Below are 57,671 nucleotides of genomic sequence, written 5' to 3' on the forward strand. Positions count from 1 at the left end.
AATTAAATTTAAATCTTTTGGACTCATCGCAAAGTGAGCATCTCCTTCTTGGAATAGAGGAAGCTCTTTTGCATCTTTATGTTGTGATACTGTTTGAACTAAATCATAATCCCAGCGGCAAGATTGGCAACAACCACCACGATTAGAATCACGCGCTGTCATATGGTTACTTAATGTACATCTTCCTGAATATGCGATACACATTGCACCATGGACGAACGCTTCAATTTCAATATCCACTTTTTCTTTAATTTCTTTCATTTCTTCATAGCTTGCTTCACGAGCTAATACAAGACGATGTAAACCTTCTTCTTTCCAATACTGTGCTGCTTTCCAGTTGGATAGTGATTGCTGTGTGCTTAAATGCACCTCAACAGAAGGCGCTACGCGTTTACAAGTCTCAATGATAAGCGGATCAGCAACGATAATTCCCGTTACGCCAGCTTTTTCAATCCCTTTTAAATATTCCTCTAGCCCGTCCATATTTTCATTATGTGCAAAGATATTTGTTGTTACGTATATTTTTGCTCCATACTTCTTTGCAAACTCAACGCCTTCTGCCATTTCTTCTAGCGTAAAGTTACCTGCATTCGAACGAAGACCAAATTCTTGTCCACCTAAATATACAGCATCTGCCCCGTAATGGATAGCTACTTTTAATTTTTCTAAGTTACCCGCAGGGATTAACAGTTCAGGTTTCTTCACAATAACACGTTTGCCATCGATCACTCGTGAAATTTCTTGTACAGTCATTTCCTACACCCTCCTCGTTTAGTAAACCGTTTCTTTAAAGAAGAATCCTGTATCTAACGGACGATTTACTGGTTGCATTTCTTCTATTTCTTTATATAGATCATCTTTCACGTCATAATATGCATCACGATCTTCTACGCATAAATCAATCGCTTGACGATATTTCTTCGTTACTTCAATAATGTATTCAGAGCTTTTTAGTACACCGTCGATTTTTAAGCTATCAACTTCAGCATCGATTAGTTCCTCTAATTCATCGATGAAACAAATGTCGTTCGGACTCATAATGTGAGTACCATTTTCATCTTCATAAATTGGATATTTATTGTTACGCTCTGGGTCATATAAGAACATATTCTCTTCATATTTTTTCTTTTCAATGTCAAGATTACGTCCTTGATACTCAAAGTAGTTTCCTACTAATGAACGCTTCGATTGGAACATACAAGTCATACCGTGAATTTGTACTTCCAGTTCCACTTCAGCATTTTCTTTTAAATCAACAATTTCATCTAAGCTAAGCTCACGAGCTAATACAGCACGCTTTGATCCTCTTTGTCCCCAGTAATTACAAGTGAACCAGTTTGTTGCTGTCGTTTCTGTATTCCAGTGCAACTGCATATTTGGTGCTACTTCACGAACAGCCATTAATACCGCTGGATCTCCGAAAACAATTGCATCTACATTTACTTCGTTTAAAAATGAAACGTAATCTGTTAATTCTTCTACTTTATCGTTGTGGAACATAGCGTTCATGGCTACGTATACTTTCACACCATTTTCATGTGCAATCTTCACAGCTTGTTTTACATCTTCACGTGAAAACTCCCCTGCTAAACGTAAACCAAACTTTTGCTCACCGATCATTACCGCATCTGCTCCTGCTTTCGCAAGTTGTTCGATATCCGCCACCGCTCTTGGCGTTACTAACAATTCAGGTTTCTTCATACCTTGGTCACCCTCTCTTTTTACTAACAGCTACTCCATCACCAATTGGGAAAATCGTTGTATCATATCCTTCATGGTTCATAAGCCACTCATTGTACGTCTTAATACGACGGATTAAACCACGTGTACGTCTGTTTTCAATTTTCTCTTTTGTCGTTACAAGACCGTGGTACATAACATTATCTGAAATAATTACGCCACCAGGATTTAATAACGGTTCATATAAGTCAAAAAAGCGACGATACTGTCCTTTTGCTGCATCAATAAAAATAACGTCAAATGTCCCGTGTTCTTTTACTTGTTCACCTGTCTCTAACGCATCACCGTAAATAACTGAAATACGATCTGTTACTGGGGAACGTTCTATATATTCAAGTGCTTTTTCATATCGCTCACGATTGCGCTCAACTGTCACAATACGTGAATTTGGAATAGCTTGCATCATACGAATACTAGAATAACCGATTGCTGTTCCAAGTTCTAAAATGCTTTTCGGTCCAATTAAACGTAAAAATTGCAGCATAAATTCCATTCCAAGTCGATCCATAATCGGCACATGATTTTCTGTTGCATATTCTTCCATTTCAAGAATTAATTTATCTTTCGGATCAATAAATGATAATAGGTACTCGTTAACTGCATCCTCCATAAATGGTCCTCCTTATTTACATGGAGAAGTGCCTCTATGACGTCTTTTCACACATAGAATGCAATAAAAATACAAGCCAGCTTTATCCTTAGCTTGTACGTCCCGTTTTGATATTAAAAACGATTCTTCTGCCAGTTTTTAACCCGATATATTTTACCACAAAAAAGAGGGATGTGCGACTTTTTTCGCTATCCCTCCCCATTTCACTATTTTTTCGTAATGTATTTTTGCTTTAATGCATTATGCTCTTCTAATGTTTTCGCATAGTACACTTCACCACTTGGTGCAGCTAAGAAATAATAATAATCTGTTTGCGCAGGTTCTAACGCAGCTTCTACTGAATGTTTACCAGAGTTTGCGATCGGCCCTACCGGTAATCCTTTTACAACATACGTATTGTACGGTGAGTTGACCTTTAAATCTTCGTATAATACACGTTGTTTATGCTTTCCAAGTGCATATAATACCGTTGGATCCGTTTGAAGCGGCATACCTTTTGCTAAACGATTATAAAAGACACTAGAGATCTTTTGACGATCTGTAAAACCAGTTGCCTCTTCTTCAATAAGTGAAGATAATGTTAAAAGCTGATGAACATCCCAATTCTTCGCTTTCATTTTCGCCTCATTTTGAACAATGATTGCATTTGTTTTCTCAAGCATTGGAATTACAATTTCTTCTAGCGTCGTATCTTTCTTATAAAACGAATACGTTGCAGGATATAAATAACCTTCTAATGGGTATTTAATATTGCTATCAAAGATTTTATCCGTTAATAACTTCGGATACTTTTGCTGCATTTTTTGAATAAATGCTTTATCGTTTAATTGACGCGTAACATCATCTTTATTCCACTTTAGTTCTGTCGCAATCGTTTCTGCAATTTCAGTTACTTGCGCCCCTTCTTTAATCGTCACTTTATAAAGAGCCGGACGATGCACATTGCCAGATGACATTTGTTCGATCACATCTTCAGCATTCATTGAGGGATTTAATAAATATGTACCTGCTTGTAAACTTTTCGATTTAGCCTTTGTATAAAAACTAAAAACTGTACCGTTTTTTACAGCGCCTTTTTCTTCTAAAATTTCTCCAATTTTACTTGTAGATGATCCTTTCGGAATTTCTACTTCAATCTCTTTTTTATTCCCGCTATCAACTGGTCCTAACGCGGATGAAATATACGCATAGACTGAACCACAAACTAAAAGCAGTGCAATAATCGAAAATAAAAAGATACGTCTACGCTTCTTTTTCACTTGATTCTCTATCAAAACATTTCCTCCTTACTTAATTGTAGACCGTATGTACACCTTTCTATACAGCACGATGTAAAAACGCTAAAAATTCACTTATCTTTTTTAATTGACACTTTATTTTTCTACAATCCGTCTCATTATACTACAAAGACTTACACAGTTTCGACAAAAAATCTTTCATTTTACATATAAATACAAAAAAAGATGGACTGTATGTCGTCCATCTTTTCAGTACTTATTATTCAGCTTCTTGCTCATCAGCTAGAGTGTTGAACATTTCTTGTACCATTTCCCACTCTTCTTCAGATTCGATTGGAAGTAAAGTTCCGCCCTCTTCTTCATTTTGCTCATAAGCCATTGCATCATAAATTTGGTCTCCATCTTCGTCTACTTCACCGATTGGAGAGAAGACTACGTATGATTTTTTCCCAAATTTTTCAGCGTCAAAAGTGAAAATAATTTCACATAAATGTTCGTTACCTTTTTCGTCTACAATTGTAATTTGATTTTCTTCCATTTTGGTCACCTCTTATTTACTATCTAAAAATCCTTGTAAGATTACGACTGCAGCCATCTTATCAATTACTTGCTTTCGCTTCTTACGGCTTACATCGGCTGAAATGAGCAGACGTTCCGCTGCCATTGTTGACAAACGCTCGTCCCACATTACAACGTCTAATTGTAACAGCTCTCGTAGGTTTTCTGCAAATTGTTGGCACGCTTCACCACGCGGGCCAATTGTACCATTCATATTTTTAGGTAAACCTACTACTATCTTGTCCACATTGTACTGCTTTACTAACTCAGAAATACGATCAAAACCAAAGTGACCTCGTTCTTCGTTAATCTTAATTGTTTCTAATCCTTGTGCTGTCCAGCCCATTTCGTCGCTAATTGCAACTCCGACTGTTTTTGTACCTACATCTAAACCTAATATCCGCATAAACTACTCCTCACGATGATGTTTCAAGTAAGACTTCACAAGCTCTTCAATTAACTCATCACGTTCAAGCTTGCGAATGATGCTACGTGCATCTTTATGGCGAGGTATGTATGCTGGGTCTCCACTTAATAAATAACCGACGATTTGGTTAATCGGATTATAGCCTTTTTCTTGAAGTGCATCATACACAGTTAAAAGTACATCATTTACATGGACACTCTGTTTTTCATCTTGAATGCTAAACTTCATTGTTTTATCAAAACCGTCCATTTCAAGCACCTCACTTATATAGTAAGTATAGGGAGAAGAACTTCTCCTCTCCCTACCATTGTACACTACTATCTCTTTATTTTGAAACAGATTTAACGTACTCTTGTACAAATGCTAAAGCTTCTTCGACTTGAGCTGGGTTTTTACCGCCTGCTTGTGCCATATCAGGACGGCCGCCACCGCCACCGCCGCAACGAGAAGCTACTTCTTTCACAAGTTTACCAGCATGGTAACCTTGGCTAATTAAGTCTTTCGTTACACCTGCTAGGATGTTTACTTTATCGTCATTAACAGACGCTAATACAACAACTGCTGACTCTAATTTATTTTTCAGATCATCCATCATCGTACGTAAGTTATTCATATCTGCAACATTTACTTTCGCTGCTAATACATTCACACCATCAACTGTCATTACAGAATCAGTTAAGTTTCCAGCTTCGATATTGCTTAATTTCGCAGCAAGAGATTCATTTTCTTTTTGCAGTTGTTTCACTTCAGCAAATAGACCATCAACTCTTGTTAAAATATCTTTCGGATTTGTTTTCATTTTTCCTGCTGCTTCTTTTAATAAACCTACTTGATCATTCATTAATTCGTATGCAGACTTACCAGTTACTGCTTCAATACGACGAGTTCCTGCACCGATACCAGACTCAGCAACGATTTTGAAAATACCGATAGAAGCTGTGTTATCAACGTGACAACCGCCGCAAAGCTCTAAGCTGTAATCGCCAACTTGTACAACGCGTACAACATCACCGTATTTTTCACCGAATAATGCCATTGCACCCATTTCTTTCGCTTCTTCGATTGCTTTTTGAGAAATCTCAACATCAATACTTTCCCAAATTTTCTCGTTTACCATACGCTCAATTTTTTCTAATTCGTCAGCTTGTACTTGACCGAAGTGAGAGAAGTCAAAGCGTAGACGTTCAGAAGTTACAAGAGAACCTGCTTGGTTAACGTGTGTTCCAAGTACGTCTTTTAATGCTTGGTGTAGTAAATGAGTTGCTGTATGATTTTTTACAACGCTACTACGATTTTTCGTATCGATAATAGCTTTTACAGCCGCATCTTTCGTTAATGTACCTTCTTCAACAACAACTTTATGCAAGTTTTGGCCGTTTGGTGCTTTTTGTACGTCTTTTACAAGAACTTTCACACCATCCGCAAGAAGGTAACCACGGTCTGCAATTTGTCCACCGCTCTCAGCATAGAATGGTGTTACATCAAGCATTAATTGTCCTTCTTCACCAGCTTGTAAGCTGTCTGTGTATTCACCGTTTTTCACAAGTGCAACAACGTTACTTTCTGTTGCAACTGTACCGTAACCAACGAATTCGCTCGCTACTTTAATTTCTCCAAGGACACCACCTTGAACTTGCATAGAATCAACGTCTTGACGAGCAGCACGTGCACGCTCACGTTGTTTTTCCATTTCATTTTCAAAACCTTCATGATCAACTGTCATGCCAGCTTCTTCTGCATATTCTTCTGTTAATTCAATTGGGAAACCGTATGTGTCATATAGACGGAACGCATCTACTCCAGAAATAACAGTTGTTTTTTCTTCTTTTGCTTTTGCAATTACTTCAGCTAAAATCGCTTCACCATCATGAAGTGTTTCATGGAAACGCTCTTCTTCGTTCTTCACAACTTTCGCAATGAAATCTTTCTTTTCAAGTACTTCTGGATAGAAGTCTTTCATTACTTCTCCAACAACCGGTACTAATTCAAACATAAATGGACGATTGATGTTTAATTTCTTCGAATAACGAACAGCGCGGCGTAATAAACGACGTAATACATAACCACGGCCTTCGTTAGATGGAAGAGCACCGTCACCAACAGCGAATGTTACTGTACGGATATGGTCAGCAATTACTTTGAATGCCATATCTTTTTCTAAATCGCCATTACGATATTTTTCACCAGAAATTGTTTCTGTTGCACCAATCATCGGCATGAATAGGTCTGTATCGAAGTTTGTAGGCACATCTTGAACGATAGATGTCATACGCTCTAGACCCATCCCTGTATCAATGTTTTTCTTAGGAAGTGGTGTATATGAACCGTCTGGATTATGGTTAAATTGAGAGAATACAAGGTTCCATACTTCTAAGTAACGCTCGTTTTCTCCGCCTGGATATAATTCTGGGTCGCTAAAGTCATTACCGTAGGCTTCTCCGCGGTCATAGAAAATCTCTGTATTCGGTCCACTTGGTCCTTCACCGATATCCCAGAAGTTTTCTTCTAAGCGAATAATACGCTCTTTTGGAACGCCCATTTTCTCATTCCAAATTGTGAATGCTTCTTCATCTTCTGGATGGATTGTAACTGATAGTAATTCTTTATCGAATCCGATCCATTTGTCGCTCGTTAAGAATTCCCAAGCCCATGTAATTGCTTCTTCTTTGAAGTAATCACCAATTGAGAAATTTCCTAACATTTCAAAGAATGTATGGTGACGAGCTGTTTTCCCTACGTTTTCAATATCGTTTGTACGAATTGATTTTTGAGCATTTGTAATACGTGGATTTTGTGGGATTACACGTCCATCAAAATATTTTTTTAATGTAGCTACACCACTATTAATCCATAGAAGAGATGGATCTTCATGCGGAACTAGTGATGCACTAGGTTCTACTGCATGTCCTTTTTCTTGGAAAAAGTCTAAAAACATTTGACGAATTTGTGCGCCTGTTAGTTGTTTCATTGTATTTTCCTCCTTAAATATAAAAAACTCCCGTCCCTATAAAAGGGACGAGAGTTAACTCGCGATACCACCCTAATTATGAATTGATTACAATAACAATCAATTCATCACCTCATGGTGCCGTAACGTGGCAAGACGGCAGTGATTAGCTGCTCTCAGGATTAGCTTTCTGTTACCCTTCATTTAAAGCTTCTTTCAGCCATATGGAAGCTTCTCTCTATAAATGGACTGTAACGTACTTGTTCCGTCATTGATTTAATGTATTATATGACTAAATATAATAGAATTCTCTTAAGTTTGTCAATGTAGATAATCATTTATATTGGATTAATTACTTATTAATCATAAGTATTCTACTATTCATTCTTAACAGCCTTTTCATATAGTATGCATTTATTAATAAATCGGAATCTCCTTATAAGAATAATTTATAAAAATTTCTAAATATTACTTTTTTGTTATAATTAAATTATTGTTAATAAAATAAAGGAGCGATCACAATGACAACCTTACTTAGCAAAGCTAAAAACATATTAGCGACTGACGAAACGATATTATTTTACGCAGCATGTTCATTAGACATATTTATTTATCGTTCCGTCGCAAGGCCAGGATTGCTAATTTTAACGAACAAAAGGCTATTCTTTTATGGGCCAGATGTAAGTAAGAATCCAATATTTGAAGAGTACTCTTTCGCAAAAATTTCTAATCTAAAAGAACAAAAGCGTCTTTTCAACAATCAAATTGTATTTATGTATGATAACGAATGGAAAAAAATAAAACATATTCAAACAAATGATGTGAGCTCCCTCGTTCAAAAGATACACGAGCAGCTTTCTAAATAAATATATGATTAGCCCTCTATTTCTTACATAGAGGGCTTCTATACTTACACATCTTCTTTTTTCAAGAGCGGTCTCACATGAACAATGACAGTGCGAATAACTGCTAAAATCGGAACCGATATTAGCAACCCTACAATCCCAGCTACCTCTCCCCCAACTAGTAAGGCAAGCATAATAATAACGGGATGCATACGAAGTGACTTACCAACGATGTAAGGCGATAAAATGTTACTCTCCACAAATTGCAAAATCGCAATTGTGATCCCCGCCTTAATAAGTAAACTCGTTGATACTGTTGCTGCAATCATTAACGTCGGGATTGCTCCTAAAATAGGACCGAAGTACGGGATTATATCCGTTACCCCAATAATAATGCCAAGCAATAATGGATATTTCATACCGATAAACCAAAAAGAAAGAGCTGATACTCCCCCTAATACTAAACAAACAAATAACTGTCCTCGAATATAACTTCCAAGTGATTTATCAATTTCTTTCGCAAGCATTTGCCCCGTACCTCGCCATTTACTTGGGACTAGTTTCCAAAAGATATGATAAAACTCACCATAATCTTTTAATATGTAAAATACAATGAACGGTATTAAGAAAATAATGAGCAATGAATCGAGTACACCACGAGCTGTACTCATCACTTTATTTAAAAGCGCTTGAATCTTCGTTTCCACACCCACAAAAAGTTGTTTCACCTTTTCATGAATGAACGAAGGGAAATTCGCCGTTTGTTCTGTAACGCCATCCATCCACGAATCGTACATTTTTGTAAACTGCGGAAATTGTTCATTAATCTCTTGTAACTGTTTAATAACGACTGGTGTTCCTTTATAAATCCCATAACCAATTCCGCCAAAGAAAAGGATATAAATGAGCAAAATGGCAAGTGTACGGGGCATCCCTTCCTTATGAATTTTTTCAATTAAAGGGTGCAATAAATACGCAATAAAACACGCGATAAGAAACGGCGTGATTGCTACTTTAAATACAAAAATAATCGGTGCCCATAGCGGCTTAATTTTTAAAAAGACGAGCAGACAAAGAAAAACAAGTAACAATAATCCTAAACGATATATCCAAATGATTTTAAGATTCTTCACATGAAAAACCTCCTCCACCTTTATTTTGAAAATAAATGGGGTAGGTTATGTGCGAAACTTTTAAAATCTTTTCATACGGACCATACTGTTTTTTAAAGACGTACATATAAATAACATAACAAGGACAACCACCCCTGAGAATACAGCACGAATTAATATAATCAGGAGGGCTAATTATGGTTTTGTTTATGCTTGGATTATCAGCACTTTTTATGATTCTTGAATGGATTTGTATCGGGTTCGGTATTTGGAAGGGGTTCTTTATTCATTCCTCACGTAAAGAAAAAGCGAAGCAATTATGGCAGTATGGAATACTTGGCGTTGGCTGCTACGGTCTATCTTATCTTTTCTCAGAGATCGGACTTTTTTATTTGCATATGGGTGCATAAAAAAACTCCCTTGTCTACAAGGGAGTTTTTCACTTTATCGAAATGATTATAAGTAAGACTTAATCATCTTACGTGCTTTTTTCATATTGCGTTTTGAAAATACATCTTGCTTACGAGCATATTGATATGCTGCAGCTCCAACACCTAATGCGATTAATGAATTGCGTAGATTCAAAGTAAATCCCCCTTTTCGTTATCCGATCGTTCTTTCATTCTCATCAAATAAATCATCAAGAGAGCTTAGTGAACCATCTTCCTCAACTTGATGCGTATGGATTTTCCCCTTTGAAACCGATAATTCGATATAACAATTCCAGCAATAAAATTGGTTGACACCTATTTTTCCAATGTCTTTCCCTTTGCAATTTGGACAAATAAACATATGGCTTTCATCTCCTTACAGTCTCCCAGATTCTATTCGCCATTATGTCCAAACTGCATTCATTTATACATTTTACTGGAGCCTTTCAACGCTATGCGTTTGAAAGTTTCACTATATAATTTCACCTTGTTACATGAAATCATACGGTGAAATGTTTTCCACGTCCATTTCCTCGCCATTAACTGTGACCATCTGTACTTCTCCTTGTGATTCTTGCAAGCGACTAGCTAAGGTTGTTTGACGCATTGCATCATCAAGGCGATTTACACCAGATTGGAAAGCTGCTTCCTCTCCGCAAATAATAAGGAACTTCTTACTTCTTGTAATGCCCGTGTAAATTAAATTACGACGTAACATACGGTTGTAACTTTTCACGATTGGCATAATAACAATCGGAAATTCACTACCTTGTGATTTATGAATGGAACAACAATATGCATGCGTAATTTGATTTAAATCGGGCTTCGTATACGTTACCTCAATTCCATCAAATGAAACGATAATCATATCTTGTTGCTCAACGTTTTCTTTCGCATAAAACACCGAAACAATTTCCCCAATATCACCATTAAACACTTGGCTCTCCGGCTGATTCACGAGTTGCAGTACTTTATCGCCTCTTCGGTACACAACATCACCGTAAGCAATTTCTTTACTCTTTTCCCTCTTCGGATTAAATACTTGTTGCAGCGCTTCGTTTAATACATTAATACCAGCAGGCCCGCGGTACATCGGTGCTAATACTTGTACATCTCTTGCGCTAAAGCCTTTTGTTTTAGCATTTTCACAAACTTTTTTCACAACCTCAACAATTTGAGCTCCTGTACAGCCGATAAATGAACGATCTTTTTGATTTTGTGCTAAATCTGGTGGTAGAGTTCCATTTTTTATCGCATGGGCAAGTTGAATCACTGATGAGCCTTCCGCTTGACGATAAATTTCAGTAAGCTTCACTGTCGGAACTGCGCCTGCATTTAATAAATCTTTTAATACTTGTCCAGGTCCTACAGATGGCAACTGATCTTCATCACCTACAACGATAACTTGAATGTTCGTCGGCAACGACTTGAATAGCTGATTTGCAAGCCAAATATCAACCATTGAAAATTCATCGATAATAAGGAGCTTACCTTGGACAGGATCCGTTTCATTACGCTGGAAAGATCCTTCTGGCGTCCAACCAAGTAAACGGTGAATTGTGCAAGCTGGAAGTCCTGTCGATTCACTCATCCGCTTCGCTGCTCTTCCTGTTGGAGCTGTTAATAGTATTGGAAATGGATTATCATCACTGTATTCATTCGGATTTAACGATAACCCGTGTAGTGATGCATACATTTCAACAATCCCTTTAATAACTGTTGTTTTCCCTGTTCCTGGTCCACCTGTCAATAACATCATCGGTTTATGAAGTGCCGTTTGAATTGCTTCTTGCTGAAACGGTGCATATTGTACGTTCAGTTGTTCTTCAATTTCACCTAACGTTTTTAACACTTCTGCTTCTGGAAATGAAGGTGTTTCTTCTTGATTCATAAGCCTGCGAATAGACTTTACAACACCTTTCTCAGAGTAGAATAACGTTGCTAAATACACTCGTTCTTCTTCTATGATGACTTTCCCTTCACTTTGCATCGTTTCAATACAACCTATAATATCTTCCTCAGTCACTCTTCCTTCTTGATTGTTTAAAAGTGACATCGTTTCTCTTACAAGTTGATCTTTCCTCATATAAACGTGACCAAGTTGTAATGAGACATTCTCTAATGTGTAAAAACATCCTGCGCGTACACGGTCGTCATGATTACCCGATATCCCTAACGCACGCCCTATATCATCCGCTCTTCCAAAACCAATCCCGTCCACTTCTTCGATAAGTTGATACGGATTATTACGAATCACTTCTAATGTCATCTCTTTATATTGCTGGTAAATCTTAATAGAAAGTTTCGTTCCAAAACCGTAGCCATTTAAAAAGCTCATTACTTTCTCTAGCCCTTGATGTTCAACAATTGTCTCATATATTTCCTGAGCCTTTTGTTTATTAACGACACCATTTAATGCCTCAGGGTCATCCATAATTTTAGAAATAGCATGTTCTCCGAGATGGTCCACAATTTTTTCAGCTGTACGCTTTCCTATCCCTTTAAATAAATCACTCGCTAAATATTGCACCATACCTGCTTTTGTTTGCGGCAATTCTTTTTTAAATGTTTCAACCATATATTGTTTTCCATACTTTGGATGGTCCTTAAAATGACCTGTCAATGTAAACACTTCATCTTCATGCATGCGGGGAAAATGACCGTTTATCATTACTTTCTTTTCGTCATACGTTTCATTCGTTTCAATGACTTTCATACTGACAACGGAATAGAGGTTTTCTTCGTTGTGGAAAATGGTATGAAGAACTTGCGCTTTTATAAACTTTTTCTCTTCCTCAAACAAATCCATTGCATGTTGATTTCCCATTTTTCCTCTCCTTTCCGGTATTTTCACTTTAATGAGCAGTACATCCCCCACCTTTTTAGATGAGGGATAACTACCCATTAAACTATATTTTTATCTTATTCAGCTTCTTGCTCTAATAAACGAACGCCATTACCCGCTAAAAAGTGATCTGGCTGAATTTCAGTTGCTTTCTTAAATAAAGCGAGAGCCTTCTCATTATTTTCCTCAAATACGTACGCAACACCTAAATTGTAATACGCATCTGCATGCTCCTCATCCATTTCTAATACCTTTTCAAAATAAGGTTTCGCCTCTTGAACGTGTTCTAATCGCGCGAAGCAAAGTCCGCACTGGAATACAGCTTCTACATCGTTTTCATCTAATTCTGTTGCTCTTTGTAAGAATGGTAGTGCAAGACGATCATTTCCAAGCTGTACATGTGTGATACCTAACATAAATGTTACATCAGCTGATTGTAATCCAGCTTGCATTGCTTGTTCAAATACAGCTTTCGCTTCAGTAAATTGCTCTTGGCCATAATATACATTTCCTAAACCATAATAGGCTGCTGCAGATTTATCATCTAACTCTAGTGCACGTTTATAAAATAAAATCGCTCGCTCGCTATCACCTAATACGTCTAATAAATTTGCAAAATTAATGTACCCAAGCGCATCTTTCGGATTTTCTTCGATTGCTTCTGTAAAATTTTTAGCTGCTTCTTCCCAGTTTCCTTCTTGCATATATTGAATACCTGTTTCAAGTTTGTTTGACATGTCCTTCACCTCTACAACAAATTATAACAAAGAATGTATTTTCCAAGCGAACGAAAATTCGCTTTATGTAAAAGAAACCTCTAACCGCTAATCGGCAGAGGCTTCTCATTTATCCTAAATAATCCAATTTCTTACCACTACGGTATACTTCATCAATTGTAGCACCGCCTAAGCACTCATCTCCATCATAGAAAACGACTGCTTGTCCTGGTGTAATTGCACGAATTGGCTCATCACAAAGAATACGAACTGTATTTTCATCAACGATTTGAACCGTTACTTTATTGTCTTCTTGACGATAACGGAATTTCGCCGTGCACTTAAATTCTGTTTCTTTTTCTTTGTTACTTACCCATCCTACATTCGTAGCAATAACTTCATCACCATATAGAAGTTCGTTATGGAATCCTTGATCAACATATAAAATGTTTTCTTTTAGATTTTTCCCAACAGCAAACCATGGATCACCATTACCACCAATTCCAAGGCCATGACGTTGTCCAATTGTATAATACATTAAACCGTCATGCTTCCCTTTCACTTCACCAGATAATGTTTGCATTACACCTGGTTGTGCCGGTAAGTAGTTACTTAAGAAATCTTTAAAGTTACGCTCACCAATGAAGCAAATACCTGTACTATCTTTTTTCGCCGCTGTCGCTAAGCCAGCTTCTTTCGCCATTTCACGAATTTGCGGTTTCTTTAATTCACCTAACGGGAACATTGTTTTTGATAATTGCTCTTGGCTTAATTGATTTAAGAAATATGTTTGATCTTTATTGTCATCAACACCGCGAAGCATTTTATATTCGCCGTCCATATAAGCAACGCGTGCATAATGGCCTGTTGCCACATAATCCGCACCAAGCGCAATTGCATGCTCTAAAAATGCTTTAAATTTAATTTCTTTATTACACATTACATCTGGGTTTGGTGTGCGACCAGCTCGGTACTCATCTAAGAAGTACGTAAATACTTTATCCCAGTATTGTTTTTCAAAGTTTACTGCATAATACGGAATACCAATTTGGTTACACACTTCAATTACATCATTGTAATCTTCTGTTGCTGTGCAGACACCATTCTCATCTGTATCATCCCAGTTTTTCATAAAAATTCCGATTACATCATAACCTTGCTCTTTTAATAAAAGTGCTGCTACAGATGAATCGACGCCACCGGACATTCCGATGACAACGCGTGTTTCGTGAGGTAGTTTGTTCATCATGTCACCTCCCATACTAATTTTGTGTTAATCGCTTCACGATTTTCACTGTTTCGTACGCCGCTTTTTCAATTTGCTCTTTCGTATTTCCAAGTCCAAAACTAAAGCGTACGGATGAACGTATTTGATCGGAGTCTTTTCCAAACATCGCTACTAATACATGTGATGGATCAATCGAACCAGCTGTACAAGCAGAACCACTTGATACTGCAATACCAGCTAAGTCTAAGTTCACAAGAAACGGTTCAATGTTCATTCCTGTAAAACTTACATTAAGTACATGCGGTAAGCGATGTTCTAAGTTTCCGTTTACCTCGAAAGTAATGCCTTCATTTTTGAAGACAGATACCATTATATCTTTAAACTCTTCATATTGGGCATTTTTTTGCTCACGAGTTTTTTCAGCTATAAGAATTGCATACTGAAGCCCAGCAATACTAGGCACATTTTCCGTACCAGCACGGCGTTTTCTTTCTTGCTCTCCGCCTATTAATAACGGTTCAAATTTCACATTTGCACCAGCGTATAAGAAACCTACACCTTTTGGCCCGTTAATTTTATGAGCTGAAATTGATAATAAATCAATACCAAACTCTTTCACATTAATTTCTACTAAACCGTAAGCTTGTACCGCATCTGTATGGAAATACGCTTGATGCTCTTTTAACAGCTTTCCTATTTCCACAATCGGTTGCATCGTCCCTACTTCATTATTCCCAAACATAACAGATACAAGAATCGTCTCTTCTGTTAATGCCTTTTGTATGTCAGAAACTTGAATGCGCCCTGTTTCATCGACAGGTAAATATGTCACTTCAAACCCTTCACGCTCTAACAATTCGCACGTATGCAAAATCGCATGATGTTCAATTTGCGTCGTTATAATGTGGTTACCTTTATGACGGTTCGCACGTGCTACACCGATAAGCGCTAAATTATCAGCTTCTGTACCACCGCTCGTAAATATAATTTCATTCGGATTCGCATGAATGCTGCGTGCACACACTCTTCTCGCCTCATCTACTGTGTGACGAGTTTGACGTCCATAAAAGTGAATACTAGACGGGTTCCCGAATATTTCTGTCATATATGGAATCATCTTTTCGACCACTTCTGGGTGAGTCGGAGATGTCGCAGCATGATCTAAGTAAATGCGTTCCATTAAATCTCCTTCTTTCCAAATCGTTTCACAAGGAATTAAATGTAAAACATATAGCCCCCGTGATTTTCTTCCTCATAACGTACTAAATCTTCTAACGTTGTACTATCTAACACTTCTTGCACCGCATCACGAACACGCATCCATAATTGGCGTTGTGCTGGTTCTTCTTCTTCTATCATTTCTACAACACTAATCGGACCCTCTAATACACGGATTACATCTCCAGCTGTAATGTTAGCCGGCTGATCTGATAGTACATATCCGCCATATGCTCCCCGCGTACTCTTTACTAGACGCGCGTTACGAAGTGGTGAAATTAATTGCTCTAAGTAATGTTCCGATAAGTCATGTGCCTGCGCAATTGATTTTAATGAAATCGGACCTTCACCAAACTTTTTTGCAAGATCAATCATAATTGTTAAGCCATAGCGGCCTTTCGTTGAAATTTTCATCTATTTTGCACCTCTTTTCAAATTTTCACTTCTATTGGTTATATCTTATTTATAAAAAGAACACAATTTAAAATCCTATGAAATTATAGCATAATATAGTATTATAAGAAATTTCAACTTGTGTATCAAAATGATAACATAAAATCACATTGAAAAACTCGGGAATTATTACAATTGAAAGAAAAATGAAAATATTACCCTTTATTTTTCCCATAAAACAGCATCCTATTTCAAATTTCGTAGAAAAAAATGATACGATAGAACGAGATTATATATTAAGGGAGACGGTCCAAATGAAACAACCACTCGCACATCGAATGCGCCCTACAAATATTCAAGAAATTATTGGGCAACAACATTTAGTTGGTGAAGGAAAGATTTTATGGCGAATGGTCCAAGCCAATCATTTTCAATCTATGATTTTATACGGTCCTCCAGGTACAGGAAAAACATCCATTGCCAGTGCAATTGCTGGAAGTACCGGTACCCCGTTTCGTCTATTGAATGCTGTTACTCACAATAAAAAAGATATGGAAGTTGTCGTACAAGAAGCGAAGATGCATCGACACCTCGTTTTAATTTTAGATGAAGTTCACCGTCTAGATAAAGCAAAGCAAGACTTTCTATTACCTCACTTAGAAAGCGGACTTCTTACTTTAATTGGTGCAACGACAAGTAATCCATTCCATGCAATAAACTCCGCTATTCGAAGCAGGTGTCAAATTTTCGAATTACACGCACTAACAGAAGATGATATTTTAATTGGGTTAAAAAGAGCTTTAGAAGATAAAGAAAAAGGCCTTGGAGAATATGCTGTAACGGTAACAGATGAAGCACTACATCACTTTGCAAACGCCTCTAGTGGTGATATGCGTTCCGCTTATAACGCACTTGAGCTTGCTGTATTATCTAGCTTTACTACAGACGATCAAGCGGCTGAAATCACACTCGAGATTGCAGAAGAATGCTTACAAAAGAAGAGCTTCGTTCACGACAAAGGCGGCGATGCTCATTATGACGTATTATCAGCATTTCAAAAATCAGTGCGCGGAAGTGATGTAAATGCAGCGCTCCATTATTTAGCACGCCTTATTGAAGCAGGTGATTTACAAAGTATTGGCAGACGCCTTCTTATTATGGCTTATGAAGATATTGGACTTGCTAGCCCACAAGCTGGACCACGTACACTAGCTGCAATTGAATCAGCTGAACGAGTTGGATTCCCAGAAGCACGCATCCCACTTGCAAATGCCGTTATCGAGCTATGCTTATCACCAAAATCAAATTCAGCTTATAAAGCACTTGATGCTGCATTACACGATTTACGCAACGGTCAAACAGGTGACATTCCAAGCCATTTAAAAGATAGTCATTACAAAGGCGCAGAATCACTTGGAAGAGGCATTGGATATTTATATCCACACGACCATCCAAACGGCTGGGTAAGGCAACAATACTTACCTGATAAAATAAAAAACAAGCAATATTATAAACCGAAAACGACAGGGAAATTTGAGCAAGCACTTTCTACTGTTTATGAAAGATTACAAACTTCGAATAAAACGAAAAATAAAGGGTAACATAAACGAAAACGTCACCATTATGGAGGCTTCGCTTATGAAAACACGTCAAGATGCATGGACAAAAGAAGATGATCTCCTTTTAGCAGAAACTGTTTTACGACATATTCGCAGCGGAAGTACACAAATAAAAGCATTTGATGAAGTCGGCGATACGTTGAACCGGACTTCAGCAGCTTGCGGCTTTAGATGGAATGCTGAAGTAAGACCGAATTACGAAGATGCTGTGCAGCTTGCGAAGAAACAACGTAAAGAATTAAAGCGCTCTGAAGCTAAAATAGAAAAAAATCAGTTCACGAAAACGAAACAACTCGTAATCGATGCTGAGTTTTCTGAAGATATTATGCCAAGTAAACAAGAACTTACGATGCAAAATGTCATCTCATTTTTGCAAAACTTGGAGCATAATAACCCTTCACTCGCAAAGTTGCAAACTGAAAATGATGTATTACAAGCTCAGCTCACTTCTCTGCAAAAAACGAATCATGAACTTGAAACGAAATTAGCGGTACTCACAAAAAAACAACAAGCAATCGAAGAAGATTACGCGATGCTTGTTCGAATTATGGATCGTGCTCGAAAACTTGTTTCAGTCGAAGAGCAAGAAGAGCAAATTGCCCCGATTTTCAAAACCGATCAAAACGGGAATTTAGATATTATTTATTCTGCTGAGAATTAAAAACAGGGATGTCACTTTTTTAACTGAGTGACATCCTTGTTTGTTTTCGGTAAATCATATATATACATGTCGGTAAATGAAATTATACCAACGATTTTTCGAATATATCTATCGTAACTTGCAATATATCAACGATTTTTCGAATATATCTATCACAACTTGCAATATATCAACGATTCAATAAAGGATATCGATTTAACGACAAAGATTGACAATAACATTCCTCCTTGTCATACAAGGAAACTCCTAAAACGGATTAGATATTTTTTACTAAAATGTTATTATAAACATATACCTTTAAAGGGGGATGGTTGCTATTTCATTAATAATCTTCAAAATAACTCTTGGCCTTCTCGTCCTGACTTTAGCTCTTTTCACCATTAACAGTCTAAAAAAGACATCCGCCTATACATCAGATAAATATGATCATTACTTACTAGCGTTACTTACATTTGAACTAGTAGTAATGCAAATATCCATATTTCTTTAATACATATAAAAAAGCATATATCCAAAATGGATATATGCTTTTTTTTATTCTTGCCCTACACGTTTCACTTCTACATTTTTAATACGTTCACGTACAACGTGACTTGCCATAATTAAGCCTGCCACAGATGGTACGAATGCATTTGATGAAGGCGGTAATTTCGCCTTACGAATTTTTGCATTTTCGTCTGGTACAATTTCTTTACGTACCTCTTCACGAATTACGATTGGGTTTTCGTCAGAGAAGACAACTTTTACACCTTTTTTAATACCCTCTTTACGAAGCTTCGTACGAATGACTTTCGCAATTGGATCTGTATGTGTTTTAGAGATGTCCGCAATACGGAAACGAGTTGGGTCCATTTTATTTGCTGCACCCATACTGGAGATAATTTTAATTTTACGACGTAAACATTGTTTAATTAAATGAATTTTGAACGTAATCGTATCAGATGCATCCACTACGAAATCCAAACCGTGCTTAAAGAACTCTTCATATGTTTCATCTGTATAAAACATTTCAAGTCCAATTACTTCACACTCTGGGTTAATGTCTGCGATACGCTCTTTCATTAATTCTACTTTTGAACGTCCTACAGTAGATACTAAAGCGTGAATTTGACGGTTTACGTTTGTAATATCTACAACGTCTTTATCAACTAATACAAGACGTCCAACGCCAGAACGTGCTAACGCTTCAGCTGCAAAAGAGCCTACGCCGCCAATTCCTAAAATACCGACTGTACTATTTTTTAATATTTCAAGTCCTTCTTTACCGAAGGCTAATTCATTACGTGAAAATTGATGTAACATTCAGCTCTACACTCCTATTACAAAAATGGTCTACCATGTATTCTAGCGTTTTTCCGACTATTTGTATAGAAAAAGTTATAGAATTCCTAAAAATACATATTTCGAAAATGAAAACATAGACCAGAATTTCATTTCTTCCTAAATACACGTTTAAAAAGGAGGATTTAGAGAACTGAGCAGATCGAGGCGCTGAAGCCAGGAGGAGCGCAGTGTAGAAAAATACTACTCGAGCACCGGACTGGCGAAGCAACGATGAGATGCGACAGTTATCTAAACCGGACTTTTTAAACAACCTCTCAAAAAAAGTCTAGACGGTTATAGTATAACCATCTAGACCCTATTCTTACTTCTCTTCTTTTAAGCTTAATTTTAAGTTTAACTCTTCAAGCTGTGCTTCTGCAACTGGGCTTGGAGCTTCTGTTAATAAGCAGCTTGCGCTTGCTGTTTTTGGGAATGCAATTGTATCACGAAGGTTCGTACGGCCTGCAAGTAACATAACAAGACGATCTAAACCTAATGCGATTCCGCCGTGTGGTGGTGTACCGTATTCGAATGCTTCTAATAAGAACCCGAATTGCTCTTGCGCTTCTTCTTGTGAGAATCCAAGTGCTTTGAACATTTTTTCTTGTACGTCACGCTCGTAAATACGAAGTGATCCACCACCAAGCTCATAACCGTTTAATACAAGGTCATATGCTTGTGCACGTGCTTTTTCTGGTGCTGTTTCTAGTAACTCAACGTCTTCACGGAATGGCATTGTGAATGGGTGGTGAGCTGCGAAGTAACGATCTGCATCTTCATCGTACTCAAGAAGTGGCCAATCCGTTACCCATAGGAAATTATATTTACTTTCGTCAATTAACTCAAGCTCTTTACCTAGACGTAAGCGAAGTGCACCTAAGCTATCTGCAACAACGCTCTTCTTATCTGCTACGAATAGTAATAAGTCGCCAGCAGTAGCCTCTAATGTGCTCATTAACACATTTGCATCTTCTTCACTGAAGAATTTCGCAATCGGTCCTTTTAAGCCATCTTCTTCAACTTTAAGCCAAGCTAGACCTTTTGCACCGTATACTTTCACGAATTCAGTTAATGCATCGATGTCTTTACGAGAATATTTACTTGCAGCACCTTTTGCATTAATTGCTTTTACTTGTCCGCCGCTTTCTACAGCACTTGTAAACACTTTAAAGCCACAACCTGCTGCAAACTCAGATAAGTCTGTTAGTTCCATTTCAAAGCGTGTATCTGGCTTATCAGAACCGTAGCGAGCCATTGCATCAGCATATTTCATACGAGGGAATGGTGCACTAACTTCTACACCTTTTGCATCCTTCATAACTTTCGTCATCATACGCTCCATCATATCTAAAATTTCATCTTGTGTTAAGAATGAAGCTTCGATATCGATTTGCGTGAATTCCGGTTGACGATCCGCACGTAAATCTTCATCACGGAAACAACGTGCTACTTGATAGTAACGCTCAAATCCGCCGACCATAAGAAGCTGTTTAAATAACTGTGGTGACTGCGGTAGTGCATAGAATTCACCATCATGCACACGACTTGGCACTAAATAGTCACGAGCTCCTTCTGGCGTGCTTTTCGTTAAAATTGGTGTTTCTACTTCTAAGAACTCTTCTGTGTCTAAGAAGTTACGAATTGTTTTCGTTACGTCATGACGCATTTTGAATGTGTTAAACATTACTGGACGACGTAAGTCTAAATAACGATATTTTAAACGCACATCTTCTGATGCATCTGTATCATCAGCAATGATGATTGGCGTTGTTTTCGCTGCATTTAGTACATTTACTTTTGTTGCTTGTACTTCAATACGACCAGTTGCCATATTGTCATTAATTGCGCCTTCACCACGTTCAACAACTGTACCTTCTACGTGTAATACGTATTCGCTACGAATTGTTTCTGCTACTTCTAACGCTTCTTTTGATGTTTCTGGGTTAAATACAACTTGCACGATACCTGTACGGTCACGTAAGTCGATAAAGATTAATCCACCTAAGTCACGGCGTTTTTGTACCCAACCTTTTAATTGAACTGTTTGTCCAACAGCTTCTACTGTTACTTTTCCACATGCATGTGTTCTTTCAGCCACTGTAAGTTCCCCCTATATTAATTTCTCTGCTACGTATGAAGCAAATACATCTAACGCTACTTCTTCTTGTTCACCTGTTGCCATATCTTTTAAGTTAATGATGCCTTTATCTAGCTCATCTTCTCCTAATACAGCTACAAATTTCGCCTTTAGACGATCTGCTGATTTAAATTGTGCTTTCATTTTGCGATCTAAATAATCTTTTTCAACTGACAATCCAGCTTTACGAAGATCGAACGCAACTTTTGCAGCATGGTCTTTCGCTTTTTCGCCAAGCGCCACAACGTAACAATCAATGCTATGTTCAAGTGGTAATTCAATGTTTTCAGCTTTTAGCGCCATAATTAAACGTTCAATACTCATTGCAAAACCGATACCTGGCATTTCTGGTCCACCGATTTCTTGTACAAGTCCGTTATAACGGCCACCACCGCTTAATGTAGTGATCGCACCGAAACCTTCTGCCTCACTCATAATTTCAAAAACAGTGTGTTGGTAGTAGTCTAAACCACGCACTAAGTTCGGATCTTTTTCAAACGGAACATCCATCATCGTTAATAGTTCTTGAACTTTGTCGTAGTATATTGCTGAATCTTCGTTTAAGTATTCTGTAATAGATGGTGCTGTTCCCATTAATTCATGGTTACGGTCCTTCTTACAGTCTAAAATTCGAAGTGGATTCTTTTCTAAGCGAGATTGACAGTCAGAACAGAATTCGCCGATACGTGGCTCAAAGTGTGCGATTAATGCATCACGGTGTGCTTGACGGCTCGCTGCGTCACCTAAACTGTTTAATACAACTTTAATATTTTTTAAGCCCATGCCGCGGTAAAATTCAACAGCAAGTGCAATTACTTCTGCATCAATTGCAGGGTCATTACTGCCGATTGCTTCGATACCGAATTGTACGAATTGACGATAGCGACCTGCTTGTGGTCTTTCATAACGGAACATTTGACCGATATAGTATAATTTCGTTGGTTGTGTTGCATCACCAAACATTTTATTTTCAACGTAAGAACGTACAACAGGTGCAGTACCTTCTGGACGTAATGTTAAGCTACGCTCTCCACGATCTTGGAATGAGTACATTTCTTTTTGTACGATATCTGTCGTATCACCAACACCGCGTAAAAATAGCTCAGTGTGCTCAAAAATTGGTGTACGAATTTCTTTATAATTGTAACGACGGCAAATTTCGCGTGCTTGCCCTTCGATATACTGCCATAACTCAACAGTGCCTGGAAGAATATCTTGCGTTCCGCGTGGGATTTGAATAGACATATTCAGTTCCTCCTCAAATTGTTTTAATCTTAATAAAAATAAAAAAACTCCCGCCTCTACTGTTTGAACAGTAGGGACGAGAGTATTATACCCGTGGTGCCACCCTAATTGAAGCACTTATGCTTCCACTTTTTTAATAACGCTTAAATATGCGTTCATCCCTACTAAGCGTATATGCCGTTCAAGTTGAAACCTCTAGAGTGTCATTCAATCAGTCATCATGCAGAAATGTTTTCAGCCTAAGACATTTCTTCTCTTTCCATGTGTGTCTCATTTACTCTTCTCTATCAACGGTTATATTCATATGTAAATATAAAATTACTATACGTTTGTTAAGTAGGATTGTCAAGTGCTCTAAGAACGTTCAATCTGCTTCTTTAAACGCTTTACATCTTGAAGAGAAATCCCAAACTCGGAAGCAAGCTCCATTGAAGTATTGTTTTGCTCTTTTGAAATAAAATCATGAAAATTCACGTTAAATAGTTGATTTGCACCATTTGTAACAGAATGCCCTTTTTCATTCATACGCATACGTATATCCCTCACATTCAATATGGATGTTTTACTTTTTATTGTTCCATATTGATGGGAGAGTTATACATAACCGAAACTGCTATTGATTCCAAATAAATGAACAAAACATACAACAATGTATAAAAAAGAGAGGATTATATAACCCTCTCTTTTTTATCAACACTATTTACTTTCTACAATTAAGGTCACCGGACCATCATTGATTAAAGAAACATCCATCATTGCTCCGAACTTCCCTGTTTCCACATGTAATCCTTGTTTACGAACTTCTTCATTAAAGAAATCGTATAAACGCTCTGCATAATCAGGTTTCGCAGCATCCATAAAGTTTGGACGTCTTCCCTTGCGGCAATCTCCGTATAATGTGAATTGCGAAATAGATAGAACTTGTCCTTCTACATCAAGTACAGAATGATTCATCTTTCCGCTCTCATCTTCAAAAATACGTAAGTTTGCAATTTTTTCTGCAATGTAAGTTGCATCTTTTTCTGTATCTTCGTGCGTAATGCCAACTAGTAATGTTAAACCGAACGGAATTTGTCCTACGATCTCACCGTCTACTGTGACAGACGCTTCCTTTGATCGTTGTAAAACAACTCTCATCTTTCTACACTCCCTATTAATGCATCATGCGTCGTACTGCATAAATTTCTGGAACGCGTTTAATGCGTTCTACTACTTTTTTCAAGTGTTGTAAGTTACGAATCGAGATTGACATATTAATTGTTGCCATCTTATTACGGTCACTTCTACCAGAAACAGCTGAAATGTATGTTTTCGTCTCTGTAACAGCTTGCAGTACTTCATTTAATAAACCGCGGCGATCGTAACCTGAAATTTCAATATCAACGTTATACTCTATTTCTTTTTCAGGGCTACCTTCCCACTCAACTTCTAATAAACGTTCTATCGCTTCTTCTGTATGAACATTTACACAATCACGGCGGTGAATCGATACACCTCGGCCTTTCGTAATATACCCAACGATATCATCACCCGGAACTGGGTTACAGCATTTCGATAAACGGATTAATAAATTATCAGCACCGCTTACCTTTACACCAGAATCCCATTTTCGAATTTTCATCGGTTTACGAACTTCTTTGACTTCAACAATTTCTTCTTCTTCGCGTTGCTTGCGGAACTTGTCCGTTAGTCGCGTAACAATTTGCGAAGCTGTAATTCCGCTATATCCAACTGCTGCAAACATATCTTCTTCATTTGCAAAGTTAAATTTCTCAGCGACGCGTTTTAAGTTATCAGGCGCTAATACTTCTTTCATCTCATACTCTAGACCACGTACTTCCTTTTCAACAAGTTCACGGCCTTTTTCAATATTTTCGTCTCTACGTTGTTTCTTAAAGAATTGACGAATTTTATTTTTCGCATGAGATGTTTGAGCAAGTTTTACCCAATCTTGACTTGGGCCATATGAATGTTTCGACGTTAAAATTTCAATGATATCGCCGGTTTTTAATTTATAATCCAGCGTTACCATTTTCCCGTTTACTTTTGCACCAATTGTTTTATTCCCAATTTCCGAATGGACACGATACGCGAAATCAATTGGAACCGATCCAAGTGGTAATTCCATTACATCGCCTTTCGGTGTAAAGACGAATACCATGTCAGAGAATAAATCAATTTTTAATGACTCCATAAATTCTTCTGCATTAGAAGCTTCATTTTGCCATTCTAATATTTGACGGAACCACGTGAGTTTCTTCTCTAATGTACCTGTTGTTTCTGCTGTTTTTCCTTCTTTGTATGCCCAGTGTGCCGCGATCCCGAATTCTGCAATTTCGTGCATTTCTTTCGTACGAATTTGCACTTCAAGTGGATCACCTTTCGGTCCAATTACAGTCGTATGAAGAGATTGATATAGATTTGCTTTTGGCATTGCAATATAATCTTTAAAACGACCTGGCATCGGCTTCCAGCACGTATGAATAATTCCAAGCACTGCATAACAATCTTTGATACTATTTACAACAACACGTACAGCTAATAAATCGTAAATTTCATTGAACTGTTTATTTTGCAGTGCCATTTTACGATAAATACTGTAAATATGTTTCGGTCTTCCAGAGATCTCAGGTTGAATTGCAACTTCTTTTAATTTCTCACGAATACCAGTCATTACTTCGTCTAAGTATTCTTCACGTTCTGCACGTTTACGCTTCATTAAATTTACAATACGATAATATTGTTGTGGATTTAAATAGCGAAGTGACGTATCCTCTAGCTCCCATTTAATAGTACTAATTCCGAGTCTATGTGCTAAAGGTGCAAAGATTTCTAGCGTTTCATTCGCTATGCGACGCTGCTTCTCTTGAGGCAAATGTTTCAATGTACGCATGTTATGAAGACGATCAGCTAGTTTAATTAAAATAACTCGAATATCTTGAGCCATTGCAATAAACATTTTGCGATGGTTTTCTGCTTGTTGTTGTTCGTGAGATTTATATTTGATCTTCCCAAGCTTCGTAACACCATCAACAAGCATAGCAATTTCTTTGTTAAATTCCCGTTCAATATCTTCTAACGTAATCTCTGTATCTTCCACTACATCATGTAAGAAACCTGCTGATACCGTAGCTGGATCCATGTGTAAATCAACTAAAATACCTGCAACTTGAATTGGATGAATAATATACGGTTCACCCGATTTTCTGTATTGTTCGCTATGCGCATCGCGTGCATATTCATAGGCACGTGCTACTAGCTCAATATCTTCATCCACTAAATATTGACTTGCTTTCTCGAGTACCTGTTCAGCTGTTAGTACCTGCTCATTTGCCATCGAATCACCTTTTATTGAAAATTGACTTTATCTTTATTTAATAGAATAAATTATATTCTATCATTATAACCCAATGATTGTGAATTGTGAAAAGGAAAAGATTTTACTGACATTTCACCATGATTTTTTGTTCAATTATACAAAAGTACCCGCTCCTCTCCAAGAGATTCACGGGTACTTTTTATCACCGTAGTTTTACCTATATAGTGATTAGTATTTTTCTAATACTAATACATCGTAACCATCTAACATTTTACGACCATCTAAGTAAGTAAGCTCTACTAAGAATGCAATCCCTGCTACAACTCCGCCAAGTTCTTCAACTAGCTTAATTGTCGCTTCGATAGTTCCACCTGTAGCTAATAGGTCATCTGTAATTAATACGCGTTGACCTGGCTTAATTGCATCTTTATGGATTGTTAAAACATCTTTACCATATTCTTTACCGTAGTCAACTGTAATTACTTCACGTGGTAATTTTCCTAATTTACGAACTGGCGCAAATCCTACTTCTAACGCATAAGAAACTGGGCAACCGATAATGAAACCACGAGCTTCTGGTCCTACTACAACATCGATATCTCTTTCTTTTGCGTATTCAACGATTGCATCTGTTGCTGCTTTGTATGCTTTACCGTCATTCATTAAAGGTGTAATGTCTTTAAACACAATACCTTCTTTCGGATAATCCGGTACAATTGCGATATGTTGCTTGAAATCCATATTTCTGAATCCTCCTCAGATCTAAAAGGTTTGTAAATACAAATCCTTTACCCTAACTGTTCTACTTCTTTATGATTACGAATCGTTTCAAACCATGTATATAGTTGCTGATATGTGCTATAAACCAATTCTTTTTCTAATTGTAAGTGGTTCATTTTCTCACGATATGTGTTCGATTCAATTAAATCACGCTTTTGTTTTTTGTCTGCCATAAAAATGACGCCATCTTTTATTGTAACAAATTCTAACTCAAAAAACACCTGTGTCATAAAATTTACTGTATCTTTTGACCAACCTTTATGACGACATAGTTGTTCTCCATATTGTCTTAAAGAAAATGGTGTTTTTTGGTTTAAGAAAGAATAATACCATTTAAAGTGTTCTCTCGTAGGAACTGTACTAAATAAGTGGTTATTCTCTTGATAAAATAGCGTATAAATTCGCGCTGGGAATCCTGCCTTAAATAACTCACGTAATTCATCGGTTCCTTTTGGTAAATCAAGTAACACGATATATTGATCATCTAAATGCGTTACTTCTGAAGCATGCATGAGCTTTTCTTTATAGCTCTCTAAAGAAAATTTATTCAATACCTCTTCAGAAAAATACACCATTGTTATTTTTTCTTTCGGAAGTTCTGCTAAATTTGCTTCTGCATTACGCATACTACGCCAATCAAATAATTGCCACGCCTCTACAGCAATATCTTGTACCATTAGTTGTGGCTTCTTAAAATTATTCCATTCATTGATGGATGCTTCTCCTATTATAGATACTTTTGCAACTGGAGAGATTTCTTTCGCATATGCACCAAAACCAAATCCAATTGTATCCAGTGTTGCTTGTCCATCACGAAGAGCCATTTTTAAATGAGAACCATCTGATCCGATTGCGCGAATGCTTTCTAACTCTGCATCTTTTACTGCAATACGTGGTTTCGGATTTCCAATACCAAACGGGGCTAGTTTTTGCATATCTTCAATTGCCGCTAGCGTTACATCCTCTACTTTGCAAAAAACATCAACTGCTGTAATTGGAATAAAATCTTCTTCTGTTAAAATCGCATCTGCTTGTTCATTTAATCGGCGACGTAATTCATCTACATCATTCATATGTAGCGTCATTCCCGCTGCCATCGGATGCCCTCCGAAGTGTGGCAATAACTCTCTACAATCTGATAAGTTTGCAAACAAATCAAATCCTGCAATACTACGTGCTGAGCCTTTTGCTGTTTCTTTTATAGGATCGATGCTTAATACAATCGTCGGACGATAAAAACGTTCAACTAATTTAGAAGCAACAATTCCAATTACCCCTGGGTTCCAGCCTTCTTTTGCAAGTACTAATACTTTGTTTTCTTCTGGCGGGAAGTTATTTTCAACTTCAGCGATAGCTTCTTCTGTAATTTGCTTTACAATATCTTTTCGCAGTTTGTTCAGCTCATCAATTTCTTCGGCCAACTCTTTCGCTTCCTCTGGATCATCTGATAATAAAAGGTGTACAGCCGGCGCAGCATCTTCTAAACGCCCAACCGCATTAATACGAGGTGCAATTGAGAAGCCAATACTCTCTTCTGTAATTTCACTTTGCGAAACGTTAGCAACTTTAAACAATGCCTTCAAACCAATATTTCTCGTCATACGCATATGTTTTAAACCGCGTTTCACTAGCAACCTATTTTCACCATGAAGTGATACTAAATCGGCTACTGTACCGATTACTGCAATCTCTAATAAATGTTCTGGTACACGGCCTAATAGTGCATGCGCAACTTTAAACGCAACACCTACACCAGCTAAATAGTGAAACGGATATACGCCACCTTCTAATTTCGGATGTATAATCGCAAGCGCTTCTGGCAATTCTGGCGGTGGCTCATGGTGATCTGTAATAATTAGATCTATTCCAAGCTCTTTCGCTACATTCGCTTCATGTACTGCTGCGATGCCAGTGTCGACAGTAATAATCAGTGAGAACCCTGCGCTATGCGCCCAACGAAATGCTTCTTCGTTCGGTCCATACCCTTCTGTAAAACGATTTGGAATGTAAAATTCTACTTCTGCACCTAATTCTTGAAGAGCAAGATATAAAACCGTCGTACTACTTACTCCGTCCGCATCGTAATCACCAAATATTAATATTTGCTCTCCATTTTGAATCGCCTTATTTACACGTTCTACCGTTCTATCCATTCCTTCTAATAAAAATGGATCATGAAATTCTTGATTTTCTGTATTTAAAAAATCTAAAATCTTATCTTCTGTATCTAGTCCTCTACCGAGGAATAATGAAACGACAAGTGGCGATAACTGTAATTTACTTGCTAATTCACTCACTCGCTCGTCATTATATTCTTTTTCTTTCCAACGCGTCTTCGGTTGTAACACGAAATCACCCCTTAACCTGTTCATTATACAAGACAGATTAAGGGGTGACAATATAATGCAAACTACGATGCAATATCTATATACCAAAATGTTAATGATGTTTAATTTGGAGAATACGGATTTATATGTACGAATACATTTTGTACATTATCTTGTTTCATAAGTATTTCTTTCACATGTTTTCCAATACGGTGTCCTTCTTCTACGGTAATGTATGGATCTACAGACACTTTAATATCGACAATAACATAATGACCATGCTCCCGTGCATATAAAGAACCAATTTTTTTCACACCATCCACTTGAAGAACTGCTTCTCTAAGCGGAATAACATCCTCCTCATGAAGAACATGGTCAAGCGTTGCATGAATTGCTTCCGCTCCAATGCTCCATGCCATTTTTACAACAAGAAGTGAAACAACTAATCCCGCAATCGGATCAGCATATACAAGCCAGTCTATACCAAGCTTACCACCGATTATAGCTGCACAAATACCGATTAAAGCTGCAATTGAAGAAAATACATCCGAACGGTGCTCATATGCATTTGCAATAATTGCATCACTGTTTACTCTTTTCCCTAATCGGAATTTATATTGAAACATTCCTTCTTTCACGACGATTGAAAGAACAACAGCAAATATCGTAATTCCTTTCGGCGGTTCTAGTTCTTGCGAAAAAGCTTTTATAGACGAAATCGCGATTTCAAGTCCCACAATAAATAATAATACCGCAACAATAATCGCTGAAATCGATTCCGCTTTACCATGACCATACGGATGATCCTCATCAGGTGGCTGCTTTGCCGCTCGCAAACCAAAAAGTACAGCTAGCGAACCTATTACATCTGATGCAGAATGCACGGCATCCGCTAATAGCGCTTTACTGTTCCCAATATAACCAATTACCGCCTTTACAATCGCTAATATAATATTACCAACGATCCCGACAATAGCACCAAACTCGGCCTGTTTAAAACGTTCATCTTTTTCCATCATTAAAATCCCTTCTTTTCTTAACCTATCTTTTTATTTTAACAAAAACAGCGATAATACCACCACTTTCCTCCATCTTCTTTCTGTTAAAAAGTTGCTATCTTATTGTATCCACAAACGAAAAAAGAGATGCCTCATAAAGAGACATCATCTTTTCTATACTTGCGGCTCAGATTCTACTTTCTCAACCTTCTTCTTGTTTTTTCCCTTTTTCAAACGACGGTTTTCAAGCATTAACCAAATTTGAGAGGCAACGAAAACAGAAGAGTACGTACCTACAATTAATCCAACAAGTAACGCAAACGAGAAGTTACGTAGCGACTCACTACCGAAGATAAGCAGTGCAATTACTGGGAATAACACTGTTAATACGGTATTAATCGAGCGACCAAGCGTTTGGCGAATACTTGCATTTACAATTTCTTCTAGATCTTTTATATCGCGCACTCGTTTTTTCTGTTTGTATAATTCACGGTTTCTATCAAATGTAACAATCGAGTCATTAATAGAATAACCGATGATTGTTAACACTGCAGCGATAAACGTTAAGTCTACCTCTAGTTGGAAAATACTAAACATAACAACCATAACGAAAGCGTCATGTAATAATGCAAGCACTGCAGATAACGCATACGTAAATCGGAATCGAATACTTACGTATAAAATGATAACCGCAGAAGCAATCAGTACAGCGATAAATGCATTTCGTGCAATTTCTTTACCGATTGTCGGTGAAACTGTACTGATGTTTGGATCTGTACCATATTTATCGTGGAAGAATGTTTTTGTTTTCGCAATTTCATCTTTTGATAAAACACCTAATGTACGAACTGCGAAACCTTTATTGTCATCTCCAGTCGGTACAATATTTTCTTCCTTCACATCAATGTTCAATTCTTTAAAATCTTTATGAACATCAGACACAGTAACGGCTTGTTTTGATTGCAAGTCGATACGTGTACCACTCGCAAAGTCAATACCAAGATTCAATTTGAAAATTGGTAAGATAATTGCACCCGCAATTACAACTACAATCGAGAAGATAAGGAATTTATGACCGATATTTACGAAATTAATACGATCAAATCTCGTTGGCGGATGTACTACCCCTTTTGTTAATGGAATAATATCCTTTTGTTTCACACCAAAATATCCTGGTTTTTTATCAAAGTAACGGCTCTTTACAAGTAAACCTAGTAAGAAACGAGTACCGAATACGTTCGTAATAAAACCAACTAAAATACTTACGATTAAACTTGTTGCGAATCCTTTTACAGAGCTATTACCATAAACGAATAACACACCAGCTGCTGCAAGAGTTGTAACGTTTGCATCTAGAATTGTTGCTAATGAACGATGGTTACCAGCGCGGAATGCCGACATCATGGACTTACCAATTTTCAACTCTTCTTTCAGTCTCTCGTACGTAATAATATTCGCATCAACTGCGATACCTACTCCGAGCACTAACGCCGCAATACCTGGCAACGTAAGAACTGCATGCATCCAATTAAAGACAAGTAATGTAACGAAAATGTATAAACCTAACATAATAACCGCTACAAGTCCTGGTAAACGGTAGAATACAAGCATAAATAAGAAAATAAGAGCGATACCAATCGCACTAGCGAAAATCGTTTGCTCTAACGCTTGTTGACCAAATTTCGCTCCAACAGATGTTGAATACATTTCTTTTAAATCAACAGGAAGTGCACCTGCATTTAATAAAGATGAAAGTTGTTTCGCACTTTCAACTGTGAAGTTTCCACCTACGATAGATACTTCAGCTTGGTTAAATACTTGGTTTACTGTTGCTGCTGATAAGAACTTCGGATTCGGTTTTGCAGATTCTGCTTTGTACGAATCTTTTCCTTCTTCAAAATCAAGCCAAATTACCATTAAATTCGTTGGTGGTGGCATTTTTGAAATTTTTTCAGTTACTTCACGGAATTTTTCAGCGCTCTTTAGTGTAAGACCTACGCTCGCACGGCCTTGCTCATCAAATGTTTGCTTCGCTCCGCCGCCTTTTAAATCCGTTCCGTCCATAAGAAGATTATCATCTACATCACGGAATGTTAATTTCGCTTGTGTTGATAACATTTCACGTGCTTTTTGCTGATCTTGTACACCAGCAAGCTGTACACGAATTCGATCTTGCCCTTCGATTTGAATGTTCGGCTCACTTACACCGAGAACATTGACACGATTCTCAAGAGCACCTACTGTACTTACAAGTACGTCTCGATCGATTTTGTCACCTTTTTTGGCTGGTTTTACTTCATACAGAATTTCAAAACCACCGCGAAGGTCTAGTCCTAGACTAATTCCTTTTGCTATGTCTTTTCCTGCCGCACCAATTACTCCACCGATTAATAAAACGATGAGGAAAAAGGCGGCAATTCTCGTACCACGCTTTGCCATATGTACCCTCTTTCCGCTACTAACACTTTAAATAAATCTCTTACGATTCACTTTTACACGTGTGCATACGCCTAGTTAGTAGACTTCCTTTCTATAATTTTTGCTAGTTCATTACTAGCTGTATAGGTAAGCTTTTACACTACCTACACTTCCATCATTTATTTTCCTCTTCACTACCTCCTTTATATATAATCTTAGACATAATTATTTCCTCTTTATCAATACATATCATTATACTGCAAAAGGAAGAACAAACCAATTGCAGTCGGTTATTTATTTTCGTACTCATCAAATGACCAAAGTGGCGCTTGGTAAGCTTCAACAGTTAAATATGTCATATATTCATTAGCACTTACTGTTAATACGTCATTAACTAATTCATACAATCTAACATCGCTGTCTATCTTCTTCCACTTTTTCACTTTAAGAAACTTCCAAATGTCATCATCTGTCACTCGGTCGTAACCGAACATTTGAAACTCTTCTACTTTACTTTCTAAAACGACTTGTAACTGTCCGCGGTATGATTCTACCAAAGCCTCTCTATCTAACATCTATAACATCTCCTTCTTATTTCGCACGAAAAGTCGCTTTAATCCCGCTCTAATGGACAGCAATAACTACTTTCAAGAGCACTATCATACTTCACTCTCTTAAATGCTTGTCATTCTTGTCTCGTACGTGCATATAAATTATTGTAAATCATTCCATTGATTTTGAGAAGGTAGGAGAAGAACATGACGAAACAAAGCTTTTTAAAAGGCGCATTTATTTTAATGATAGCCGGCTTTATTACAAAAATACTCGGCTTTATCAACCGCATAGTAATGGCACGTATTTTGGGAGAAGAAGGCGTTGGTCTTTATATGATGGCCGTTCCTACATTCATTTTAGCAATTACATTGACACAAATTGGTCTTCCTGTCGCAATCGCAAAATTTGTAGCAGAAGCGGAAGCTGTGAACGATAAACAAAGAGTTAAAAAAATATTAACCGTATCACTAGCTGTTACATCCATTATTAGTATCATTTTAACAATCGGAATTATGTTCCTCACACCTATTTTAGCAAAAACATTATTAACCGACGAAAGAACGTACTATCCATTAATGGCCATTTTGCCCGTTGTTCCTGTTATTGCTGTTTCTTCTGTTTTGCGTGGTTATTTTCAAGGGAAACAAAACATGAAACCTAGCGCTTATGCGCAAGTTCTAGAACAAGTCGTCCGCATTACCATTATCGCTATATGCATTCAATTATTTTTACCTTACGGCATAGAATACGCTGCAGCCGGCGCTATGTTATCAGCTGTTCTCGGTGAAGTTGCATCGTTATTATTTTTACTCACGTTATTTCAGCGAGAAAAACATTTATCAATACGCTCTGGATTTTTCACTACTGTAAAGGAAAGCAAAGGGACATTTTATTCTCTGATGGATATTGCCCTTCCAACTACAGGAAGTCGTTTAATCGGCTCCGTTTCATATTTTTTTGAACCTATTGTCGTTATGCAAAGCTTAGCAATCGCTGGTGTCGCTGCTTCTGTTGCAACCCAGCAATACGGTATATTAAACGGTTATGCATTCCCGCTTCTATCACTACCCGCCTTTATTACATACGCTCTCTCTACAGCGCTCGTCCCTTCTATTAGTGAAGCAATGGCAAAAAGACAACATAAATTAGTGGAGCACCGTTTACAACAAGCACTTCGAATTTCATTAATTACCGGCGGATGGTCTGTCGTTATCTTATACGTATTCGCTTCTCCTGTTTTAACTCTTATGTATGGATCAGACAGCGCAACAGCATTCATTCAACTTCTTGCGCCTTGCTTTTTATTTCATTATTTCCAAAGTCCACTTACCTCTGTTTTGCAAGCTTTAAACTTAGCAAGAGCTGCAATGATGAATACATTTATTGGAGCCATCGTGAAATTAATCGTTATTTTTGTACTAGCATCAAGGCCAGAATTTCAAATGATGGGGGTTGCTCTCGCTATTGCAGCAAATATTGTAACAGTAACATTTCTTCACTACGCTACTGTTTTAAAAAAGATTACATTTACCATTTACGCAAAAGACTATATTTTCGGCGGACTTGCCATCGGTATCGCAGGCGCCTTCGGTTTTTATCTTCATAAATATATTATTTTCTCTCATGCCCTTGGCATACAAACATTATGGGAAATCACTTTAACAACAATTGTTTATATCGTACTTCTCTTCACTTTCAAACTCATTCGAAAAGAAGAGTTAAGTCGTCTCCCTATCATTCGTAAACTTTCATTTTTGAAATAAGGTGAAACTTTAATCAGTGGGGTAATCTCCACTGATTATTAGTTACACTAATCATTCTTACTCTTTCAAAGAATAAGTCTCTAATTTTCTTTTACATCAACAAAAAATTTTCCGTTTTGAAAACTACAGTATAAAATTTGTGTTACATCGTTATAACCTAAGTTTTTTAATTTCTCAATAAGCCATGCATCTGTATGTTCAATCATTTGTAAATGACTAGATTGAATTTCTCCATCAATAATAAGAGGAAGCGTAAACTGCAATGTATCTTGTTTATTTTTTTGTTTTTGAAAGACAGATAACTTCCCAGACGGTTCCAAAATAGCATATTCTACATCCCGAATATCTCCAACTCCTTGTTCCCTTAATTGCATCATTAAATCATCTATATTATAACGTTGCTTTCTCATCTTCTTTTCATCAATCTTTCCCGCGTTTACAAGAATAGCCGGCTCACCTTCTATTAAATGCCGAAAGCGTTGATACTTTAGGGAAATGACTGACAAAATAATTTGGATGCACATAAGAAAAGTCATCGGAACTAATTGATGCCAAAGTGATTTATCGGTATTTTCAATTGCCACTACAGCCATTTCTCCAAGCATAATAAATACGACTAAATCTAATACACTTAGCTCTCCTATCTCACGTTTACCCATAAGACGAAAAATAATTAAGATGATGATATACAAAAGCATTGTCCGTCCAATTATTGATATCCATTCCATTTCTACATCTCCTTTTTTACGTATAGACTCCCCTATAAAAAAGAAACTAGTCTAACTTAGACAAAAGGAAAATATGCTTGTATTAAAAAGGGGGAATGCATAAATGGATGGGACGAAAAAATTATCAACTGCAATTGGCTTCGGTATTGTTACACTACTAATTCTCGCATCTATTACTAGTATGATTATGGCTCTTTTATTAAAGTTTACGAATGTAAACGAAGGGACATTAACCGTTACTATTTTTATACTCGCTCTTTTATCTATGCTTATGTCTGGATTTACTGCCGGCAAAAAGGCTCAAGGAAAAGGTTGGCTAGTAGGTTTCACAACAGGTCTCACGTTCACTATACTCGTTTTTCTAGTTAACTATTTAGGCTTTTCTCAAACTTTATCGAACTCACAATTACTTTATCAATTAGCATTAATGGGGGCGAGTACACTCGGTGGTATTTTCGGTGTAAATATGTCAAAGCAAAGTAACTAAAAAAGGCCCTGCATATTTCATGCAGGGCCTTCCAAATTAGTTTTTCACAACTTCACGAATCGCATTGCGATCGAACGTTAAGTGTGAACCACCAGATTTAATAACAATTTTCGTCTCATCTACTGATTCGATTGTACCGTGTAAACCACCGATTGTTACGATAGCATCACCTTTTGCTAACTCACTTTGCATTTGAGCAACTGCTTTTTGACGTTTTTGTTGCGGGCGAATTAATAAGAAATAGAAAATCGCAAACATCGCAACGATCATAACGATATTCATCATACCTGCATTCATCTTTTGTTCCTCCTTTTAAATTATGTATTAGAAGTTTTTAGCATTCGGTTTATTAAAGCCATACTGTTCAAAGAACTCTTCGCGGAAATCGCCAAGACGGTCTTCACGAATAGCTTGTCTCACCTGCTCCATTAAGTTTAACAGAAAATGAAGGTTGTGATAAGACGTTAAACGAATTCCGAACGTTTCATCACATTTCATTAAGTGACGAATGTACGCACGAGAGTAGTTTTTACATGTGTAGCAATCACAGTTTGGATCAAGCGGACCGAAGTCTCTTGCGAATTTCGCATTTTTTACAACGAGGCGACCTTCACTTGTCATACATGTACCATTTCGAGCGATACGAGTTGGAAGTACGCAGTCAAACATATCAATACCACGAATTGCGCCATCGATTAACGAGTCAGGAGAACCTACACCCATTAAGTAACGAGGCTTATTATCTGGAAGAAGTGGTGTTGTAAACTCAAGTACACGGTTCATAATATCTTTCGGTTCGCCTACAGATAAACCACCTACAGCGTAACCAGGGAAGTCCATTGAAACAAGATCTTTCGCACTTTGACGACGAAGCTCTTCGTACTCTCCCCCCTGTACAATACCGAATAAACCTTGATCTTGCGGACGTTCATGCGCTTTTAAGCAACGTTCTGCCCAGCGGCTCGTACGCTCTACAGATTTCTTCATATATTCAAAAGTAGCTGGGAATGGTGGACACTCATCAAATGCCATCATAATATCTGAACCTAATGCATTTTGGATTTCCATCGCTTTTTCTGGTGATAAGAATAATTTATCTCCATTTAAGTGATTGCGGAAGTGAACGCCTTCCTCTTCAATACGACGGAAGTCACTTAAACTGAATACTTGGAAACCACCAGAGTCTGTTAAGATTGCACGATCCCAGTTCATAAATTTATGCAAGCCGCCTGCTTCACGAATAATTTCATGACCTGGACGTAGCCATAAATGATACGTATTACTTAAAATAATGCCAGAATCCATTGCTTTTAATTCTTCTGGTGACATTGTCTTAACTGTTGCAAGTGTACCAACTGGCATAAATGTTGGTGTATCAAATGAACCGTGCGGCGTATGCACACGACCTAAACGGGCACCCGTTTGTTTACATGTCTTAATAAATTCATAACGAATTGCTGTCATAACTTACTCCTTTTATTTGTTTCTCATTTTAGCGTGAGATGCAACGAACATTGCATCACCGAAGCTAAAGAAACGATATTTTTCTTTTACTGCTTCATTATAAGCATGAAGTACATTATCTCTATTTGCAAATGCACTTACAAGCATAATTAATGTTGATTTTGGTAAATGGAAGTTTGTAATTAAACCATCAATTGCTTTAAATTCATATCCCGGATACATGAAAATATCTGTCCATCCAGAAGCGGCGCAAAGCTTACCTTCATGATCTGTTGCAATTGTTTCTAACGTACGAGTTGATGTCGTACCTACAGTAATAATACGTCCACCATTCTCTTTCACACGATTTAATAATGCCGCTGTCTCTTCAGACATATGATAATATTCTGCGTGCATATGGTGTTCTTCAATCGTGTCTGCAGAAACTGGTCTAAATGTTCCAAGTCCTACGTGAAGTGTAATGAATGCTAACTGAACGCCTTTTAGCTTTAACTTCTCAAGTAACTCTTCTGTAAAGTGAAGTCCCGCAGTCGGCGCTGCTGCTGAACCGATTTCTTTCGCATATACTGTTTGATAGCGATCGCGATCTTCTAGTGTCTCTTTAATATATGGAGGAAGTGGCATTTCCCCAAGTTCATCTAAAATTTCATAGAAGATGCCGTCATATGAAAATTCAAGCTGACGTCCACCTTGATCTGCAGTTCCTGTGCAAGTTGCTTTTAATTTCCCTTCGCCAAAAGAGATAACAGTTCCTTCTTTTACACGTTTCGCTGGCTTTACAAGCGTTTCCCACTTATCACCTTCTTCTTGTTTTAAAAGAAGTACTTCAATGTGCGCGCCTGTATCTTCTTTCACACCGTGCAAACGAGCAGGCATAACTTTCGTTTCATTTAAAACTAAGCAATCCCCCTCATGTAAGTAAGAAAGAATATCCGTAAAATGTTTATGCTCAATATCACCTGTTTCACGGTCTAACACCATTAATCTTGATGTTTCACGCTCTTCTAACGGGACTTGTGCAATAAGTTCTTCTGGTAAATGAAAATCAAACAGATTTATATCCATAGCTATATCCACCTATTTCTTATTTAAATCGATTTATTATATACATAATAAAAGATAATACAATACTTAACACAATACATGTAATGATAGGAAAATAAAAGGTAACGTTTCCTTTTTTCACAAAAATATCGCCTGGAAGCCTTCCAAGGAACTTCCAAGCTAATCCAACAACGATGAGTAAGATCCCGGCTGTAATAAGCAGCTTTGGCATCTCCGTCATACTTTTGGTATCTCCATTCCGAAATGTTCATACGCAAGCGGCGTTACAATTCGGCCCCTCGGCGTTCGTTGTAAAAAACCAATTTGTAATAAATACGGCTCATACACATCTTCAATCGTATGAGATTCTTCTCCAATTGTTGCTGAAACCGTTTCTAATCCAACTGGACCGCCACGGAATTTCTCAATAATACCAAGCAGTAATTTATGATCAATATGATCTAGACCTAATTTATCTACTTGCAGTAGCTCTAATGCCATTTGTGTAATTTCCATCGTAACCGTTCCATTACCACGAACTTGTGCGAAATCACGTACACGTCTTAAAAGACGATTCGCAATACGAGGTGTACCACGAGCACGTCTTGCAATTTCTAATGCAGCTAACGAATCGATTTCAACTTCAAATACTTCTGCTGTACGTTCAACAATCGCAGAAAGCTGATCTACTGTGTAGTACTCTAACCTTGAAAGTACACCGAAGCGGTCACGCAGCGGTGCCGATAATGCTCCAGCACGTGTTGTTGCTCCAACTAATGTAAATGGCGGTAAATCTAGGCGTACAGAACGTGCTGAAGGCCCTTTTCCAATTACAATATCAAGGCAAAAGTCTTCCATCGCAGGATACAATACTTCTTCAATTGATCTATGCAAACGATGAATTTCATCAATAAATAATACATCACCTGGCTGAAGCGCTGTTAATACAGCAGCTAAATCTCCTGGTCTTTCAATTGCGGGACCTGAAGTTGTTCTAACATTAACGCCCATCTCATTGGCAATAATATTCGCAAGCGTCGTTTTACCAAGACCTGGTGGTCCATATAAAAGCACGTGATCTAACGTTTCTTCACGCATTTTCGCCGCTTCAATAAATACTTCTAAATTATGTTTCGCTTTATCTTGGCCAATATACTGACGGAGCGTCTGTGGCCGTAATGAATATTCTAAATCCGCATCTTCATATGCAGATTCCCCTGAAAGGAGACGTTCGTCCATTATACTCACCTCTTACCATTTAGTAAAAGACTAAGTGCCTTTTTAATATACTGATCCGTCGTTAATGCTTCTTTTAATAACTCTGGTACAACACGAGAAACTTCGCGTTCTGCGTATCCAAGTGCGCGCAGAGCTTCCAGTGCCTCATCAAGCTCAGCTGATGAACCTTTCTTCTCATCAAAACGTTCTGTGTCTGAGAATAAATCAACAAATGCATCTGGTACGACATCTGCTAGTTTTCCTTTTAAATCTAAAATCATTTGGCGTGCTGTTTTCTTTCCGACGCCTGGGAATTTCACTAAAAACTTCTCATCTTCATGCTCAATCGCTTGAACGACCTGTCCTGTTTGACCAGAAGCTAAAATTGCAAGAGCGCCTTTTGGCCCAATGCCAGACACGCCTAACAACTTTGTAAATAATAAACGCTCTTCACGTGTTTTAAAACCGTAAAGTGCCATAATATCTTCTCTCACATAATGATATGTATAGACACGGATTTCTTGCTTACTTCTTTGAAATACATACGGATTTGGTGTGAAAATTTGATAACCAATTCCATTATGATCAATTACGACATATTCCGGCCCTACATACTCCACGTAACCTGTAACATATTCAAACAAAATACGATCTCTCCCTCTTAAATCATGTATTCCATTTTAACATATTTAATGATAGAAAAGCGAGACTGCCCCAACAAATGTTCTCCACTTGAAACTTCTGTTATTTTCCATTGACAGAAAGGTTAAAGCACCTTAATATACAGAAGTCGATAATGATTATCAATACTAATTAAAGGGGTTACATCAGGATGAAACGTAAGCTATTTATTTTATTTACTATTATGCTTGTTGTTCTTTCTATCGTTGGCTGTTCTTCTCAAAAAGAAGAATCGAAAGCAAAAGAACAACCGAAAACAAAAGTTGTAAAACATGCTAAAGGTGAAGCTACAATTCCAGTAAATCCAAAGAGAATTGTTGACTTATCTGGATCAACAGAAGAACTATTACTTCTTGGACATAAACCTGTTGGTACAGCAAATACATATAAAGATAAAATCCAAAATCACTTAACAGACAAGTTAGATGGAGTAAAAGCAGTAGGTTGGTACTGGGCACCTAAAGTTGATTTAGAAGCTGTTACTGCTTTAAAACCAGACTTAATTATTTTAAACAACCGTCAATTAAAAATTTATGATCAACTAGAAAAGGTTGCACCTACAGTTGTTCTAGAAACAAACTTAGAAGACTGGCGTGGTAAGTTTAAAGAAGTAGGTAAGCTATTTGACGAAGAGAAGAAAGCAGACAAATGGATTGCAGACTACGATAAGAAAGCAGACTCTTTATCTAAAAAAATTAAAGAGAAAACAAAAGATGAGAACTTTATGTTCGTTGCAGTTACACCACAAAACTTCCGTGTATACGGTAGCTTCGGATACGGTGACATCATCTTTAATGACTTAAAACTTCCAGCAACAAAAGGTACGGATTTAAAACAAACGATGGCGCAAGTATCACTAGAAGGTCTAGTTGCATTTCAGCCTGACCAAATGTTTATTGTAAACTTCGGCGGCGAAGCTGATAAAGTTTACGAAGACTACAAAAACAGTGCTGTTTGGAAAGACAATAAAGCAGTTAAGAACAATCACGTATATGAAGTATCAAATGAAGTCTTCAATACGAAAGCATTCAATCCAATCGGAAAAGATATGCTAATTGATGAAATCGCAAAAGAAATTTTAGCTAAAAATAAATAAGAAAAAAAGCAGCTCACCATGAGCTGCTTTTTTTCTTACTTTGAACTGCGTATTGCTTCATTTTTTCAATCGTCTTCACAAAACCTTCTTTTGATTTAATACGAATGCCACGTTTCAATTTCGCACGTTCATAGCTCTCAAGCTTTTTCATATCAATTTGAAAGAAAGAATGGATCGCATTATCATTTTTTGGCACACCTTTGAAAATTTGTAATATCCCTTCCTCTGAAACACCAAAATACCCGCTCGTTTTCAATAACGGAGAAATATCATCAACTTTCTTTTGCAATACAATTTGTACATCATCACGATCAACGAGCTGCCATTCTTTATACTGCTGTAAAAACTTTTCTAAATCCGTCACTTTTTCTGTAAGTATTTCTTCGCTTACTTCGCCATCAACATACATACGCTCTAATAAAATTGTAACCTCAGGTTCTTTTTTCGTTACTTCTGGTACTGGCCCTTCCGCCTTCACATTCGTTTCATAAACGAAACAAAACATCATAACGAAAGCTTGCATCGCAATCAGTATCCATTTCATTTCCGTTCACCTCTTTTAGGCAAGATCATACTTTCATTAGTAGTTTTTCCGGAAATGGGGGTTTTATCCATATTACATTTCTTTCGAAAATATAAAAAATGCAGATAAGGATTCACCTCATCTGCATGTATCATTTACTTTTATATAAAATGAAAGACGCCTGCAAAGCAGGCGTCTTGATGCGTTTACGGCGAGAGACCAGGCGACCACATTCGCGTGTTTAGCACTTAAGCATATCTCTCGTCTTACGTAAATTAGCTCATCGCTTTGCTAATATAACATTAATAAAGTATAAGTGCAACATGTTTATAAAAATATTTTATTTCCTCTTTCATCCAAATAAATCAAACGCAAATTATAAATTGATAAATGCAATATATATATTACAATAAACATAACAGCGAAATCATCATAAACGGGAGATAGATATTATGAAACAAATAAAGGATGAACGTCTCATTCTGCAAACGTTAAAAAACATACGTATTGTCTTTCTTTTTCAATCACTTGGTATAATCGGTGTTTTAGGCTATATCGGATTCACTGAAGGAATAGATCAAATTACGAAATCTCCATTATGGCTAGTATTTATTCTTACGAGTATGATCCTTAGTTATTTACAGTTAAGTGTTTCAATTGATGTAGAAGAAAGTGAAAAGGAGATAAAATTAACTCCTTATTACAAAATTGTTTTACGCTCTCTTATTGTAGGAATCGTTATGGCTATTATTTATATCATTTTCAGTCCAGAAAGCCCCCTATTTGAAGCTATTTTAACAGGTGGTATTCTCTTCATATGCTTTTTAGGTTCTTATTCCGTTAGTTATTTTATTAAAAAACGTCGTTTACAAGACGAAGATGAATAAAGAGGAAGGGCTCCCCCTTCCTCTTTTGTTTTGCTATCGCACTGTACCAGTTAAACCGTAACGAATGTCTCTGAACATATTTCCTATATCACGATTAAAATCGTTTGTAACTGTACCGTTACGTAGACGCGTACTCATTGCATCGACACGAGTAAACATATCATTTCTTACAGAAACATATACGTTTCTGTTTCCAACTTCATTTGCAACAGCTTGACGAATTTCGTTCGCCATCGCCGTTTCATTTGTCACTGTGTTACGTGGTTTTACCGCAATCGCTACATCGTTTCCATATACAACTGTAGACACACGGTCTACGTTATTCATACGTTTCACACGATTTGTTATTCTTTCAGCTGTTTTACCATCATTGTTAATGTATGAATTGTTCATTGTAATATTACGAGTTGGATGCGGATTGGCAATTTGTCCATTGTAATTTACATCACGGTAATAATTGTATCCTGTATCGTTACGACCATTTCTATATGTTACATAATCTGTATAACGATCATTACGCGTCACATTATCACGATACTGGTGTGTATCATTATAAGATGTACGCTCGTAATTGTAGTTACGTCCATCCATTGCATTGTTTTTTGGTGTACCACATGCAGCTAATGCACTAGTAACTAACAAAGAAGCAGCAATCACTTTTACTTTCGTATTCAATACAAAAACCCCCTCTGTTAGAATGAGCTTCTCTACTGAAAAGCTCCCTCTTATGATGAGTAACAGAGAAGGTTTTTACACTGTTAATATTTCACTGGGAATTTTCTAGCACTTCATAAAAAAACTGCCTTTTCTTAATTAACAGGAATGCAAAAAAGGCGGGAATACTCCCGCCTTTTTAAACTTCTTCTTCGTCCTCTTCTTCTGAAACGGGCTCTCCAAATACATTTGGTGGATCTGGTTGATAATACATCGTTCCTGGCTGTGGTGCATATGCAGACTGAGTTGGTTGATAATATAAAGGATTCGCATATTGCGGACCGCCTGGTTGTGGACTATATAGTCTACTTTCTCCTCCGCATCCACAATCTTCCTCACCCTGCACAAGCGGCGGCATGTTATTATCCATTGGCATCATATTCGGGTTTGGCATAGACGTATGTTGCGGTCCAAACGGCGCTCCTTGCTGATATGGCATTTGATATGGATTTGGTTGTTGATAATACGGATTCGGCGGCATCATGGGCATTTGATAGGGCATCATATTTGGTGGTTGATTGTTATCCATAATCGGCATCATATTCGGCATTTGATTGTTATCCATAATTGGCATTATATTCGGCATTTGATTGTTATCCATGATTGGCATCATATTCGGTGGTTGATTGTTATCCATAATTGGCATCATATTCGGCATTTGATTGTTATCCATGATTGGCATTATATTCGGCATTTGATTGTTATCCATGATTGGCATCATATTCGGCATTTGATTGTTATCCATAATTGGCATCATATTCGGCATTTGATTGTTATCCATGATTGGCATCATATTCGGCATTTGGTTATTATCCATAATTGGCATTATATTCGGCATTTGATTGTTATCCATAATTGGCATCATATTCGGCATTTGATTGTTATCCATGATTGGCATCATATTCGGTGGTTGATTGTTATCCATAATTGGCATCATATTCGGCATTTGATTGTTATCCATAATTGGCATTATATTCGGTGGTTGGTTGTTATCCATGATCGGCATTATATTTGGCATTTGAATATTTGGCGGTATGACTTGTGGAATAACTACATTTTCTTTCGATACATTTGGCGATACTATATTTCCTACATTCTCTTTCTTCACTTGTGGTGACACTATATTTCCTACATTCTCTTTCTTCACTTGTGGTGACACTATATTTCCTACATTCTCTTTCTTCACTTGTGGTGACACTATATTCCCTACATTTTCTTTTTTCACTTGCGGCGACACTATATTTCCTACATTTTCTTTTTTCACTTGCGGCGACACTATATTTCCTACATTTTCTTTTTTCACTTGTGGTGACACTATATTCCCTACATTTTCTTTTTTCACTTGCGGCGACACTATATTCCCTACATTTTCTTTTTTCACTTGCGGCGATATTATATTATTTTTTTTCGTTTGCGGAGAAATGATATTGTTAGGTTTCATTTTACTAATTTGAGGAGCAATTAACTCGCTTCCTTTTTTTATTACATCTGAAATTTTATATTCTTTTTTCGGTTTTATTGGTGGTTGTGGCGGCTGCGGTAATACATTTACCGAAAACTTCGTGTTTTCTTTTTCCGCCGGTTTTTGTTTTTCTATCACAGGTGGTTTTTGAATAACAGACGGTTTTTCTTTTTGAATTGGCTGTTCTTTTTGCACCTCTTTTTGCGGTTTCACCTGTACTTCTTTTTGCGGCTTTACCTGCATCTCCTTCTGTGGTTTCACCTGTACTTCTTTTTGTGGCTTTACTTGCATCTCTTTCTGCGGTTTTACTTGCACTTCTTTTTGTGTTTGTTGCATAGCTGGCTGCTGTGTAATTGGTGCTGATTGATACGTAACTTCTTCCTCATCTTCTATTCCAAGCGGAGTTGGTGTTGCTGCAAATTCTTTTTGCTGCACTTCTTTTACGTATTGCTTTGGAGGCGCTGAACCTGCTCCAGCCTGTTGTTTCATGTGAACACTCTTTGATGGCACTTTAATTTTCATACCTGGCATGATTAAATCTGGATTACTAAGTTGTGTATTTGTTTTTTTCAACGTGTCAAAATCCACTCCGTACTTTTTCGCAATTTTCCAAAGGGTATCCCCTTTTTGCACGATATGAATTTTCAAATTTTCCCCCTCCTGTATAACTTATCTATAAGTAACAAATCTCTTGAAGTAACTCTTTCTAAATAACATTAACTTCTTTTCACTTTTATCACTTCTTCGATTTTCAATATCATTCGAAGTGGAATAAGCATAAAGAACCACAATGATTTCTTCAAAACAATGTATGCCCATTTCGTTCTCGTTATGATTATATGTATGAAAAAAAGCAACGGGAATACCGTTGCTTTACACACGCTCTAACATACGATTTAATGCAAGAACTGCTTCTGCCGTTACTTGTTTGTCTACGCTAATAACGTTAATTTCTTCTCCTCTTTCTATCGTTTCAAGTGTCCATAATAAGTGAGGCAGATCAATTCGATTCATCGTTAAGCACGGACACATAAATGGATTAAGCGAAACAATTTCTTTATCTGGATGTTGCTTAATAATTCGATTTACTAAATTCATTTCTGTACCAATCGCCCATTTGCTACCAGATGGCGCTGATTCAATCATATCAATAATATATTTCGTTGAGCCTGCATAATCTGAAGCAGCTACAACTTCATAGCAACATTCTGGATGTACAATAATATTCATATTAGAATGATTTTTTCGTACACTCTCAATATTCTTCACTGTAAAATTTTGATGAACAGAACAATGTCCTTTCCATAAAATCACTTGAATTTCTTCTATATCCCCATCGTACTCTAATGAATCTGTGTGTGGGTCCCATACTGCCATTTTATCTAACGGAATACCTAGATTGTGCGCTGTATTTCTCCCTAAATGTTGGTCTGGTAAAAAGACGAGACGTTCTTTTTGAGTAAACGCCCAAGATACCATTTGCTTTGCATTAGAAGAAGTTACTGTTGCTCCTCCGTTACGACCACAAAACGCTTTAATTGCAGCTGTAGAGTTCACATATGTTAACGGAATCATCGTATCTCCAAATAATTTCGTGAGCTCTTTCCATGCTCTTTCTGTTTGTTCAATATCTGCCATATCCGCCATCGAACAACCTGCACGCATATCTGGTAAGATGACAACTTGATCATCTGTAGTTAACATATCTGCTGTTTCCGCCATAAAGTGCACCCCGCAAAACACAATATATTTTGCATCTTTATTGCTCGCTGCAACTTGCGCAAGCTGAAGTGAATCCCCTGCTGCATCTGAAAATTGTACCACTTCATCTTTTTGATAATGATGCCCTGGAATGAATAACATTTTCCCCATTTTCTCTTTAATTTCACGAACACGCTTTTCCATATCTTCCGTTGACATCGTGTAATAACGCTCTGGTAACATCGTTTCAATTGGCTGTACTTGTTCTAAAATACTCATATACGTTTCTCCCCCTCTAAGCCACTTTCCTTACTCTTCAATATTGAAACTAATATCAAGTGCTTTCACTGAATGTGTTAACGCTCCAAGTGAAATATAATCTACCCCTGTTTTTCCGTATTTTGATAAATCTTCAATTGTGATGCCCCCTGAAGCTTCTGTAACGATAGCGCTTGGTACAATTTTTGAAAACTCCCGGATTTCATCTGGCGTACGATTATCGAACATAATAATATCCGCACCAGCAGCAACAGCCTCTCTCACCTGTTCCTCAGTTTCTGTTTCTACTTCTACTTTCACCATATGTCCTAACTTTTCTTTCACTGATGTAACAGCTTTTGTAATAGAACCAGCAAACGCAATATGATTGTCTTTAATCATGACACCATCATATAAACCGAAGCGATGATTAAATCCACCGCCGCACACGACTCCATACTTATCAAACATACGTAGTCCTGGCATCGTTTTTCGTGTATCACAAATGCGAGTATGACTGCTATCTAAAGCAAGAACCGCTTTACGCGTCATCGTCGCTATTCCGCTCATACGCTGAATAACATTTAATATAACGCGCTCTGCTGTTAATAACGATGCAATTGGACCTTGCACTGTTGCAATGATTTCGCCTTTTTCTACAAGATCCCCATCTTTTTTATGAAGCTCTACTTCAATTCTCTCATCAATTAATTTAAATCCTGATTCAATTACTAAACGTCCTGCAAAGACCCCTGTATCCTTCGCAAGAAACGTTCCTTTCGAAAGCAAGTTATCTGGAAAAATAAGCTGAGATGTTACATCTCTTTCCCCTATATCTTCTAAAAAAAATCGATTTAATGCTTCTTTAACTTTTATCGTGTTCATAAAGCCTCTCTTCCCCTCATCACACAAGTTGTCGCTTTCTCTTTACTCGAACAATCTCTTTCTTTCCTATATTTCTATCTGGATAATCACTCCGGTAATGCCCGCCAATACTTTCTTCTCTTTGCAAGGCTGATACAACTATAAGCTCACAAACCGTTAACATATTAATAAGCGTTATCTCTTCATTCGTAAGAACATCATGTTGTAATATCATATTTCGAACACCATACTTACTAAGCCATCTCTTCGCATAAGATAAACTTTGCTCTGTTCGCACAATCCCAACATATTTCATCATGCATTTTTGTATTTCTTCTTTCGTCGGTAAATGATTCAGAACGATAAACTTTGCTTCCTTTTCGGCTAGCATGTTCACCTTTTCTTTTGTCTCTCTAGATAAAATGTGTCGTCCGATTCTTTTTCCAAACACAAGACCTTCTAATAATGAATTACTCGCTAATCTATTTGCACCATGAACCCCGTTACAAGCTACTTCACCGACTGCGTATAAGTTCGGAATAGACGTCTCTCCATCACAGTTCGTTTTCACGCCGCCCATGTGAAAATGAGTACCGGGCACGATTGGAATAAGTTTTTTATTTATATCGACTCCATTTGTTTTACATATCGATGACACGGTCGGAAAGCGTTGTTCAAAGTTTTGAATCATTTCGATGTTTAAGTACACTTTTTCACCCGCAAGTAGCTGTTCATGAATAGCCCTTGCGACTACATCACGAGGCGCTAAATCCTGTTCGGAATGTATATCCATCATAAAACGCTGCCCTTTTCCATTTATAAGGACAGCTCCTTCTCCGCGAACAGCTTCGGACACGAGGCCGGAACAACGCCCACCCGCGTATAACATCGTCGGATGAAATTGTATAAACTCTAAATCTACAAGCTCTCCGCCTGCACGGTACACCATTGCAAGTCCATCGCCTGTAATCGTCTCATCATTAGAAGTAAAGGCGTATAAACCGCCAATACCGCCTGAAGCTAACACCGTATAATCTGCATTGTAACGTTTCAATTCTCCTTTATTGTTGCGAGTTAAAGCCCCAACACATTTATCTTTTTCTATAATAAAATCGAGCACCATTTCCTGTTCCACTACCGTAACGTATGGAGCTACTTCTTGAATAAGATGCTCTAATAAATTCTTTCCTGTTGCATCGCCACCTGCATGTAAAATACGACGTTTTCGATGCGCTCCTTCTTTTCCAAGATGAGGACCTGTTTCATCCCCATCAAATTTCATTCCTCTTTCAATAAGGTTATTAATTTCTTTCGGTCCCTCCTCGACTAAATAACGGACCACTTCTTCATTGTTATAATGACAACCTGCTACTAATGTATCTTCAAAATGATCATTAGGATTGTCATATGTAGCTACCGCTGCGGCAATTCCACCTTGAGCTAAATGTGTATTATTATTACGTTTCGTCTCCTTTGTGATAATAATCACATTCTTTTCGTGACAAATCTCTTTTGCAACACGAAGTGCCGCAACACCACTTCCAATAATTAAGACATCTGCACTTGGCATAATTGTTGCCTCCTACTTTACACTTTTCAACTGTCTTGACACCTATATTTACATAGTTTTAAAATAATAACAAGAGTTTTTTTATAATTCTTATTTTCACTACCATTAAAAAAGTAAAAGAACTGTAACTCTTACTAGAGAGAGGAACTTACATGATGATATATCTTGACTATGCAGCTACTACACCTATGAGCGAGGAAGCGTTACAAACATATATGAAAGCAGCGTCGCAATACTTCGGAAATGAACAAAGTTTACATGATATTGGAGGAACAGCTGCTTCTTTATTACAAGTTTGCCGAAAAACATTTGCGGAAATGATTGGAGGAAAAGAACAAGGAGTATTTTTCACAAGTGGCGGATCGGAATCAAACTATCTTGCGATCCAATCACTTCTAAATCCCCGAACTAAGAAGCATATTATTACGACACCTATGGAACATGCATCCATTCGAAGTTATTTTCAATCTCTAAAATCAAAAGGCTATACGATCACTGAAATTCCTGTTGATAAAAATGGACTCATTTGTTTAGTAGATTTAGAGGCAGCTATTACAGAAGATACTGTGCTAGCAAGTATACAGCATGGAAACTCTGAAATCGGAACCGTTCAAAACATTACAGAAATCGGGGCACTTTTAAAAAAATATAATGTTTTATTTCATACGGATTGTGTGCAAACGTTTGGTAAACTGCCTATCCATGTTTTTGAGATGGGGATTGATAGTCTTTCTGTTTCAGCACATAAAATATACGGACCAAAAGGTGTCGGCGCTTGCTACATAAATCCGCAATCTCGCTGGGAACAAGTATTTCCAGGAACTTCTCACGAAAAAGGATTTCGCCCAGGCACAGTAAATGTTCCCGGCATCGCATCTTTTTTAACAGCTGCTGAAAATATATTAAAAACCCAATGGGAAGAAAGTTTACGTTTTAAAGAGTTACGATCCTACTTTTTAGAGCAAATACAAACACTTCCGCTAGAAATTGAAGTAGAAGGTCATTCTACTTCTTGTTTACCACATATTGTTGGGGTTACAATAAAAGGAATAGAAGGTCAATATACTATGCTAGAATGTAATCGCCATGGTATCGCCATTTCCACCGGAAGTGCTTGCCAAGTCGGTAAACAAGAACCTTCGAAAACTATGCTTGCAATTGGAAAAACGTATGAAGAGGCCAAACAATATGTCCGCTTCTCTTTCGGACAACAAACAACGAAAGATCAAATTGATACTACTATTCATGCACTACACACAATTGGAAATCAATTTTATAGAGGTGTTAAATCATAATGAAACAAAATGAACAAAAAAAGATTTTAGGTGAAGAAAGACGACAGCTTATCCTTCAGTGGCTTCTCGCTGCAAATGAGCCGTTATCTGGGAATGAACTATCGAAGAAGACAAACGTAAGTAGACAAGTTATCGTGCAAGATATTTCCTTGCTTAAAGCACGAAACGAACCAATTATTGCGACTGCCCAAGGCTATTTATATTTAAAGCCACAAGAGAAACAACAAGCTTTTGAACGCGTAATCGTATGCCAGCACAAACCAGCAGAAGTACGTCAAGAACTTACAATGCTTGTTGACCACGGCGTTACGATTAAAGACGTAAAAGTTGAGCATCCTGTATACGGTGACCTAACAGCATCCATTATGGTAAGCAATCGCTTTGATGTAGAGCAATATTTACAAAAAATCGAAAACACAAATGCTTCCTATCTATCGCAACTAACAGACGGTATTCACTTACATACAATTGAAGCAGATTCTAAAGAGAAGTTAGATGCTGCTTGTGAGGCGTTAGATAAAGCAGGATTTCTCGTTTATTAATGTAAAGCACAGAGTTTTTTATCATTCTCTGTGCTTTTTTAATGCTATAATATTGTAATCAATCGTAAAGGAGATCAAACATGGGAATTGAACTCGTTCACTTTAGTACTGGTAAACCGAAACAAATGAAATATGGCGAAGATAAAGAAATGATAACAGGTATATGTAAAGATCCTACAGAAGAGGCCTTTCTCTCAAAAGACGGATTTCGTGGTGATGACGTAGCGGATTTAAAACATCACGGCGGTCCTGATCGAGCTGTTTGTGTATACCCACACGAGCATTACGCACTATGGGAAGAGGAATTTCAAACTACGCTACCAGCTTCCACATTTGGCGAAAACATTACCGTAACAAATATGTTAGAGCGTGATGTTTGCATCGGAGATACATATCAACTAGGTGGAGCAATCATTCAAGTGACACAAGCTCGCGTTCCTTGTAGCACTATTTCAAAACGCCTCGGCATCCCTGGCATACTGCCACGCATTGTAGCAACTGGATTTACAGGCTACCTATGCCGCGTTCTTCAAGAAGGTACTGTACGTAAAGATTCTAAAATTACATTACTAGAACGTCAACCGAGCAATGTTTCTGTTTTGTTCTCTAACGAAATTTATTTTCATAATAGAAAAGATAAAGATGGCATTGAAAAAATTCTTGCTGTTCCAGAACTAGCTGATATTTGGCGTGGTCAGTTAGAAGATCGTCTTGCGAAGTTAAAATAAAGAATCACACCAGGTAAAACAGTATTGAGTCCTGATATGCTCCCCATTAGGTAGACAGATAAAAAATAAAAATCTGTTTATCTAAGGGGAGTATTTTTTATGGCTAGAATGAAATATTCTAAAGCTGAAAAATTGGCGATTTTAGCTCTTTATAAAGATGGTCATCATTCAATAGCTGACATTACGGCAAAGTTTTCTGTTGATCCTGGGACGATTAGAGATTGGAAAAGAAGGTATGAAGTGAATGGTGAAGACGGCCTAGAAGAAGCACTTTCTTGGAAGCGTTACTCAAAAGAGCTAAAGTTAGCAGCCGTCAATAATTATCTATCAGGACACGATTCGTTAAACAAGATTATCCAAAAATACAATATATCCAGTACTGCGGTTTTGAGAAAATGGATTAAAAAGTATAATAGTCATAGAGAACTAAATGATACCGGTAAAGGAATGACAAACTCTATGACAAGTAGAAGAAAAACAACGTTAGAAGAACGAATTCAAATTGTGAATTACTGTATACAACATCAGAAAAACTATCAGCTCACAGCCGAAAGTTATGAAGTTTCTTATCAACAAGTATATCAATGGGTCAAGAAGTTTGAAGCGAATGGTGAAGAAGCACTACAAGATAAACGCGGTCGAAAGAAAGAAGAATATGAATTAACAGCTGAAGAAAAGTTTAAACTGGAAATGAAACGTTTAGAACGAGAAAATGAACGATTACGTGCAGAAAATGCTTTTTTAAAAAAGTTAGAAGAACTCGAAAGGAGGCGTCGTTAACAAGCGTTCGTCTACAAAATAAATATAGAGCGATTCAAGATTTACATGCGAATGAAAATTTGCCAGTAATCCTTTTATGTGAAATTGCCGGTGTATCTCGTGCTGCTTATTATAAATGGCTACAGCGTACGCCAACAGCTAGAGAATTAGAGAATGAAGCAATTCTTCTGGATATTCAAGCTATTTATGCACGAGTAGAAGGCATTTATGGGTACCGAAGAATGAAATTAAATATTAATAGAATATATCATAAAAAGTTTAATCACAAACGCATTTATCGCTTAATGCACATTGCTGGATTACAGTCCGTGATTCGTCGGAAAAGAAAGCGCTATGTTCCCTCAACTGCGCAATATGTCGCTGAAAATCGACTAAATCGTGAATTTACTGCAAGCAAACCCAATGAAAAATGGGTAACAGATGTCACGGAGTTCAAATTAGGAAACGGAAGGAAAACGTATTTAAGCGCCATTTTAGATCTTTATGATGGGTCTATTATTAGTTATGTATTGGGACATTCAAACAATAATAAATTGGTATTTCAAACATTGGATCAAGCTATCACTATATTAAAAGAGAATGAACATCCATTGATTCATAGTGATCGAGGGTATCAATATACGTCACATGGGTTTAAGAGAAAGATAGAAAAAGCAAAAATGATTCATAGCATGTCACGTGTAGGAAAATGTATAGATAATGGACCAATGGAATCGTTTTGGGGGACGTTGAAGTGTGAAAAGTATTACCTACATAAGTATGAGACATTTGAAGCGTTACAACAAGCGATAGATAATTATATCCAGTTTTACAATAATGAACGTTACCAAGAAAAATTAAACGGCTTAAGCCCATTAGAATATAGGGTTCAAGCCGCTTAAAGTGTTTTTTATTATTTCCACTGTCTACTTGACAGGGAGCTGTTCATCCATCATACCAGATGGACTCTTTTTATTTTCTCTTCCTTCACGTCCAAACATATAAAAATATATTTCATATTATATATGGACAACCTTTAATTCTTATATGTGAAGGGAGTGATTAATTATGGCGGATTACTTCTTAAAAAATGGAAAAAAATATTATAAGAAAAATGATCGCCCATGTAATTCTTCAAATTCAGATTCAAATAACTGTTTTATACAGAACTATACTATTTTCGGTACGGGAAATACCCCTCAAGATCTTGATATAACAACTGGAATTCCTCGAACTGTATTTGAAAACTTCACTAAAAATCATAATAAGACACTTATTAAATTTAGTTTCAGTCCTGCATTTGCAACAACGATTAGATTAACAATCGCAAGATTAAACCATCGCTCTCCACTTACATTTACCTTAACACCAGGAGATATTAAAACATTTTTAGTAGAAGATGTTGAGAGTATTACTTTCTCAGATACTGTAGCTCCATCTACACTCAATCTATTAATACAACAAACGAATTGTATTTGCTGCAGTAATTCGAACAATGATGAATCCTATTATTATAATAGTTGTAATGATGCGTACTAAAAACCCGACAAAAGAGTTATCTATTCCTAACAGAAGCCGTCCTAAATATCTTTTAGGACGGCTTCTTTATTTTGCTAGCTTAATTAATCACTTACTTCAATAGAATTGATAGCTTACTCTGCCTCAAACCGAGAAACAGCTTTTCATTTCAAACAACTTTAACAACAGCTCCCCTCTACAACCAATAAGAAGAATAACTCCCCAGCACAGTAACAGAAAAACCGAGTGCTTCAAGTTCCATCGTTACGCCTGGCAATAATACGTCATCGTATGCTTTATCAACATCAATTAAGAAAAAGTAATTTCCAAGACCTGTTTTCATCGGACGCGATTCGATTTTTGATAAGTTTAATTTTCTCCATGCGAAAGCTGATAACACTTGATATAGGGCACCTGCATAATCTGCAGGTAACGTTATCATAAGCGTCGTTTTCTCTCCGCGATTCTCTCCGTTATTCGGGAGTACTGCTTTCTTTTTCTTATGGAGTACCAAGAAACGTGTGTGATTATTTTTATGCGTATGAATACTACGTCTCACAATTGTTAATCCGTATTTTTCTGCAGCCGCTTCATTTGCAATAGCGGCAATTTTCTCTTCAGGATGTTCTTTCACATATTGCGCAGCAGCACTTGTAGATGTCATATCTCGAACAGTTACTCCTTTTAATTCTTTATTTAAAAATTTATGGCACTGTGCAATGGCATGCGGATGAGAATGCACTGCATATACTTCATCCCACACTTCTGCATACTGCGGATGTACAAGTAAATGCTGCTGAATTGGTACTGTAATTTCTCCTACAATGGAAAGCGGCTGCTCATGTACAAGGTAATCAACCGTTATATTCACTGAACCTTCTATTGCATTTTCTAACGGTACAACTGCGAAGTCTACATTTTCATTTGCAGCTGCATCTATACAATCTGGAATCGTTCGATATGGTACATGCTCTGCTTCCGGAAAAAAACGACTCACCGCCATATTTGTAAATGTTGCTTCTGGTCCTAAATATCCTACTCGAATCATCGTCTTTTCCCCTCTTTTTCGTTTTCTTACTGTTATACCATACTTTTTTATATTCTTCTATGTAAATTTCGAATATTTAAAAAAATAATAGCGTTCGCTAGTCTAAATGTTTCTTATATTCTCTTTGAGCGAAGAAGAAATAAATGATACATGCTGCGATATAAAACAGAATGAACAAACCTACTTTTCTTAATGATCCATCCATAAAAAGCGTATTATGAAACGTATATAACGCAACTGCACTATGCATACTCCCTACTATAATTGGCGCAAAAAATAGCATACATAATTGCCAACGAGAAATTTTCCATACTTCTTCCTTCGTCATTCCAAGTTTAGAGAGTGCACCATACTGCTTTCGGTCCGATGCAATATTATGGAACCATTTAAAATAAACGATACTACATGAAGTAAGAAAGAATAATATACTAATAAATGAGCCTACAAATAGAGTAATATCGCCGCCTTCTTTCATATTTACATACAACTCCATATTGCTTCGAAATGCATTATTATTATCTTGTTTCATATGTTTCCGTAAATCTTCATTTAATTTCTTCGTCTTTTCGATATTTGGTAATGTGTAGCCTCTATATATCATTTTTTCAGAATCAGGAACCTGATTTGCTATACTATCAAAATCTTCATCATTCATAACGAAGAACAGACCATTAATGTACGAAGGGTGATGGTTAAATTGAACCCCTTCTTTCTGACCGTTAAATACGAATTGATATGGTTGATTCATTACTTGCAATTGAATCTCTTTTTGATTATATACATTCGAATTATTGTATTTATTATAATAAACGAGTGTCACTGTACCTTTTTTAGGACGATACGTTTTCTGTTTTTGTTTCCTTGCTTCTTGGTTATATTCACTTTCTTTTATAAGCGGTGCTATTGTTGTTTCTCCTTTATTAGACTGAAAGGATGCATACACTCCAACAAAACTCATATATTGAAAATCATCATACCCATATTGATTCAGTAATTTTTCAACCGCACCTTCTTCAAAGACTTCATAAGTAGAAATACCTTTTTCTATGTACGAAAACGAGTGTACCCCTCCAGTTCGCCACATATCTTGCATGCTAGAAAAATACAAGAACACCGTACCTGTTGCCGTAACTACAAACGTCGTTGCCATAGACATCAGAAAGAAAAAGCGACCATTTTCCTTCATTCGATGTGACAATTGATTCACTATAAATAAATATGGATATGTATACATAATCTTTTTATTTCGCTTTATCATTTCTAACACTTGGGTAGCTCCATGTGTAAAAGAAAAATACGTTCCCAAAAAGACAAGTATAGACACAGGGAAAAAGTATATCGCTATCGTAGCCATCGTCACTTGTAGCGCCAATGCATACCCGCCCACTAAACAAGCAAAACCGAATAAACAGAGCCACTTTGATGTTTTCTTCTCTTTTTTATCTGTTCGAAATTCTTTCAATAACCGAATGATTTTTATATTCCATATACGTAAAGCACTTATAAAAGATAACAGAATAAAAACGACCATATATGTAATAAATGTTACACCAATCGCACTTACGTCAAATATAACAGGGAGTTCTTTCGGAAGCCCCAGTAACATACTAAACACCATGAAGAAGAGCTTT

At 37.1% G+C, this 57,671-nt stretch carries 54 protein-coding genes, 1 pseudogene and 2 other annotated features (2 of these 57 only partly in view); of the genes and pseudogenes, 13 read left to right on the plus strand and 42 right to left on the minus strand.

Annotated features, from left to right (window positions below; genetic code table 11):
- From DN407_RS21700 to alaS, 8 genes are all read right to left on the minus strand, one after another.
- On the minus strand, window positions 1-753 hold the 5' portion of the coding sequence (locus DN407_RS21700; RefSeq protein WP_000217974.1) for a peptidase U32 family protein. Its footprint begins 528 nt before the window's first position; only the first 753 of its 1,281 coding nucleotides appear in the window; its start codon is at window positions 751-753; the stop codon falls past the left edge of the window.
- Between the two features lie 18 nt (window positions 754-771).
- Entirely contained in the window at window positions 772-1,701 is a 930-nt protein-coding gene (locus DN407_RS21705; RefSeq protein ID WP_000742807.1) for a peptidase U32 family protein, read from the minus strand.
- A gap of 7 nt (window positions 1,702-1,708) precedes the next feature.
- Window positions 1,709-2,350: an O-methyltransferase gene (locus tag DN407_RS21710; protein ID WP_000389102.1), complete on the minus strand. Its 642-nt coding sequence runs from the start codon at window positions 2,348-2,350 to the stop codon at window positions 1,709-1,711.
- 206 nt (window positions 2,351-2,556) lie between these two features.
- Complete coding sequence (gene mltG, locus DN407_RS21715) at window positions 2,557-3,624, minus strand: endolytic transglycosylase MltG (RefSeq protein WP_000572137.1); 1,068 nt, start codon at window positions 3,622-3,624, stop codon at window positions 2,557-2,559.
- Window positions 3,625-3,847: 223 nt separating this feature from the next.
- The gene (locus tag DN407_RS21720) at window positions 3,848-4,126 is read right to left on the minus strand and encodes a DUF1292 domain-containing protein (RefSeq protein WP_000392247.1); all 279 of its coding nucleotides are present in this window, start codon (window positions 4,124-4,126) and stop codon (window positions 3,848-3,850) included.
- 12 nt (window positions 4,127-4,138) lie between these two features.
- A complete protein-coding gene (gene ruvX / locus DN407_RS21725; protein WP_001221193.1) occupies window positions 4,139-4,552 on the minus strand; it encodes a Holliday junction resolvase RuvX in 414 nt (137 codons plus the stop codon).
- 3 nt (window positions 4,553-4,555) lie between these two features.
- Window positions 4,556-4,822 (minus strand): IreB family regulatory phosphoprotein, encoded by a 267-nt coding sequence (locus DN407_RS21730; protein ID WP_000348590.1) that lies wholly within the window; start codon window positions 4,820-4,822, stop codon window positions 4,556-4,558.
- A gap of 76 nt (window positions 4,823-4,898) precedes the next feature.
- Window positions 4,899-7,541, minus strand: a complete 2,643-nt coding sequence (alaS, locus tag DN407_RS21735) for an alanine--tRNA ligase (protein ID WP_000811831.1) — start codon at window positions 7,539-7,541, stop codon at window positions 4,899-4,901.
- A gap of 40 nt (window positions 7,542-7,581) precedes the next feature.
- Window positions 7,582-7,801, minus strand: a binding site (T-box leader).
- 240 nt (window positions 7,802-8,041) lie between these two features.
- Between alaS and DN407_RS21740 the strand changes: the two genes are divergently transcribed.
- Complete coding sequence (locus tag DN407_RS21740) at window positions 8,042-8,386, plus strand: PH domain-containing protein (RefSeq protein WP_000209579.1); 345 nt, start codon at window positions 8,042-8,044, stop codon at window positions 8,384-8,386.
- 44 nt (window positions 8,387-8,430) lie between these two features.
- On the opposite strand, the gene DN407_RS21745 is transcribed toward DN407_RS21740, so the two are convergent.
- The gene (locus DN407_RS21745) at window positions 8,431-9,498 is read right to left on the minus strand and encodes an AI-2E family transporter (protein WP_000793128.1); all 1,068 of its coding nucleotides are present in this window, start codon (window positions 9,496-9,498) and stop codon (window positions 8,431-8,433) included.
- A gap of 176 nt (window positions 9,499-9,674) precedes the next feature.
- Here DN407_RS21745 and DN407_RS21750 point away from each other — a divergent pair, with 176 nt between their 5' ends.
- A complete protein-coding gene (locus tag DN407_RS21750) occupies window positions 9,675-9,887 on the plus strand; it encodes a hypothetical protein (protein WP_000242535.1) in 213 nt (70 codons plus the stop codon).
- Between the two features lie 46 nt (window positions 9,888-9,933).
- Here DN407_RS21750 and DN407_RS21755 read toward each other — a convergent pair whose 3' ends face one another.
- The 7 genes from DN407_RS21755 to cymR form a co-directional block, all read right to left on the minus strand.
- Entirely contained in the window at window positions 9,934-10,062 is a 129-nt protein-coding gene (locus DN407_RS21755) for a YrzQ family protein (protein ID WP_001053553.1), read from the minus strand.
- Window positions 10,063-10,080: 18 nt separating this feature from the next.
- Entirely contained in the window at window positions 10,081-10,269 is a 189-nt protein-coding gene (locus tag DN407_RS21760) for a hypothetical protein (protein WP_000469281.1), read from the minus strand.
- 129 nt (window positions 10,270-10,398) lie between these two features.
- Complete coding sequence (gene recD2 / locus DN407_RS21765) at window positions 10,399-12,735, minus strand: SF1B family DNA helicase RecD2 (protein WP_000528086.1); 2,337 nt, start codon at window positions 12,733-12,735, stop codon at window positions 10,399-10,401.
- Between the two features lie 95 nt (window positions 12,736-12,830).
- Entirely contained in the window at window positions 12,831-13,490 is a 660-nt protein-coding gene (locus DN407_RS21770; RefSeq protein ID WP_000066409.1) for a tetratricopeptide repeat protein, read from the minus strand.
- A gap of 109 nt (window positions 13,491-13,599) precedes the next feature.
- Window positions 13,600-14,715, minus strand: coding sequence for a tRNA 2-thiouridine(34) synthase MnmA (gene mnmA, locus DN407_RS21775; protein WP_001038010.1), 1,116 nt, complete (start codon window positions 14,713-14,715; stop codon window positions 13,600-13,602).
- Between the two features lie 16 nt (window positions 14,716-14,731).
- Window positions 14,732-15,877: a cysteine desulfurase family protein gene (locus tag DN407_RS21780; protein WP_000439893.1), complete on the minus strand. Its 1,146-nt coding sequence runs from the start codon at window positions 15,875-15,877 to the stop codon at window positions 14,732-14,734.
- 35 nt (window positions 15,878-15,912) lie between these two features.
- Complete coding sequence (cymR, locus tag DN407_RS21785) at window positions 15,913-16,329, minus strand: cysteine metabolism transcriptional regulator CymR (RefSeq protein WP_000704116.1); 417 nt, start codon at window positions 16,327-16,329, stop codon at window positions 15,913-15,915.
- A gap of 293 nt (window positions 16,330-16,622) precedes the next feature.
- On the opposite strand from cymR, the gene DN407_RS21790 reads away from it, so the two are divergent.
- Window positions 16,623-17,909, plus strand: a complete 1,287-nt coding sequence (locus DN407_RS21790) for a replication-associated recombination protein A (RefSeq protein WP_149216629.1) — start codon at window positions 16,623-16,625, stop codon at window positions 17,907-17,909.
- Between the two features lie 37 nt (window positions 17,910-17,946).
- Window positions 17,947-18,588 (plus strand): RsfA family transcriptional regulator, encoded by a 642-nt coding sequence (locus tag DN407_RS21795; protein WP_087967292.1) that lies wholly within the window; start codon window positions 17,947-17,949, stop codon window positions 18,586-18,588.
- Window positions 18,589-19,122: 534 nt separating this feature from the next.
- Here DN407_RS21795 and DN407_RS21805 read toward each other — a convergent pair.
- The 11 genes from DN407_RS21805 to DN407_RS21855 form a co-directional block, all read right to left on the minus strand.
- A complete protein-coding gene (locus DN407_RS21805) occupies window positions 19,123-19,890 on the minus strand; it encodes a tRNA threonylcarbamoyladenosine dehydratase (protein WP_000903177.1) in 768 nt (255 codons plus the stop codon).
- Between the two features lie 343 nt (window positions 19,891-20,233).
- Complete coding sequence (gene aspS, locus DN407_RS21815; protein ID WP_000840905.1) at window positions 20,234-22,009, minus strand: aspartate--tRNA ligase; 1,776 nt, start codon at window positions 22,007-22,009, stop codon at window positions 20,234-20,236.
- A gap of 12 nt (window positions 22,010-22,021) precedes the next feature.
- The gene (gene hisS, locus DN407_RS21820) at window positions 22,022-23,293 is read right to left on the minus strand and encodes a histidine--tRNA ligase (protein WP_000027081.1); all 1,272 of its coding nucleotides are present in this window, start codon (window positions 23,291-23,293) and stop codon (window positions 22,022-22,024) included.
- Window positions 23,294-23,362: 69 nt separating this feature from the next.
- Window positions 23,363-23,593 (minus strand) — a binding site (T-box leader).
- A 54-nt stretch (window positions 23,594-23,647) separates the two neighbouring features.
- A complete protein-coding gene (locus DN407_RS31700) occupies window positions 23,648-23,824 on the minus strand; it encodes a hypothetical protein (protein WP_001242605.1) in 177 nt (58 codons plus the stop codon).
- A 165-nt stretch (window positions 23,825-23,989) separates the two neighbouring features.
- Window positions 23,990-24,430, minus strand: a complete 441-nt coding sequence (locus DN407_RS21825; RefSeq protein ID WP_001266956.1) for a D-tyrosyl-tRNA(Tyr) deacylase — start codon at window positions 24,428-24,430, stop codon at window positions 23,990-23,992.
- Window positions 24,431-24,446: 16 nt separating this feature from the next.
- The gene (relA, locus tag DN407_RS21830) at window positions 24,447-26,630 is read right to left on the minus strand and encodes a GTP diphosphokinase (protein ID WP_001262811.1); all 2,184 of its coding nucleotides are present in this window, start codon (window positions 26,628-26,630) and stop codon (window positions 24,447-24,449) included.
- Window positions 26,631-26,840: 210 nt separating this feature from the next.
- The gene (locus DN407_RS21835; protein WP_000346215.1) at window positions 26,841-27,353 is read right to left on the minus strand and encodes an adenine phosphoribosyltransferase; all 513 of its coding nucleotides are present in this window, start codon (window positions 27,351-27,353) and stop codon (window positions 26,841-26,843) included.
- A gap of 47 nt (window positions 27,354-27,400) precedes the next feature.
- Window positions 27,401-29,740: a single-stranded-DNA-specific exonuclease RecJ gene (gene recJ, locus DN407_RS21840; RefSeq protein ID WP_149216630.1), complete on the minus strand. Its 2,340-nt coding sequence runs from the start codon at window positions 29,738-29,740 to the stop codon at window positions 27,401-27,403.
- A gap of 101 nt (window positions 29,741-29,841) precedes the next feature.
- On the minus strand, window positions 29,842-30,735 hold the full coding sequence (locus tag DN407_RS21845) for a cation diffusion facilitator family transporter (protein ID WP_000409743.1): 894 nt from the start codon (window positions 30,733-30,735) through the stop codon (window positions 29,842-29,844).
- A 156-nt stretch (window positions 30,736-30,891) separates the two neighbouring features.
- Entirely contained in the window at window positions 30,892-33,156 is a 2,265-nt protein-coding gene (gene secDF, locus DN407_RS21850; RefSeq protein ID WP_001119065.1) for a protein translocase subunit SecDF, read from the minus strand.
- Between the two features lie 269 nt (window positions 33,157-33,425).
- Entirely contained in the window at window positions 33,426-33,710 is a 285-nt protein-coding gene (locus tag DN407_RS21855) for a post-transcriptional regulator (RefSeq protein WP_000886978.1), read from the minus strand.
- A 183-nt stretch (window positions 33,711-33,893) separates the two neighbouring features.
- Here DN407_RS21855 and spoVB point away from each other — a divergent pair, with 183 nt between their 5' ends.
- The gene (spoVB, locus tag DN407_RS21860) at window positions 33,894-35,453 is read left to right on the plus strand and encodes a stage V sporulation protein B (RefSeq protein ID WP_149216631.1); all 1,560 of its coding nucleotides are present in this window, start codon (window positions 33,894-33,896) and stop codon (window positions 35,451-35,453) included.
- Window positions 35,454-35,533: 80 nt separating this feature from the next.
- On the opposite strand, the gene DN407_RS21865 is transcribed toward spoVB, so the two are convergent.
- Window positions 35,534-36,181, minus strand: a complete 648-nt coding sequence (locus DN407_RS21865) for a DUF421 domain-containing protein (RefSeq protein ID WP_000454818.1) — start codon at window positions 36,179-36,181, stop codon at window positions 35,534-35,536.
- A gap of 103 nt (window positions 36,182-36,284) precedes the next feature.
- On the opposite strand from DN407_RS21865, the gene DN407_RS21870 reads away from it, so the two are divergent.
- On the plus strand, window positions 36,285-36,668 hold the full coding sequence (locus tag DN407_RS21870) for a TIGR04086 family membrane protein (RefSeq protein ID WP_098005847.1): 384 nt from the start codon (window positions 36,285-36,287) through the stop codon (window positions 36,666-36,668).
- A gap of 36 nt (window positions 36,669-36,704) precedes the next feature.
- Here the strand turns inward: DN407_RS21870 and yajC are convergent, their stop codons facing one another.
- The 6 genes from yajC to ruvA are packed head-to-tail and all read right to left on the minus strand — an operon-like array spanning window position 36,705 to window position 41,038.
- Complete coding sequence (gene yajC, locus DN407_RS21875) at window positions 36,705-36,965, minus strand: preprotein translocase subunit YajC (RefSeq protein ID WP_000991115.1); 261 nt, start codon at window positions 36,963-36,965, stop codon at window positions 36,705-36,707.
- A 27-nt stretch (window positions 36,966-36,992) separates the two neighbouring features.
- Complete coding sequence (gene tgt / locus DN407_RS21880) at window positions 36,993-38,132, minus strand: tRNA guanosine(34) transglycosylase Tgt (RefSeq protein WP_000125365.1); 1,140 nt, start codon at window positions 38,130-38,132, stop codon at window positions 36,993-36,995.
- 12 nt (window positions 38,133-38,144) lie between these two features.
- On the minus strand, window positions 38,145-39,197 hold the full coding sequence (gene queA, locus DN407_RS21885) for a tRNA preQ1(34) S-adenosylmethionine ribosyltransferase-isomerase QueA (protein WP_000354027.1): 1,053 nt from the start codon (window positions 39,195-39,197) through the stop codon (window positions 38,145-38,147).
- Between the two features lie 19 nt (window positions 39,198-39,216).
- The gene (locus tag DN407_RS21890; RefSeq protein WP_000138164.1) at window positions 39,217-39,417 is read right to left on the minus strand and encodes a DUF2905 domain-containing protein; all 201 of its coding nucleotides are present in this window, start codon (window positions 39,415-39,417) and stop codon (window positions 39,217-39,219) included.
- Window positions 39,414-40,415: a Holliday junction branch migration DNA helicase RuvB gene (ruvB, locus tag DN407_RS21895; RefSeq protein WP_000344449.1), complete on the minus strand. Its 1,002-nt coding sequence runs from the start codon at window positions 40,413-40,415 to the stop codon at window positions 39,414-39,416. Before ruvB ends, DN407_RS21890 begins: the two co-directional genes overlap by 4 nt.
- A 5-nt stretch (window positions 40,416-40,420) precedes the next feature.
- Window positions 40,421-41,038: a Holliday junction DNA helicase RuvA gene (ruvA, locus tag DN407_RS21900; RefSeq protein WP_000464509.1), complete on the minus strand. Its 618-nt coding sequence runs from the start codon at window positions 41,036-41,038 to the stop codon at window positions 40,421-40,423.
- A 188-nt stretch (window positions 41,039-41,226) separates the two neighbouring features.
- Here ruvA and DN407_RS21905 point away from each other — a divergent pair, with 188 nt between their 5' ends.
- Window positions 41,227-42,171, plus strand: coding sequence for an iron-hydroxamate ABC transporter substrate-binding protein (locus tag DN407_RS21905; RefSeq protein WP_000823606.1), 945 nt, complete (start codon window positions 41,227-41,229; stop codon window positions 42,169-42,171).
- Between the two features lie 13 nt (window positions 42,172-42,184).
- On the opposite strand, the gene DN407_RS21910 is transcribed toward DN407_RS21905, so the two are convergent.
- Complete coding sequence (locus DN407_RS21910; protein WP_000871174.1) at window positions 42,185-42,715, minus strand: BofC C-terminal domain-containing protein; 531 nt, start codon at window positions 42,713-42,715, stop codon at window positions 42,185-42,187.
- 431 nt (window positions 42,716-43,146) lie between these two features.
- On the opposite strand from DN407_RS21910, the gene DN407_RS21915 reads away from it, so the two are divergent.
- Window positions 43,147-43,581, plus strand: a complete 435-nt coding sequence (locus tag DN407_RS21915) for a hypothetical protein (RefSeq protein ID WP_000809472.1) — start codon at window positions 43,147-43,149, stop codon at window positions 43,579-43,581.
- A 33-nt stretch (window positions 43,582-43,614) separates the two neighbouring features.
- Here DN407_RS21915 and DN407_RS21920 read toward each other — a convergent pair whose 3' ends face one another.
- The 5 genes and pseudogenes from DN407_RS21920 to nadB all read right to left on the minus strand — a co-directional run bounded on the left by DN407_RS21920 (window position 43,615) and on the right by nadB (window position 50,150).
- Complete coding sequence (locus tag DN407_RS21920) at window positions 43,615-44,256, minus strand: YhcN/YlaJ family sporulation lipoprotein (protein WP_001093541.1); 642 nt, start codon at window positions 44,254-44,256, stop codon at window positions 43,615-43,617.
- Between the two features lie 1,992 nt (window positions 44,257-46,248).
- A pseudogene (gene safA, locus DN407_RS32960) lies at window positions 46,249-46,405 on the minus strand (SafA/ExsA family spore coat assembly protein); the annotation flags it as partial.
- A gap of 225 nt (window positions 46,406-46,630) precedes the next feature.
- Entirely contained in the window at window positions 46,631-47,737 is a 1,107-nt protein-coding gene (nadA, locus tag DN407_RS21930) for a quinolinate synthase NadA (RefSeq protein WP_000025337.1), read from the minus strand.
- Between the two features lie 30 nt (window positions 47,738-47,767).
- Window positions 47,768-48,601, minus strand: a complete 834-nt coding sequence (gene nadC / locus DN407_RS21935) for a carboxylating nicotinate-nucleotide diphosphorylase (RefSeq protein ID WP_001092230.1) — start codon at window positions 48,599-48,601, stop codon at window positions 47,768-47,770.
- A 19-nt stretch (window positions 48,602-48,620) separates the two neighbouring features.
- Complete coding sequence (gene nadB / locus DN407_RS21940; RefSeq protein WP_001138539.1) at window positions 48,621-50,150, minus strand: L-aspartate oxidase; 1,530 nt, start codon at window positions 50,148-50,150, stop codon at window positions 48,621-48,623.
- Between the two features lie 152 nt (window positions 50,151-50,302).
- Between nadB and DN407_RS21945 the strand changes: the two genes are divergently transcribed.
- The 5 genes from DN407_RS21945 (at window position 50,303) to DN407_RS21965 (ending at window position 55,013) form a co-directional block, all read left to right on the plus strand.
- Complete coding sequence (locus DN407_RS21945) at window positions 50,303-51,445, plus strand: IscS subfamily cysteine desulfurase (RefSeq protein WP_000973761.1); 1,143 nt, start codon at window positions 50,303-50,305, stop codon at window positions 51,443-51,445.
- On the plus strand, window positions 51,445-51,987 hold the full coding sequence (locus DN407_RS21950) for a transcription repressor NadR (RefSeq protein WP_000812272.1): 543 nt from the start codon (window positions 51,445-51,447) through the stop codon (window positions 51,985-51,987). Before DN407_RS21945 ends, DN407_RS21950 begins: the two co-directional genes overlap by 1 nt.
- Window positions 51,988-52,067: 80 nt before the next feature.
- Window positions 52,068-52,715 carry an MOSC domain-containing protein gene (locus DN407_RS21955; RefSeq protein WP_000510707.1) on the plus strand — a complete coding sequence of 216 codons (648 nt, stop codon included), beginning with the start codon at window positions 52,068-52,070 and terminating at the stop codon, window positions 52,713-52,715.
- A 99-nt stretch (window positions 52,716-52,814) separates the two neighbouring features.
- Window positions 52,815-54,376 (plus strand): IS3 family transposase gene (locus DN407_RS21960; protein WP_149216632.1). Its coding sequence is split into 2 segments (ribosomal slippage): window positions 52,815-53,448 and window positions 53,448-54,376, totalling 1,563 coding nucleotides; the frame shifts between segments, so codons are not numbered across the junction.
- 166 nt (window positions 54,377-54,542) lie between these two features.
- Complete coding sequence (locus DN407_RS21965; protein WP_000796370.1) at window positions 54,543-55,013, plus strand: hypothetical protein; 471 nt, start codon at window positions 54,543-54,545, stop codon at window positions 55,011-55,013.
- A 175-nt stretch (window positions 55,014-55,188) separates the two neighbouring features.
- Here DN407_RS21965 and pheA read toward each other — a convergent pair whose 3' ends face one another.
- Both pheA and DN407_RS21975 read right to left on the minus strand, forming a co-directional pair.
- Complete coding sequence (gene pheA / locus DN407_RS21970) at window positions 55,189-56,040, minus strand: prephenate dehydratase (protein ID WP_149216633.1); 852 nt, start codon at window positions 56,038-56,040, stop codon at window positions 55,189-55,191.
- 97 nt (window positions 56,041-56,137) lie between these two features.
- Window positions 56,138-57,671, minus strand: the 3' portion of a protein-coding gene (locus DN407_RS21975) for an ABC transporter permease (RefSeq protein WP_001026334.1). It continues 380 nt past the right edge of the window; the window shows 1,534 of its 1,914 coding nt (coding positions 381-1,914); its start codon lies off the right edge, out of view; the stop codon is at window positions 56,138-56,140.

It is taken from the genome of Bacillus sp. JAS24-2, from assembly GCF_008274905.1.
Taxonomy (GTDB): Bacteria; Bacillota; Bacilli; order Bacillales; family Bacillaceae_G; genus Bacillus_A; species Bacillus_A cereus.

Excerpts from the sequence above, each read along its gene's own strand:
- DN407_RS21705 (WP_000742807.1), bottom strand. The coding sequence starts at position 1,701 with ATGAAGAAACCTGAATTGTTAGTAACGCCAAGAGCGGTGGCGGATATC.
- DN407_RS21710 (WP_000389102.1), bottom strand. The coding sequence starts at position 2,350 with ATGGAGGATGCAGTTAACGAGTACCTATTATCATTTATTGATCCGAAA.
- DN407_RS21720 (WP_000392247.1), bottom strand. The coding sequence starts at position 4,126 with ATGGAAGAAAATCAAATTACAATTGTAGACGAAAAAGGTAACGAACAT.
- ruvX (WP_001221193.1), bottom strand. The coding sequence starts at position 4,552 with ATGCGGATATTAGGTTTAGATGTAGGTACAAAAACAGTCGGAGTTGCA.
- DN407_RS21730 (WP_000348590.1), bottom strand. The coding sequence starts at position 4,822 with ATGGACGGTTTTGATAAAACAATGAAGTTTAGCATTCAAGATGAAAAA.
- alaS (WP_000811831.1), bottom strand. The coding sequence starts at position 7,541 with ATGAAACAACTAACAGGCGCACAAATTCGTCAAATGTTTTTAGACTTT.
- DN407_RS21740 (WP_000209579.1), top strand. The coding sequence starts at position 8,042 with ATGACAACCTTACTTAGCAAAGCTAAAAACATATTAGCGACTGACGAA.
- DN407_RS21750 (WP_000242535.1), top strand. The coding sequence starts at position 9,675 with ATGGTTTTGTTTATGCTTGGATTATCAGCACTTTTTATGATTCTTGAA.
- DN407_RS21760 (WP_000469281.1), bottom strand. The coding sequence starts at position 10,269 with ATGTTTATTTGTCCAAATTGCAAAGGGAAAGACATTGGAAAAATAGGT.
- recD2 (WP_000528086.1), bottom strand. The coding sequence starts at position 12,735 with ATGGGAAATCAACATGCAATGGATTTGTTTGAGGAAGAGAAAAAGTTT.
- DN407_RS21770 (WP_000066409.1), bottom strand. The coding sequence starts at position 13,490 with ATGTCAAACAAACTTGAAACAGGTATTCAATATATGCAAGAAGGAAAC.
- mnmA (WP_001038010.1), bottom strand. The coding sequence starts at position 14,715 with ATGAACAAACTACCTCACGAAACACGCGTTGTCATCGGAATGTCCGGT.
- DN407_RS21780 (WP_000439893.1), bottom strand. The coding sequence starts at position 15,877 with ATGGAACGCATTTACTTAGATCATGCTGCGACATCTCCGACTCACCCA.
- cymR (WP_000704116.1), bottom strand. The coding sequence starts at position 16,329 with ATGAAAATTTCAACGAAAGGCCGCTATGGCTTAACAATTATGATTGAT.
- DN407_RS21790 (WP_149216629.1), top strand. The coding sequence starts at position 16,623 with ATGAAACAACCACTCGCACATCGAATGCGCCCTACAAATATTCAAGAA.
- DN407_RS21795 (WP_087967292.1), top strand. The coding sequence starts at position 17,947 with ATGAAAACACGTCAAGATGCATGGACAAAAGAAGATGATCTCCTTTTA.
- DN407_RS21805 (WP_000903177.1), bottom strand. The coding sequence starts at position 19,890 with ATGTTACATCAATTTTCACGTAATGAATTAGCCTTCGGTAAAGAAGGA.
- hisS (WP_000027081.1), bottom strand. The coding sequence starts at position 23,293 with ATGTCTATTCAAATCCCACGCGGAACGCAAGATATTCTTCCAGGCACT.
- DN407_RS31700 (WP_001242605.1), bottom strand. The coding sequence starts at position 23,824 with ATGCGTATGAATGAAAAAGGGCATTCTGTTACAAATGGTGCAAATCAA.
- DN407_RS21825 (WP_001266956.1), bottom strand. The coding sequence starts at position 24,430 with ATGAGAGTTGTTTTACAACGATCAAAGGAAGCGTCTGTCACAGTAGAC.
- relA (WP_001262811.1), bottom strand. The coding sequence starts at position 26,630 with ATGGCAAATGAGCAGGTACTAACAGCTGAACAGGTACTCGAGAAAGCA.
- DN407_RS21835 (WP_000346215.1), bottom strand. The coding sequence starts at position 27,353 with ATGGATTTCAAGCAACATATCGCAATTGTACCGGATTATCCGAAAGAA.
- DN407_RS21845 (WP_000409743.1), bottom strand. The coding sequence starts at position 30,735 with ATGGAAAAAGATGAACGTTTTAAACAGGCCGAGTTTGGTGCTATTGTC.
- secDF (WP_001119065.1), bottom strand. The coding sequence starts at position 33,156 with ATGGCAAAGCGTGGTACGAGAATTGCCGCCTTTTTCCTCATCGTTTTA.
- DN407_RS21855 (WP_000886978.1), bottom strand. The coding sequence starts at position 33,710 with ATGTTAGATAGAGAGGCTTTGGTAGAATCATACCGCGGACAGTTACAA.
- spoVB (WP_149216631.1), top strand. The coding sequence starts at position 33,894 with ATGACGAAACAAAGCTTTTTAAAAGGCGCATTTATTTTAATGATAGCC.
- DN407_RS21865 (WP_000454818.1), bottom strand. The coding sequence starts at position 36,181 with ATGGAATGGATATCAATAATTGGACGGACAATGCTTTTGTATATCATC.
- DN407_RS21870 (WP_098005847.1), top strand. The coding sequence starts at position 36,285 with ATGGATGGGACGAAAAAATTATCAACTGCAATTGGCTTCGGTATTGTT.
- yajC (WP_000991115.1), bottom strand. The coding sequence starts at position 36,965 with ATGAATGCAGGTATGATGAATATCGTTATGATCGTTGCGATGTTTGCG.
- tgt (WP_000125365.1), bottom strand. The coding sequence starts at position 38,132 with ATGACAGCAATTCGTTATGAATTTATTAAGACATGTAAACAAACGGGT.
- queA (WP_000354027.1), bottom strand. The coding sequence starts at position 39,197 with ATGGATATAAATCTGTTTGATTTTCATTTACCAGAAGAACTTATTGCA.
- DN407_RS21890 (WP_000138164.1), bottom strand. The coding sequence starts at position 39,417 with ATGACGGAGATGCCAAAGCTGCTTATTACAGCCGGGATCTTACTCATC.
- ruvB (WP_000344449.1), bottom strand. The coding sequence starts at position 40,415 with ATGGACGAACGTCTCCTTTCAGGGGAATCTGCATATGAAGATGCGGAT.
- DN407_RS21905 (WP_000823606.1), top strand. The coding sequence starts at position 41,227 with ATGAAACGTAAGCTATTTATTTTATTTACTATTATGCTTGTTGTTCTT.
- DN407_RS21910 (WP_000871174.1), bottom strand. The coding sequence starts at position 42,715 with ATGAAATGGATACTGATTGCGATGCAAGCTTTCGTTATGATGTTTTGT.
- DN407_RS21915 (WP_000809472.1), top strand. The coding sequence starts at position 43,147 with ATGAAACAAATAAAGGATGAACGTCTCATTCTGCAAACGTTAAAAAAC.
- nadA (WP_000025337.1), bottom strand. The coding sequence starts at position 47,737 with ATGAGTATTTTAGAACAAGTACAGCCAATTGAAACGATGTTACCAGAG.
- nadC (WP_001092230.1), bottom strand. The coding sequence starts at position 48,601 with ATGAACACGATAAAAGTTAAAGAAGCATTAAATCGATTTTTTTTAGAA.
- nadB (WP_001138539.1), bottom strand. The coding sequence starts at position 50,150 with ATGCCAAGTGCAGATGTCTTAATTATTGGAAGTGGTGTTGCGGCACTT.
- DN407_RS21945 (WP_000973761.1), top strand. The coding sequence starts at position 50,303 with ATGATGATATATCTTGACTATGCAGCTACTACACCTATGAGCGAGGAA.
- DN407_RS21950 (WP_000812272.1), top strand. The coding sequence starts at position 51,445 with ATGAAACAAAATGAACAAAAAAAGATTTTAGGTGAAGAAAGACGACAG.
- DN407_RS21955 (WP_000510707.1), top strand. The coding sequence starts at position 52,068 with ATGGGAATTGAACTCGTTCACTTTAGTACTGGTAAACCGAAACAAATG.
- DN407_RS21965 (WP_000796370.1), top strand. The coding sequence starts at position 54,543 with ATGGCGGATTACTTCTTAAAAAATGGAAAAAAATATTATAAGAAAAAT.
- pheA (WP_149216633.1), bottom strand. The coding sequence starts at position 56,040 with ATGATTCGAGTAGGATATTTAGGACCAGAAGCAACATTTACAAATATG.